This is a genomic window from Mesorhizobium sp. BH1-1-5 (assembly GCF_020165615.1).
GTDB lineage: Bacteria > Pseudomonadota > Alphaproteobacteria > Rhizobiales > Rhizobiaceae > Mesorhizobium.
In genome coordinates this window covers 1-56,743 of sequence record NZ_JAIUIM010000001.1, presented here as the reverse complement: position 1 = coordinate 56,743, position 56,743 = coordinate 1, and the positions used below count along the sequence as shown (strand labels likewise).

Here is a 56,743-nt window from a genome sequence, read left to right as displayed (position 1 = left end):
CGCGCGAGATCAAGGTCGCCTCGAAGGGCGGCGGCAGCTTCACGGTGGCGGAAGGGCTCGAGGCCGGCATGCGCGTCGTCACCGCGGGCGTGCACAGCCTGAGCGAAGGCCAAAAGGTCAAAGTACCGGAGGGAGGGGTCTGATGAAGGGCTTCAATCTCTCCGACTGGGCGCTCGGCCACCGTTCGCTGGTCTGGTATTTCATGCTGGTCTTCGTGGTGGCCGGCATCTTCTCCTATCTCAACCTCGGCCGCGAGGAAGACCCTGCCTTCACCATCAAGACCATGATCATCCAGGCCAACTGGCCCGGAGCCTCGGTCAAGGAAACGGTGCAGCAGGTGACCGACCGCATCGAGAAGAAGCTCGAGGAGCTCGACAGCCTCGACTTCACCCGCTCCGTCACCACCGCCGGCCAGACCGTCATCTTCGTCAACCTGAAGGACACCACCAAGGCGCGCGACGTCGTGCCGAACTGGCTTCAGGTGCGCAACATGGTCAACGACATCAAGGCGCAGTTCCCGCAGGGCGTGCAGGGGCCGTTCTTCAACGACCGCTTCGGCGACGTCTACGGCAACATCTATGCCTTCACCGCCGACGGGCTGACGCCGCGCCAATTGCGCGACTATGTCGAGGACGTCCGCACCAGTATCCTGACCGTACCGAATGCCGGCAAGGTCGATCTGGTCGGGGCGCAGGACGAGGCCATCTATCTGGAATTCTCGACCCGCCAGATCGCGGCGCTCGGCCTCAACCAGCAGGCGATCGTGGCCAGCCTGCAGGCGCAGAACGCGATCACACCGTCCGGCGTCATCCAGTCCGGGCCGGAGCGCATCAGCGTGCGGGTCGGCGGCCAGTTCACCTCCGAGGAGAGCCTGCGGGCCATCAACCTGCGCGTCAACGACCGCTTCTTCCGGCTGAGCGACGTGGCGACGATCAGGCGCGGCTATGTCGACCCGCCGACTGCCTTGTTCCGCTTCAACGGCCAGGACGCGATCGGGCTCGCCATCGGCATGAAGCCCAACGCCAATCTGCTGAAATTCGGCGAGGCGTTGCACGAGGAGATGCAGAAGGTGCTGGCCGATTTGCCGGTCGGCGTCGGCGTGCATCTGGTCGCCGACCAGCCGGTCATCGTCGAGGAGGCGGTGTCCGGCTTCACGCGGGCGCTGTTCGAAGCCGTCGCCATCGTGCTCGCCGTCTCCTTCATCAGCCTCGGGCTGCGCGCCGGCTTCGTGGTCGCGCTGTCGATACCCCTGGTGCTCGCGATCACCTTCACCGTCATGGAATATCTCGGGATATCGCTGCAGCGCATTTCGCTCGGCGCGCTGATCATCGCGCTCGGGCTGTTGGTCGACGACGCGATGATCGCGGTCGAGATGATGGTGGCGCGGCTGGAGGTGGGCGACAATCTGCGCAAGGCGGCGACTTATGTGTACACGTCGACCGCCTTCCCGATGCTGACCGGCACGCTGGTGACGGTCGCCGGCTTCATCCCGATCGGCCTCAATTCGAGCGCCGCCGGCGAATACACCTTCACGCTCTTCGTCGTCATCGCGGTGTCCTTGCTTGTGTCATGGATCGTGGCGGTGCTGTTTGCGCCGCTGCTCGGCGTCACCATCCTGCCGGCGACGATGAAGGCCAAGCATCACGACCAGCCTGGCCGCTTCACCTCGCTGTTCAGGCGCGTGCTCGTCTTCTCGGTGCGCCGCCATTGGCTGACGATCATCGTGACGGTGCTTCTGTTCGCGGCTTCGATCGCCGGCTTCGGGCTTGTGCAGCAGCAGTTCTTCCCGCCTTCCGATCGGCCGGAGCTGATCGTCGACTGGAACCTGCCGCAAAACTCCTCGATCACCGAGACGCGCGACCAGATGGAGCGCTTCGAGCAGCGCGCGCTGGTCGGCAATCCCGACATCGACCACTTCTCCTCCTATATCGGCCAGGGCGCGGTGCGCTTCGTGCTGGCCTATGACGTGCAGCCGGCCAATCCCTATTTCGGCCAGACGGTGATCGTCACCAAGAGCATCGAGGCACGCAACCGGGTGAAACCGGCGCTGGAGAAGCTGCTGCGCGCGGAGTTTGTCGGCACCGATGCCTTCGTCAAGCCGCTCGAGCTCGGGCCACCGGTCGGGCGTCCAGTGCAGTACCGCGTCGGCGGTCCCGACATCCAAACGGTGCGGGAACTCGCGCAGCAGTTTGCCGGCGTGATCTCGGCCAATCCGAAGCTTGCCGCGCCGACCTTCGACTGGAACGAGCCGCAGCGCGTGTTGAGGGTCGACGTGCTGCAGGACAAGGCGCGCCAGCTCGGCATCACCTCGTCCGACATCGCCAGCGCGCTGAACAGCACGGTGGGCGGCTCGACGATCACGCAGGTGCGCGACGCGACATATCTCATCAATGTCGTGGCGCGATCGCGCGAAGCCGAGCGCGGCTCGATCGAGACGCTGCAGAACATGCAGCTGCCGACCGGAAACGGCGAAGCGATCCCGCTCGCCGCGGTCGCCAACTTCCGCTACGACCTCGAGCAGCCGACCGTGTGGCGCCGCAACCGGACGCCGACGATCACCGTGCGCGCCGGGCTGGTCGGCGACGTACTGCCGGCCACCGTCGTCACCGAGCTGAAGCCGTCGGTCGAAGCCTTTATCGCCAAGCTGCCGCCCGGCTATTCGGTCGAGACGGCGGGCTCCGTCGAGGAAAGCGCCAAGAGCCAGGGGCCGATCGCGGCCGTGGTGCCGCTGATGCTGTTCATCATGGCGACCATCCTGATGGTGCAGTTGCAGAGCTTCCAGCGCCTGTTCCTGGTGGTGGCGGTGGCGCCGCTCGGCCTGATCGGCGTGGTGGCGGCGCTTGTGCCCAGCGGCGCGCCGCTGGGTTTCGTCGCCATTCTCGGCGTGCTGGCGCTGATCGGCATCCTGATCCGCAACTCGGTCATCCTGATCGTGCAGATCGAGGACCTCGTCGCCGAAGGCAAGGACCGCTGGGCGGCGGTGATCGAGGCGACCGAGCATCGCATGCGGCCGATCGCGCTGACCGCCGCGGCCGCCAGCCTGGCCCTGATCCCGATCGCGCGCGAAGTGTTCTGGGGACCGATGGCCTACGCCATGATGGGCGGCATCATCGCCGGCACGGCGATCACCCTGCTGTTCCTGCCGGCGCTTTACGTGACTTGGTTCAGGGTGAAGGAGCCGAAGGAGGGGCAGGACGGCGGAGCGGCAGCAACGTAATCAACGTCGCGATCCTTCACACCCCTCTCTGGCCCTGCCGGCCATCCCCCCGCAAGGGGGGATTGAGCGCTCGGCGGGTTTCGCCAATCACCAATGCTGCAGGATAGAGCGAGGCGCAAGAACTGCTGATCTCCCCCCTTGCGGGGGAGATGTCCGGCAGGACAGAGGGGGATGCGGCGACGGAACGCAACCTACGGACCTACACCCTGACAAACCCCTCGCTCGCCCTGAGCAGATTGCGCGTATAGTCCTCGCTGACGCGGTGGCCGATCAGCTGGCTCGCGGTCAGCGTTTCCACCGCCTCGCCGTTCTGCATCACCATCAGCCGCTCGCACATATGGGTAATGATGGCGAGGTCGTGGCTGACCATCAGGAAGGTGAGCTTGCGGCGGCGGCGCACCTCTTCCAGCAGGTTCAGCACCTCCGCCTGCACCGAGGCGTCGAGCGCCGAGGTCGGCTCGTCGAGCAGAAGGACCGAAGGTTCGAGGATCAGCGCGCGCGCAATGGCGACGCGCTGGCGCTGGCCGCCGGAGAGCTGGTGCGCGTAGCGGAAGCGGAAGCCCTTGCCGAGGCCGACCTCGTCCAGCGCGCGCTCGATGCGCTTCTCGCCGTCGGCAATGCCATGGATCGCAAGCGGCTCCTGCAGCAGGCGGTCGACCGTCTGGCGCGGATGCAACGAGCCGTAGGGGTCCTGGAACACCATCTGCACATCGCGGTAAAAGGCCTTGTCGCGGGTCTTGCCAAGGGTCTTGCCGTTGACGGTGATGGTGCCCGAAGCGACAGGCGCAAGGCCGGTGATGGTCCTCAGCAGCGTCGACTTGCCGGAGCCGCTTTCGCCGACAAGGCCGTAGGATTCGCCTTCCCGCACGTCGAGGCTGACGCCCTTCAGCGCGCGGAAACGGTCGAAGACCACTTCCAACCCTTCGACAGTGATGGAAGCCGTCATTCCGCCCACTCCGGCTTGCGGTCGAGCACCGGCAGCGGGTGGCGCTCGAAGCCGATCCTCGGCATGCAGTTGAGCAGGCCGCGCGTGTAGGGGTGCTGGGCATCGCGCAGTTCGGAAGCCTTGATCTGCTCGACGACCTTGCCGGCATACATGACGACGACGCGGTCGCAGAAGGACGAAACCAGGCGCAGGTCGTGCGAGATGAAGATCAAGCCCATGCCACGCTCGGCGACGAGCTTGTCGAGGATCTTGAGCACGTCGAGCTGCACGGTGACGTCGAGCGCCGATGTCGGCTCGTCGGCGATCATCAGCTCGGGCCCGGTGACCAGCATCATGGCGATCATGGCGCGCTGGCCCATGCCGCCCGAGACCTCGTGTGGGTAAAGATCGAAGACACGGGCCGGATCGCGGATCTGCACCGCCTGCAGCATGGCCAAAGCGCGCTTGCGAGCCTCGGCCTTGGAGACCTTTTCATGCGTGCGCAGCGTCTCGACGATCTGGCGGCCGATAGTCATCACCGGATCGAGCGAATATTTCGGATCCTGCAGGATCATGGCGATGCGGTTCCCCCGCAACGCGCGTCGCTGGCGGGGCGATATCGACAGCAGATCTATGCCGTCGAAGGCGAGCTTCCTGGCCGACACCTCGGCCTGCGGCGGCGTCAGCCCCATGATGGCGCGGCCGGTCTGCGATTTGCCGGAGCCGCTCTCGCCGACGATGCCGAGACGCTCGCGACCGAGCGAGAAGGAGACGCCGCGCACCGCGTGTACAAGGCCGGTGCGGGTCGGGAAGGTGACGCGCAGGTCGTCGACGTCGAGGAGCGTGTCGCTCATTGGTCACCACTCATTGATCACCACTCCGGGGATCGAGCGCATCGCGCAGGCCGTCGCCGAGCAGGTTGAAGCCGAGGCTGACGATGAGGATGGCGGCACCAGGTGCAGCGGCGACCCACCACTGGTCGAGGATGAAGCGGCGGCCGGACGCGATCATCGCGCCCCATTCAGGCAGCGGCGGCTGGGCGCCAAGGCCAAGGAAGCCGAGGCCGGCGGCGGTCAGGATGATGCCGGCCATGTCCAGCGTGACGCGGATGATCAGCGAGGAGATGCAGAGCGGCATGATGTGCCGCAGCACGATGCGGAAGGGCGATGCGCCCATCAACTGCACCGCCTTGATGTAGTCGGAGTTGCGCACCGTCAGCGTTTCCGCGCGAGCAATGCGGGCGTAAGGCGGCCAGGAGGTGATGGCGATCGCCAGCACCGCGTTCTCGATGCCGGGTCCGAGCGCCGCGACGAAGGCGAGCGCCAGCACGAGCTTCGGAAAGGCAAGAAAAATGTCGGTGATGCGCATCAGGATCGTGTCGGTCCAGCCGCCGGCATAACCGGCGATCGTGCCGACCAGCAGGCCGATGGGCGCGGCGATGATGGCAACGAGGATCACGACATAAAGCGTCCAGCGCGCGCCGTAGACGATGCGCGAATAGATGTCGCGGCCAAGGTCGTCGGTGCCGAACCAGTGCGCGGCGCCCGGCGGCAGCAGGCGGGCGTTCTTCAGATCGCCGACGGTCGGCGAATAGGGCGCCAGCACATCGGCAAAGGCGGCCACCACCAGCAGCGCGATGATGATCAGCATGCCGACCAGCGCCAGCCGATTGGCGGAGAAGCGACGCCAGGCGACATAGGCGCGGCCGAGCCTTGCCTGCAGGCGCGAGACCGGCCGGTCGCTGAGCAGCCACGCGCGACGGGACTGGATGGTTTCGGCGCTCATCCAACCCTCGTCCTTGGATCGAGCAGCCGGTAGAGCAGATCGGACAAGAGGTTGATGGCGATGAAGACCGAGCCGATGGCGATGGTGCCACCAAGCACCGCGTTCATGTCGGCGTTCTGCAGCGAATTGGTGATGTAGAGGCCGATGCCCGGCCAGGAGAAGACGGTCTCGGTCAGCACCGAGCCTTCGAGCAGGTTGGCATAGGAAAGCGCGATCACGGTGACCATCGGCACGGCGGCGTTGCGCAGCGCGTGACCCCAGATGATGCGGCGCTCCGACAGGCCCTTGGCGCGCGCCGCGACGATATATTCCTGCGCCAGCTCGTTCAGCATGAAAGAGCGGGTCATGCGGCTGATATAGGCGAGCGACAGATAGCCGAGCAACGCGGCCGGCAGGACGATGTGACGCCAGGCGTCGTAGAAGACGTCCCACTGCCCCTGGATCGCGGCATCGAGCAAATAGAAGCCGGTGATCGGCGTGAATGTGTATTCGTAGACGACGTCGAGCCGCGCCGGAAAGGCGATCCATTGCAGCTTGGCGTAGAACAGCACCAGCCCGAGCAGACCCAGCCAGAAGATCGGCACGGAATAGCCGATGAGGCCGACGATGCGGGCGACCTGGTCGATCAGGCTGCCGCGCTTGACGGCGGCCAGCACGCCGAGCGGCACGCCGATGACGGCGCCGATGATCGTGCCCAGCGTCGCCAGCTCGATGGTCGCCGGGAAGACCCGGCGGATATCGGTCATCACCGGATTGGTGGTCAGCACCGACGTGCCGAAGTCGCCGCTCAGCGCTGCTTTGACATAGAGATAGAACTGCTCGATCCAGGGCAGGTCGAGTCCCATCTCGCGGCGCGTGCGCTCGACGACGGCGGTCGGCGCGCGGTCGCCGAGAACGGCCAGCACCGGATCGATCGGGATGACGCGGCCGATGAAGAAGGTCACCGCGAGAAGACCGAGATAGGTGGTCACCGCAATGACCAGGAAGCGGCCGAGCGACGATAGGATGGCGACGGCGCGGGCGCTGCCGCCCCCTGCCGCCGCCTGGTTTTCAGTTACGCTCACGCGGCGGGTCCGCCGACGCTATTCCTTGGAGACCGCGCCGACGAAATTGGTGTCGAAGCTCGGACCGAGCGCAAAGCCCTTGAGGTTCTTGCGTAGCCCCGCCACTTCCAGCTGCTGGTGGATGATGACGAAGGGGCTGGTGTCGAGGATCTTCTGCTGCAGGTCCTTGTACATATCGGCGCGCTTGCCCGAATCCTTCTCCAGCAGCGCCGCCTCGGTTTCCTTGGTCAGGTCCGGGATGTCCCAGGCATTGCGCCAGGCCAGCGTCTTGATCTTGGCGTCGTCGGAATTGTCCGGGTTAGAGGCGAAGGTCTGGGCGTTGGAGTTCGGATCGAAATAGTCCTGGCCCCACTGGCCGATATAGATATCGTGGTTGCGGGCGCGGTATTTTGTCAGCGTCTGCTTACCATCGCCCGGAATGATCTCCATCTGAATGCCGGCCTGGCCGAGCGTCTGCTGGATCGACTCCGCCATGCCGGTCGTCGGCTGACCCGTGCGCACGTCCATGGTTACCTTGAAACCATCAGGCAGACCCGCCTTGGCGAGCAATTCCTTGGCTTTGGCGACATCGAATTTGAAGGGATTGTCATCCATTGCGCCGAGGTCGCCCTTGGGCAGGAAGGACTGATGGATTTCGCCGATGCCCTTGAGGATTGTCGCGCCGAGCGCATCGTAGTCGACCAGATATTTGAACGCCTGCCGAACCTCGGGCTTGGCAAGCGTCGGGTTCTTCTGGTTGAGGCTGATGTAATAGACCGTGCCCTTCGGCGCGCTGGTGGTGGTGAGATCGGCCTTCTTGGCAATGGCGTCGAGGTCGTTCGGCTCGAGGTTGCGGGCGACGTCGATATCGCCGGCCTCGAGCGCCAAGCGCTGTGCCGAGCTTTCCTTCATGTTGCGATAGATGACGCGCGCGAGCTTGGCCTTCTCGCCATTGTAATTGTCGTTGCGCTCCATGACGACGGCCTCGTTGGCGCGCCACTCACGCAGCTTGTACTGGCCCGAACCCGCATAGCCGGTCTTCAGCCAGGCATTGCCGAAGTCGTTGTCCCATTTGTAGTCGGCGCTCGGCGTGACGGCGGCGACATGTTCCTTGACCAGCTTGGCGTCGACGACCGAGGCGACCGTGGCCGACAGGCAGTTCAGCACGAAGCTCGGCGCGTAGGGTTTGTCGACGACGAACTGGAAGGTGGTGTCGTCGACGGCCTTGGCCTTTTCGGTGACATTGTCGCCGGTGATGCCGAACTGGTTGATGATGAAAGCCGGGCTCTTGTCGAGCTTGATGGCGCGCTCGAAGGAATAGGCGACATCGGCCGCGCTGATCGGATTGCCGGACGCGAATTTCATGCCCGGCTTCAGTTTGAACGTGTAGGTCAGGCCGTCATCGGAAACGGTCCAGCTCTCGGCGAGGTCGCCCTTGACCTTGGACGTGTCGCTGAGGTCGAGGCGGACCAGGAGATCATAGGTGTTGCCGGTGACCTCGGCCGTCGACAGCTCGAACGCTTCGCCCGGGTCCATCGAGATGATGTCGTCAATGGCGAAGCCCTCGACCAGCGTGTCGGCCGGCGTGACCGCGAAGGCGGGCGCTGCGAGCAGCGCGGACAGCGCGGCGCCCGCAAGCAAGGCGCGAGAGCGGTGAGCAAACTTTTCCAGCATCATGGTGATCGTTCCCTGTTTTGTTGACCTGAGTTCCCGGCTCAGGGCTGTATTCTTCTTTGCAAGGCCGGCTTCGACCGCTTACCGTCGTGGTTTTTGTCCAGTTGGTCAACTCCCTATTCGACGGCCCACGAAGCGGCAACGCGCTCTCTGCGCGACACCGTATCGGACCAAAAGGGCCGCGATGAGTCGACCATGCGCCGACTATTGAAGCCGCCGACCCGGAAAAATTTGCCAGGGTCCTGCCTGGAAGGCAGTCGCTATTTCAGCTGCGCGACCAGCGCTACATCGGGAAAGCAGGTGGCGGGCCTGCCGTTCTTGGACTGCCAGATGCCGATCGAGCGGCGCGTCTTGAAGCCGGGCAGGCCGTCGGCGCTGCCGACATCGTAGCCCTTGGCCTCCAACGCCCGCTGCAGGGCGGCGATATCGGAACGATGGAGATCGCCGACCGCGCCCCAGGCGCCGGCGAAAGTGGCGTCGCCCCTGGCGATGCGGTCGGCGGCATGGCCGATGAACAGCCCATAGAGATCGCTGTTGTTGTATTGCTTGATCACATAGAAGTTCGGCGTGACGATGAAGCCTGGGCCGCTGCGCCCGGCCGGCATCAGAAGGAAACCCTCGGCCTTCAACTCGCTTGGTGGAAACGCCTTGCCGTCGACGCGCCTGATGCCCATCGCCACCCAATCGGAAATCTTCTTGCCCTGGTCGGGTCCTTCAAGCGAGCAGGAGACATTGGCCGGAACCGTCACCTCGGTCCCCCAGCCGCGCCCCCTCACCCAGCCATAATGGACGAGGTAGTTGGCGATCGAGGCGAGCACGTCGGGCGTCGAATTCCAGATGTCGGGCCGGCCGTCGCCATCGAAGTCGACGGCGTGCTTGAGGAACGAAGTCGGCATGAATTGCGGCTGGCCGAGCGCGCCGGCCCAGGAGGACTTCATCGCGTTGACCGGCGCCAGCCCGCGCTCGACGATTTCGAGCGCCGCCAGCACCTCGGTGCGGAAGAAATCCTTCTTGGTCGACATGAACGCCTTGGTGCCCAGCACCTCGAAGGCGTCATAAGGCATCTTGGCCGCGCCGAAGCCGGTCTCGCGACCCCAGATGGCCAGCACGATCTCGCCAGGAACGCCGTAGCGCTTCTCGATCAGCCCGAGCGTCCGGGCGTTGGCGCTCTCGCGCGTCCTGCCGCCCGACGTGACGGCCCGAACGATCTTCTCAGCGAAATAGTTGGCCGGCGGGCCGAACTCGGCCTGGTGCTGCTTCTGGGGCGTCGTCGGCTTTTCGCCGGGCAGGACGAGATCGGGCAGCTTGAGGTTCGGCTTCACGCCGAGGAAGGCGGCGTCGAAGGTTTTCTTCGAGATGCCCTTGGATTTGGCCTCGGGCCAGAGATCGGTTTGGAGCCAGGCCTGGAACTGGTCGTCGATGGCGGCGGCGCGGGTGGGGGTGGTGAGAAGGAGGCTGAATATTGCGAGCAGAAGAAATGCAAGGCTGTACTTGGAAAAGCCGCGTTCTGTCGCCCCCCTCCCCAGTCTCCTCAAAACGCCGTCCTCGATCGCAGCGCAGCGGCCAGCGTGCCTTCGTCAAGGTAATCGAGCTCGCCGCCGACCGGCACGCCATGCGCGAGCCGCGTCACCTTGACCTCGAAGCCAGACAACTGATCCGTCAAATAATGCGCGGTGGTCTGCCCCTCGACGGTGGCGTTGACGGCAAGGATGACTTCTTTCACCTCGCCGCCAGCGACGCGGTCGACCAGCGATCGAATGTTGAGCTGGTCGGGACCGATGCCGTCGAGCGGCGACAGCGTGCCGCCGAGCACATGGTAGCGCACATTCATGGCCGCCGCGCGCTCCAGCGCCCAGAGGTCCGAGACGTCCTCGACGACGATCAGCGTGCCGGCGTCGCGGCGCGGGTCGGTGCAGATCATGCACGGATCGGAGGTGTCGACATTGCCGCAGGTCGAGCAGATGCGCACCTTGTCGACCGCCTCGCCCATGGCGGCGGCCAAAGGCTCGAGCAGTTGCTCCTTCTTCTTGATGAGATGAAGCGCGGCGCGCCTGGCTGACCGCGGGCCAAGCCCCGGCACCTTGGCCAAGAGCTGGATCAGGCGTTCGATTTCCGGACCGGCGATTCTCTTCGACATCGCCTTGATCTAGAGCAATTCCGGGAAAAGTGCGAAGCGGTTTTCATTCCGGAATTGCGTGAAAACGAAAAGATCGATCAGTTCGCCGTTTCGTGAAATGGCGGACTGATCCAGGATTTTTCAGGACAGCCAGCAACGGCACAGGGCCCGCCATGCTGCCATGACGGGCCCTGTGTTGGATGCAATCGGGTTTCAGTTGGCTTCGAGCGGCCGGTTCTGGCTGACGATCATCGCGCCGATGGCGTCGGTGTTCTCAGGCGTCGACTGGAAGCCCATCGCCGCTTCCTGTGGCGCGTTGGGCACCGAGGTGATGTAACGGCCCTTGAGCGTGCCGCCGAAACGCGAGGCGTCCGGTTCGGCCATCGGCTCCTGCATCGCCACGACCACCTGCTTCTGCGCGAGACGGCCGGACTTCGAGGATGATGGGGCAGCCGGAGCGGCGGAAGCCGTCACATAGGTCTGGTCGGTGGAAGCGGTTTCGGTCCGCGCGGCAGCCATCGCTGCTTGCTTGGCGGGATCCGAACGGACGATCGTCTTGACCACCGGCTCGGCGGAAGCCACCAGAACCGGAGCGGCAGGGTCGATCTTCTGCTGTTTGTCGGAGGCCATGGCGACCATCGGCTCGTCCGGCAGCGGCTGCCAGTTGCGGCCGCGCTTCTCATAGAAGGCGTTGCCGCCGGCGACCATGGTGTAATGCATGTTCTTGTAGGGGAAGTGCAGGCCGGCGGTGTGGAAATACATCGTGTTCTTGAGCTTGGTCTTGCGCTCGCCGCGCAGCACCGCGTCGGCGGCTTCCTCGACGTCGGGCAGCGCCCTGGAGTTCATCGGCCGCGTCATCACGCCGGGCGCGAACTGGCCTTTCTCACCGACGACTTCGCAGATGGTGTTGCCGTGCTGGCCCGAGCGCAGCCGGTTCATCACGACCGTGCCGACGGCGACCATGCCGTCGCGACTCGACCGGTTGGACTCGAAGAACATCGCCCGTTGCAGGCACTCCTTGTCCTTCAGCGAGTGGCTGGAACGGGAAGTGAGGAAACTCGGCGTGAGGGCATCGGTCAGGCCCGACACCGACATGCCATGCGAGGAAGTAGTCTGGCTGCAGCCGGCCAGGAGCAAGGGGGAAGTGACGATGCCGATAAGCAGCAGCGGCGTCTTCCATCGCGTCGCGATCACCAAAAAAGCCTCATGTCCAGATGCCAGCCCGCCCCGAGATGTGGCAAGAATGAGACTCTTTCGGGCAAAAAGATGGCTAGAGGGTTAGCAACTTCTGGACTTGGGTAAAACTTTATGAAAGCCGCGAAATGAACCCGTGAGCAACGCCGGCAAAATGGTTAACAACGCGCCGCGCGCTCAATTTCCGTTCATAATCAATTAACTGGCGGACGCCGCCTCAGAAAGGCAATTTCATTCCAGGCGGAATCGGCAGGCCCGCCGTCAATGCCTTGGTCTTCTCCTGCATCACCTGCTCGACCTTATTTTTGGCGTCATTGTGGGCGGCCAGGATGAGGTCTTCCAGAATCTCGGCTTCGTCCGCCTTGATGAGCGACGGATCGATCTTCAGCGCCTTCATCTCGAACTTGCCGGTCAGCGTGATGCTGACCAGACCGCCGCCAGCCTGGCCGTTGGCTTCAAGCGTGGCGATCTCGTCCTGCATGGCCTGGAACTTGGCCTGCATTTCCTTCGCCTTGCCCATCAGGCCGAGAAGATCTTTCATCGGGGTGGTCCTCTAAAAATGTTTCAGATTTCGTCGTCGTCGGCCGCAGGCTCGACCGGCACTTCGGCCTCGGCCTCTTCCACGTCCGGCACGTCGGGAATGCGCACGTCGATGATCTTGGCGCCGGGGAAACGGGCGAGAATGGCCGCGACCGTGGGATCGGCCTTGGCGTCGGAGAATGCGTTCTCGCGCTTCGTCGTCTCCATTTCGGCCAATGTCTGGCCGCCCTCTTCCTTCGACAGCGACACCAGCCAGTTGCGGCCGGTCCAGGCGCGCAGCTTGGCGGTGAGGTCGTTGAGCAGCATTTTCGGTGCGTCGTCGGTCAAGGTGACGTCGAGACGGCCGGGCTCGATGCGAACCGGCCGCACGCAGCGTTTCAAGAGCACCTTGAAGGCCATGTCGCGATTGGCGTCGGCAAGCGCGACGATATCGGCCAGCGATTTGACCGGAACGACGGGCGCCTCGGCGACCGGCTCCGGCGCCGGAACGAAAGCGGCGGGCGCGGGCTGCGTTTCGACCAGACGCATGGTCTGCGCCCCGCCACCGGTGGAAGCCGGCATCCGCGCCTGCGCGACAGCGCTCGCGCCGCCATTGCCGGGACCTGCCGGCGCTCCGTTGGTGCGCGGCGGCGCACCGTTTGGCACCGGGGACGCACCCTCGAGCGATTTCAGCGCCTCGTCCAGCGTCGGCAGGTCGGCGGCATGCGCCAGCCTGATCAGCACCATCTCGCCGGCGCTGACCGGACGATTGGAGGACTGCACCTCGGGAATGCCCTTCAACAGCATCTGCCAGGTCCGCGACAGGACGCGCACCGAAAGCGTTGCGGCGAATTCGGCGCCGCGCCGACGCTCGTCCTCGGAAAGCGTAGCGTCGTCGGACGCCGACGGCACGAAGCGCAGGCGGGTAACGAGATGGTTGAACTCGGCAAGATCGGTGAGCACCGCGGCCGGATCGGCGCCGGTGTCGTATTGGGCGCGGAATTCGGCGAGCGCCGCCGCCACGTCGCCGTTCATGACATGCTCGAACAGGTCGATGATGCGGGCGCGGTCGGCAAGGCCGAGCATGGCGCGCACGGCTTCGGCGCTGACCGTGCCGCTGCCATGGGCGATCGCCTGGTCGAGGATGGACAGCGAATCGCGCGCCGAGCCTTCGGCGGCCCGCGCGATCATCGCCAAAGCCTCGTCGTCGACGGAAATGCCTTCCTTGGCCGCGATCGAGGACAGATGCCCGACCAGCGCGCCGGCATCGATGCGCCTCAGGTCGAAGCGCTGGCAGCGCGACAGGACCGTGATCGGCACCTTGCGGATCTCGGTGGTAGCGAAAATGAATTTGACGTGCGGCGGCGGCTCTTCCAGCGTCTTCAACAGGCCGTTGAAGGCCTGGGTGGAGAGCATGTGCACTTCGTCGATGATGTAGACCTTGTAGCGGGCCGAGACCGGCGCGTAGCGCACCCGATCGATGATGTCCCTGATGTCGTCGATGCCCGTATGGGAGGCGGCGTCCATCTCGATGACATCGACATGGCGGCCTTCCATGATCGCCTGGCAATGCTCGCCGGGGATCGACAGGTCGACGGAGGGCTGGTCCACTGTTGCGGTCTTGTAGTTCAAGGCCCGCGCGAGGATGCGCGCGGTCGTCGTCTTGCCGACACCGCGCACGCCGGTCAGCATCCAGGCTTGGGCGATGCGGCCTGTGGCAAAGGCGTTGGTCAGCGTGCGGACCATCGGCTCCTGGCCGATCAGCTCGGAGAAGTTCGAAGGACGATATTTGCGCGCCAGGACGCGATAAGCGCCTGCCTTACCTGTTTGCAGGCTCTCTGGCCCCAAATTTCCGGCTTCGCTCATTCGCCGTCAAAAGCTCCCAGGACCGCGACGGAAGGCGGCCGATTCCTGCGCATAGTCTCACCCGCACGGCTCGGCGCCGTCAATGTCGCGGGAGAAAGGCGAAGAGGCGGGAGGCTGGAACAATGACCCGTTCCGGGCTCGTTAGGGCTGCTTCCTTCCGGACCTGACCCGGTTGGCGAGTGGATCGTCCACCACCAACCTCCCGCGTTCCATATCGGCAATTCGGCGGCGAAATGCAAGGGCCGAGCCAGAACCGCAGCCACATCGAAAGCGGAAAGTCCTTCAAATCGATGACGGCGATCAATGAATCGCTTGCAGCCACCTTGCCGCCGCTCTAGCGTTCCCCGGTTTGGAAAATGCTTAGAAATTACAAAAGTGAAGGAAACACCTATGCTGCCTGGCCTCAAGGCCGGTTTCACGCTGGACGCCCGGCTGGAGGCGGATAGCGAGCAGCTTATGTGGCTTGGCCTTTGCGAGCTCAGGCTGATGAACGACCGCCGCTGGCCATGGCTGGTGCTGGTGCCGCAGCGGCCGGGTGTCGAGGAAATCCACGAAATGACGCCGCTCGACCAGGCGATGCTGACCTTCGAGACCAATATGGTGGCGCAGGCGCTGAAGCGGGTGACCGGATGCACCAAGATCAACACCGGCGCTTTGGGCAACATCGTGCGCCAACTGCACGTCCATGTCGTCGCCCGCTCCGAGGGCGATCCCGGCTGGCCGGGACCGGTCTGGGGGCATGGCATGCGCGAACCCTACCAGCGCTCCGATATCAGGCGGTTTGCCGAAACGATCAAGGCGGCGCTATAAGCTGACTAGTGTCCATTCCGCACCCCAGAGCCCTCAGCACACCCCGAGTCCCCATGAGCTTTCGCCTGTTCGACGCGCCCCTGCGCGAGCCCAGTCAATTCGTCGGTTTCGCCGGCAACCAGATCGATCGGCAGTCCGAGAACCGCGCCGACGACGCGGTCGAAAAGGCGCTGGCCGACCGGACCGCGCGGCTGATGCTGATGCATGCCGGCCGGCTCTACCTCAAACTCGACGACGGCAAATTCGACCCGTGGTTCATGGCGAATGAAAGCCAGGCCTTCGAGGTTTCGCTCGATCAGGGCGTGTTGCTCGGCTTTTCCGAGGAAGGCCCTGTGCTGGCGGTGCCCGCCGGCGTCGAGCCGGAAAAGCTGCCCGAGACGATCAAGGCGATCGACTATCGTTCCGTCTATATGCAGGGGCTGGTCGACGAGGCGGCCGCCGGCGCGCTGGCGCAAGGCGCGGCGCTGCTCGCCTGGCACACCAGCCACGCCTTCTGCTCGAAATGCGGCAACCGCTCGGAGATGCGGGCCGGCGGCTACCGGCGCCATTGTCCGGCCTGCGGCACCGACCATTTCCCGCGCACCGATCCGGTGGCGATCATGCTGACGGTGACGCATGAAAAATGCCTGCTCGGACGCGGCAGGCATTTCGCGCCGGGCATGTATTCAGCGCTTGCCGGCTTCATCGAACCGGGCGAGACGATCGAGGCGGCGGTGCGGCGCGAGACGCTCGAAGAGGCCGGCATACGCCTCGGCCGCGTCGTCTACCACGCCAGCCAGCCCTGGCCGTTCCCCTATTCGCTGATGATCGGCTGCTTCGGCGAGCCGCTCAACGAGGATATCCAGGCCGACCTCAACGAACTCGAGGACTGCCGCTGGTTTTTCCGCGACGAGGTGCGCACGATGCTGGACAGGACGCATGCCGACGGCCTGATCACGCCGCCGAAAGGGGCGATCGCCCATCACCTCATCCGCGCCTGGGTCGACAGCGAATAGGAGCAGAAGAATGATCCGCCACACCGTCGTGTTCACGCTGAAGCACCCGCTGCAATCGCTGGAGACGAAGCGCTTCCTGCACGACGCCAAGAAGATCCTCACCGGGATCAAGGGCGTCACGCATTTCGAGCAGCTGCGGCAGGTGAGCCCCAAGAACGACTACCAGTTCGGCTTCTCGATGGAGTTCGCCGACCAGGCGGCCTACACCCGCTACAACGAGCATCCCGACCACGTCGCCTTCGTGCGCGACCGCTGGGTGCCGGAAGTGGAGTCGTTCATGGAGATCGACTATGTGCCGCTGGGGTTCGGCTGATATCGGGTCGAGCGCTTCCGTCGGAGATTAGCGAAGGCCTTCGTGCTTCGTCATCCACGGGCGAAGCAAGGAGCGAAGCGACGCGCGCAGACCCGAGGATCCATGCCGTGACTTCGACGCGTTGCGACGGTCCAGAATTCTGCTCCGCTGCGCCCCTCGACCGAGGTAACGGCATGGATCCTCGGGTCTGCGCTCCGCTTCGCGTCGCTCCGCCCGTGGATGACGACTTCGCGAAGGCTTCCGCCAATCTCGAAGGTCGTGAGCTCCGAACCGCCGGCTGACGGCCACTAACCGTTCAGTCCGCCACCTTCCACTGCTCACGTGAGTCGCTTGCCGGATAGACGCCGAGGATGCGCACCTCGCGCGAGAAGAAGCGCAGCTCGTCCAGCGCCAGCTTGACCAGCGGATCGTCGGGATGGCCCTCGATGTCGGCGTAGAACAGCGTCGCGGTGAAGGCGCCGAGCTGGTAGCTCTCCAGCTTGGTCATGTTGATGCCGTTGGTGGCGAAGCCGCCCATGGCCTTGTAGAGCGCGGCCGGCACGTTGCGGACACGGAAGATGAAGGTGGTCATCATCTTGGCGTCCGGCGCGGGACGCTCCACCCATTGCTTGTTCTTGGTCAGCACGACGAAGCGAGTGACGTTCGAATCGGTGTCCTCGACATTCTTCTCGACGATGTCGAGCCCATAGAGCTCGGCTGCCAGTGCGGGCGCCAGCGAGGCCATGGTGCGGTCCCTGACCTCCGACACCATTTTCGCCGAACCCGCGGTGTCGCCGGCGATCACCGGCTTCCAGCCGTTCTTGCGGATGTATTTGCGGCATTGGCCGAGCGCGTGGATATGGCTGTGGACGGTCTTGATTTCTTCGCGCTTCACCCCCGGCAGCACCATCAGCTGGAAATGGATCGGCAGGAAATACTCGCCGACGATGTGCAGCTTCGATTCCGGCAAGAGGTGGTGGATGTCGGCGACGCGCCCAGCGATCGTATTCTCGATCGGGATCATGGCGAGCTCGGCCTTGCCGGTCTCGACCGCGTTGAAGGCATCCTCGAAGGTCGGGCACGGCAACGGTTCCATCGACGGGAACATGTTGCGGCAGGCTGTGTCGGAATTGGCGCCGGGCTCGCCCTGGAAGGAAATTCTGTTGGTCTTAGCGGTCATTACGGATATCTCAGCTTGAAAGGATCTTTCGCGCCCGCTCCAGATCGTCGGGGGTGTCGACGCCAAGCGGCAGCGATTTGACGATCTCGGCGTCGATGCGCATGCCGGCTTCCAGCGCGCGCAACTGCTCGAGGCGCTCGCGCCGCTCCAGCGGCGATGGCTTCAGCGCGACGAAGCGTTCGAGCGCGGCGCGGCGATAGGCGTAAAGGCCGATGTGGTGGTAGAGCGGCCCCTCGCCCCAGGGCGCGGTGGCGCGGGTGAAATAGAGCGCCTTCAGCCGTGTCGCGGAACGCGGCGAGCCGACGATCTTGACCACATTCGGATTGGTCTTCTCCTCGGCGCGCACGATCTCGACGCCGAGCGTGGCGATATCGACCGATCTGTCCTCGAACGGCCGCAGCGACGCGCCGATGATCTCGGGATCGATGGTCGGCAGATCACCCTGGACGTTGACGATCGTCTCCACCCGCTTTTCGGGATCGAGGGCCGTCAGCGCCTCGAAGATGCGGTCGGAGCCCGATTCGTGATCCGGGCGGGTCATGACCGCCTCGAAACCATGTGCCCGCACGGCTTGCGCGACGGCTTCGGTGTCGGTCGCCACCACGACGCGGCCAAGCCCGGCCTCGGCGCCGCGCCGGGCGACATGGACGATCATCGGCGCGCCGGCAATGTCGGCCAGCGGCTTGCCCGGCAAGCGCGTCGAGGCCATGCGGGCGGGGATCAGGATCAAGGTTGACATCGGATTTCAGGGCGGTCGAAAAACGCGGATGGAAAAGTGGCAAAAGGTCTCACTGGAAGCGCCCTTATAGGTGTTGCAACGCCAGAGCAAAAGACCTAGTTTCCGCCCGATTTGACTGGCCTTTCAGGGCAGTTCGCGATACCGACGGACGGAGTGGACGGGACGGTCCGCCGGAAAAGGGAGCAAGGGGCGTATGGATTCCAACGAAGTCAACAAGCTGCTCGGCGGATTTCTGGGAACCTGCTTCATCGTGTTTTCGATAGGTCTCGTCTCGGACGGGCTGTTCGCCTCGCCGGCGCCGGAGAAGCCCGGCTTCGCCATCGAGGCCCAGGAGCCGACCGAAGGCGGCGCCGCTGCGCCTGCGGCGGCCGAAAAGCCGATCGCCGACCTGCTCGCCACCGCCAATGCCGAGGCGGGCGCAGCCATCTTCAAGAAGTGCCAGGCCTGCCATTCCGGCGAAAAAGGCGGCCCCAACAAGGTCGGCCCGGATCTTTGGGATCTGGTCGATCGTCCCGTCGCCGAGCATGAAGGCTTCGCCTATTCGGCCGGCATGAAGGAGTTTTCGAAGGGCGGCGCCGAGAAGTGGACCTACGAGAACATCAACCACTTCATTACTTCGCCGAAGAAGTTCGTGAAGGGCACGGCGATGGGCTTCGCCGGCCTGCCGAAGGAAGAAGACCGGGCCAACGTGATCGCCTATCTGCGCACGCTGTCGGACAATCCGAAGCCGCTGCCGACGCCAGGTGCTGCCGCCGACGCCTCCAAGCCCGCGGACGCTGCCAAGCCCGCCGATGCCGCCAAGCCGGCGGACGGCGCGGCCAAGCCGGCCGAGGGAACCGCTCCGGCCAAGCCGGCGGCGCCCGCTCAATAAACAATTTGTCACAGAGACTTCCTTGGAAAAGCCGGGTTCGTCCCGGCTTTTCTGTTAGGAAAGCTGCATGGACGGCGACAAACGCCGCGCTTGCGGTTTCCACCGGCGTCAAATGATCTAGATTGCGGGTGGGCAGCGCAGTTCCAGGAAAGCGGAAACCGGTTTTCCGCCCCGGAATTGCGTCGAAACAGGCAATAGAGCGGCCGCCGTTTCCGTGAAACGACGAGCGCTCCGGGGCTCGCGACGAGGAGAACGCATGAAGGTTGGCCGCTTCCGCACGCTTTTCGCATCGGCATTCGCGCTCGCCTTCGCCGTCAGCCTGCAGGCCGGTTTCGCCGATGAGTGGCGCACGACATCGTCGCTGATCGGACCTTCAAAGTACGGCGACAATTTCCAGCGCTACGACTACGTCAACCCGGATGCGCCCAAGGGCGGCACGTTGAACAATGTCGTCGTCGGCACCTTCGACAGCTTCAACCCCTATATCGTTCAGGGATCGCCGGCCGCCGGTTTCGCCCAGTTCGGTGGCGGGCTGCTCTACGACACGCTGTTGGACCAGGCGACCGACGAGGGCAGCACGTACCACCCGCTGATCGCCGAGGCCTACAAATACCCGGCGGACTATTCCTCGGTCACCTTCCGGCTCGACCGGCGCGCGAAATGGCATGACGGCCAGCCGATCACTGCCGACGACGTGATCTGGTCGTTCCAGGTGCTGAAGGCCAACAGCCCGATGTACAATCGTTATTTCGAGAATGTCACCGACGCCGTCGCGGTCTCGGACCGCGAGGTCGAATTCCATTTCAACCAGAAGGGCAACCGCGAGTTGCCTAGGATCCTCGGCGACCTCGTTGTGCTGCCGAAGCACTGGTGGGACGGCACCGATGCCAACGGCAAGAAGCGCGACATCACCAAATCGACGCTGGAACCGCCGCTGGGCTCCGCCGCCTACAAGATCGCCAGCTTCAAGCCCGGTTCGGAGATCGTCTGGCAGCGCGTGCCCGACTATTGGGGTGCAAAGCTGCCGGTGAAGATCGGCCGCGAGAATTTCGACACCCAGCGCTTCACCTACATACTGGACGACAACGCCGCCTGGCAGGCCTTCACCAAGGGCGGGCTGGACGACATCAAGCCGGAAAACAGCTCTCGGCGATGGAATACGGCCTACAATTTTCCGGCGGTGAGCGCCGGCGACGTGGTCAAGCAGGTGTTCAAGACAACCTCGCCGGAACCCATGCAGGCCTTCATACTCAACCAGAGACGGCCGCTGTTCCAGGACCGCCTCGTGCGCGAGGCTCTGACGCTTCCGTTCGATTTCGAAACGATGAACCGCACGCTGTTCTACAACTCGAACACGCGCACCCATAGCTATTTCCAGGGCACGGAACTGGCATCGAGCGGAGTGCCGCAAGGCAAGGAACTCGAAATCCTGGAGAAGTATCGCGACAAGCTGCCGCCTGAATTGTTCACCCAGGAATTCAAGCTGCCGGTCTATGATTCGCCGCAGGCGGAGCGGAAATACCTGAAGCAGGCGGTCGACCTCTTTGCCCAGGCCGGCTGGGTGATCAAGGGCGGCAAGATGGTGAATGCCAAGACCGGCGCGCCGTTCAAATTCGAGATCCTTGGCTGGAACGACACCGATCAAGTGATCTCCAGCCCCTGGATCGCCAATCTGCGCAAGATCGGCGTCGACGCCAATCTGCGCATTATCGACCAGACGCAGTACATCAACCGCGTCAACAATTTCGACTATGACGTCATCACCAGCCAGTTGCAGCAATCGGAATCGCCCGGCAACGAGCAACGCGATTTCTGGAGTTCGAAGGCCGCCGATACGCCCGGATCGCGCAATTATTCCGGGATAAAGAATCCGGTCGTCGATGCTCTCTTGGACCGCATCATCTTCGCCACCGATCGCGACGACCTGGTCGCCACGACCCACGCGCTCGACCGTATCCTTCTGTGGAACTACTACGTCGTTCCGCAATATTATCGCGCGGTGGTGTGGCTGGCCTATTGGAACAAGTTCGGCATGCCTGAAAAGCAGCCCACTTACCGCGGCGCTGATATCGATTCGTGGTGGATCGACACGGCCAAGGAAAAGGCGCTGGCCGCCAAATACAAGGGCCTCAATTGATGGGGCTGCGGACTTTGCTTCCTCGCCGCGACTTCCTGGCGCTCGGTGCCGCAGCCGCAGCCTCGGCGCTGCTGCCCGGCCGGGCCTTTGCCGACACCCCGGCCGGCGTCAAGCTGCACGGCCTGTCGGCTTTCGGCGACCTCAAATACAAGCCCGATTTTACGCATTTCGACTTTGTCGATGTCGATGCGCCGCAAGGCGGCACCTTCAACTTCTCGCCGCCCAATTGGGGCGCGAACCAGAGCCCGCAGACCTTCAACACGCTGAATTCGTTCGTCCCCAAGGGCGATTCCCCGCAGCGCATGGAGATGTGCTTCGACACACTGATGGCGAGAGCGCTCGACGAGCCGGACGCGGTTTACGGGCTGATCGCCGAGAACGTAACGATTTCGGACGACCGCAACAGCTTCACCTTCTCGCTGCGCCCGCAGGCACGTTTCCACGACGGTTCTGCGCTAACAGCCGAAGACGCCGCCTTCACCTTCAAGCTGCTGAAGGACAAGGGGCATCCCGACTACGCGCTGTCGCTCACCCACCTCGATGACGCGGTCGCCGTCGACCCTCACACGCTGCAGCTCAAATTCTCGGGCAAGCAATCGGCGCGCACGGTCCTGAACGTGGTCGGTTTCCCTATCCTTTCGAAGGCCTTCTTTACGGCCAACCCGTTCGATTCCTCCCAGCTCAATCCGCCGCTCGGCTCGAGCGCCTACAAGGTCGGGCGCTGGTCGGCGGGCGCCTGGATCGAATATGAGCGCGTGGCCGACTACTGGGGCAACGACCTGCCGGTCAATCGCGGCCAGAACAATTTCGGGCGCATCCGCATCGAATTCTACCAGGATCGCACCGCCGGCTTCGAGGCCTTCAAGAAGGGCGAGATCCTCTACCGCGAGGAATTCACCTCGCGCGTCTGGGCAACGGCCTACGACTTTCCGGCCTTCACCGCCGGCAAAGTGATCAAGCATGAGTTCCCGGCCGAAACCACGCCTTCCATGCAGGCCACCGCAGTCAACCAGCGGCGTGAGCAATTCAAGGATCCGCGCGTGCGGCAAGCGATCGCGCTCTGCTTCGATTTCGAATGGACGCGTCGCAACTTCTTCTATGGTTCCTATGAGCGCTCGCAGTCCTGCTTCGAAAAATCCGACTTCAGGGCTGAGGGCATGCCAACGCCGCAGGAGCTGGCGCTGCTGGAACCGCTGCGCGACAAGCTGCCGCCGGAGACCTTCGGCGAAGCAGTGACGCAACCGCCGTCGGACGGGTCCGGACGAGACCGCAAGCAACTGAGCGCGGCACTGAAATTGCTCGGTGAGGCCGGCTGGAAACGCTCCGGCGATTTCGTGGTCAATGACAAGGGCGGGCGGCTGACCGCCGAATTCCTGGTCGACGACGAGACCTTCGTGCAGGTCTATTCGCCCTGGGTCGCCAACATGAAGGCCATCGGCATCGATGCCTCGATCCGCCTGGTGGATTCAGCCCAATATCAGCTCAGGCAATCGACGTTCGATTTCGACCTTCTCTCGGCCGCCTTCAATTTCAGCGCCACGCCGACCCGCGACGACCTCGAGATTTTCTTCCACTCGCGCAGTGCCGCCATATCGGGCTCTCGCAACCTGTCGGGCATTGCCAGCCCGGCCGTCGATACGCTGATCGACGCCGTCGGCGCCGCCAAGGACCGCGAAAGCCTGACCACCGCCATGCGCGCGTTGGACCGGGCCTTGCGCGCGCGGCGCGATTGGATTCCAAGTTGGTATCTGGCGAATCACCGAAGCGCCTATTGGGACATGTTCGGCTTTCCCGAGCAGAAACCCGATTTCGGCTTTCCGGTCGAAGCGCTGTGGTGGGTCGACAAGGGCAAGGCGGCAAAGATTGGCAAAGCCTGACATGAACGTTCGCGCGGGACCGGCTGCCTGATGGGCGCCTATATTCTGCGCCGCATTCTTCTCATGATCCCGACACTGTTCGGCATCATGGCGATTTCCTTCGCGGTCATTCAGTTCGCGCCTGGCGGTCCGGTCGAGCAGGTGATCGCCAGGCTGACCAACCAGGGCGGCAACGATCGTCTCGGCAGCGGCGGCGGCGACGCCGGCGGCAGCAATTTCGACGTTGCCGGCGATGTCAGCTCGAAATATCGCGGCGCGCAGGGACTCGATCCCGAGTTCATCAAGAAGCTGGAAAAGCAGTTCGGCTTCGACAAGCCGCCGCTCGAACGCTTCGGCATGATGCTGTGGAACTATAGCCGCTTCGATTTCGGCGACAGCTATTTCCGCGACATCTCGGTGCTGAACCTGATCCTGGAGAAGATGCCCGTTTCCATCTCCATCGGCCTGTGGATCACGCTTCTGTCCTACCTGATCTCGATCCCGCTCGGCATCCGCAAGGCGGTGAAGGATGGCTCGACCTTCGACGTATGGACCAGCGGCGTCGTCATCGTCGGCTATGCCATTCCCGGCTTCCTGTTCGGCATCATGCTCATGGTGCTGTTCGCGGGCGGTTCGTTCTGGGACTGGTTTCCGCTGCGCGGCATCGTTTCGGACAATTGGGACCAACTGTCCTGGCCGGGCAAGATCGCCGACTATGTCTGGCACATGACGCTGCCGCTGACGGCGCTCGTGCTCTCGGCTTTCGCGACGACCACCCTGCTGACCAAGAACTCGTTCCTCGAGGAAATTCGCAAGCAATATGTCGTGACGGCGCGCGCCAAGGGCCTGTCGGAGCGCAAGGTGCTGTACGGTCACGTCTTCCGCAACGCCATGCTGATCGTGATCGCCGGTTTTCCCGGCGCCTTCATCTCGGCCTTCTTCACCGGCTCGCTGCTGATCGAGAACATCTTCTCGCTCGACGGCCTCGGCCTGCTCGGCTTCAAGTCGGTGATCGACCGCGACTATCCGGTGGTGTTCGCCACGCTCTACATCTTCTCGCTGCTTGGGCTGTTCGTCGGCCTTCTGTCCGACCTCATCTACACCTGGGTCGATCCGCGCATCGACTTCGAGCGGAGAGACATCTGATGGCCGAGGCCGCGATCGAAAGCGCGCCGGCGCGGCCCCGCAGGCCATTTCTGTCGCCGCTCAACCAGAGGCGGTTGCAGAATTTCAAGGCCAACCGGCGCGGTTACTGGTCGCTCTGGATCTTCCTGCTGCTGTTCGTGCTGTCGCTGTTTTCCGAGCTGATCGCCAACGACAAGCCGATCATCGCCTCATACAAGGGCGAGATCCTGTTTCCGGTCCTGGTCGCCTATCCGGAGGAGAAGTTCGGCGGCTTTTATGCCGTCACCGACTATCGCGATCCCGTGATCCAGGACGAGATCAACTCCAATGGCTGGATGATCTGGCCGCCGGTCCGTTATTCCTACCAGACGGTCAACAACGCCATTCCGGAACCGGCGCCGGCAAAACCATCCTGGCTTTACGACAAGAGCAAGCGTTGCAGCCAGTATCCGAAGGGTGAGGCCGACGAGAACTGCGCCATCGGCAACTGGAACTGGCTGGGCACGGACGACCAGGCGCGCGATGTGCTGGCGCGCGTGCTCTACGGCTTCCGCATCTCGGTTCTGTTCGGCCTGATCCTGACGCTCGGCTCATCGCTGATCGGCGTCGCGGCCGGCGCGGTGCAAGGCTATTTCGGCGGTTGGACTGACCTGCTCTTCCAGCGCTTCATCGAAATCTGGTCGGCGATCCCGGTGCTCTACCTCCTGCTTATCGTCTCGGCCATCCTGCCGCCCGGCTTCTTCATCCTGCTCGGCCTGATGCTGCTGTTCTCCTGGGTGGCGCTGGTCGGCGTGGTGCGGGCCGAGTTCCTGCGCGCCCGCAACTTCGAATATGTCAACGCGGCGCGGGCGCTCGGCGTGCCCAACCTCACCATCATGTTCCGGCACCTGTTGCCGAACGCCATGGTGGCGACGCTGACCTTCCTGCCTTTCCTGCTCTCAGGCTCGATCTCGACGCTGACCTCACTCGACTATCTCGGCTTCGGCCTGCCGCCCGGCTCGGCCTCGCTCGGCGAGCTGCTGAAACAGGCGCAGCGCAACCTCAACGCCCCGTGGCTCGGCATTTCCGGCTTCATCGTGATTTCGCTGATGCTGTCCCTGCTGGTCTTCATCGGCGAGGCGACACGCGACGCCTTCGATCCGCGCAAGACGTTCAAATGAGCGAAGCCCTGCTGTCCGTCCAAGATCTGAGCGTCGCCTTCGCGCAGGGCGGCAAGCAATCGATCGCCGTCGACCATGTCTCATTCGACATCGCCAAGGGCGAGACGGTTGCCCTGGTTGGCGAATCCGGCTCCGGCAAATCGGTATCGGCGCTGTCGGTGCTGAAGCTCCTGCCCTATCCCGCCGCCAGCCACCCCTCGGGCAAAATCCTGTTCGGCGGCGCCGACCTGCTCGCCATGAACGAGAAGGCTTTGCGCGGCGTGCGCGGCAACAAGATCACCATGATCTTCCAGGAGCCGATGACCTCGCTCAACCCGCTGCACACGATCGAGCAGCAGATCGTCGAGGTGTTGCAGTTGCACCAGGGCATGCGCGATCAAGCCGCCCGCACGCGCACGCTGGAGCTGCTCAACGAAGTCGGCATCCGCGATCCGCAAAAGCGCCTCGACGCCTATCCGCACCAGCTCTCCGGCGGCCAGCGCCAGCGCGTCATGATCGCCATGGCGCTGGCCAACGAGCCGGAGCTTCTGATCGCCGACGAGCCGACGACCGCTCTCGACGTCACCGTGCAGGCGCAGATCCTCGAGCTGCTCGCCAAGCTGAAAAGCCGCAAGGGCATGTCGCTGCTGTTCATCACGCATGATCTCGGCATCGTGCGCAGGATCGCCGACCGCGTCTGCGTCATGACCAAGGGCAAGATCGTCGAGAGCGGCCCGACCAAAGAGATATTCGCCAACCCGCGGCACGACTACACCAAGCATCTGCTGGCAGCCGAACCGAAGGGCAAGCCGCCCACCGCCGACCCGGGCGCCAAATCCGTCATGACCGGCAAGGACATCAAGGTCTGGTTCCCGATCAAACGCGGCTTCTTCCGCAAGACCGTCGACCACGTGAAGGCGGTGGACGGCATCGACGTCACCGTGCGCGCCGGCCAGACGCTCGGCGTCGTCGGCGAATCCGGCTCGGGCAAGACGACGCTCGGGCTGGCGCTCGCCCGGATGATCTCCTCGACGGGCACGATCAATTTCAACGGACGCGACATCAACCAGCTCTCCTTCAGCGCCATGCGGCCGCTGCGGCGCGAGTTGCAGATCGTGTTCCAGGATCCGTTCGGATCGCTCAGCCCGCGCCTGTCGGTCTCCGAGATCATCGAGGAAGGGCTGAAGATTCACGAGCCGAAGCTCTCGGCCGACGAGCGCGACGACAAGGTGGTCGCCGTGCTGAAGGAGGTCGGCCTCGACCCCGAAACGCGCCACCGCTACCCGCACGAGTTTTCCGGAGGCCAGCGCCAGCGCGTCGCCATCGCCCGCGCCATGGTGCTCAATCCGCGCTTCGTCATGCTCGACGAGCCGACCTCGGCGCTGGACATGAGCGTGCAGGCGCAGGTGGTCGACCTCTTGCGCGGCCTGCAGGCCAAGCACAATCTCGCCTACCTCTTCATCAGCCACGACCTCAAAGTCGTCCGTGCCCTTGCCAATGACGTCATCGTCATGCGCAATGGCCAGATCGTCGAGGCGGGACCTTCCGAGCAGATTTTCAGCAGCCCGCAAACCGACTATACGCGGGCGCTGATGGCGGCGGCCTTCAAGATCGAGGCCGCACCGACCGGCGTGGTCAGCGAGTAACCGCACCCGCACTGGCAAAACAGGGAAGAAAAATCCGAGAATGGAAAAAGGCAAAATCCTGCTTGCCCTCACGGGCATCCACCCGCAGCGCTGGCATGAACTGCTCTCGGCCGAGCGCGAGGTCGTGCTGGAGCCGAACGGCGCCAACGATCCGTCGATCACCTATGCGGTGGTGTGGAAGCAGAAGCCCAACCTTCTCAAGTCGCTGCCCAATCTGCGTGCCATTTTTTCGATCGGCGCCGGCGTCGACCATGTCTTTGCCGATCCCGGCCTGCCCGACGTGCCGATCGCCAAGATCGTCGCCGACAATCTCACCCAGCACATGGTCGAATATGTCGTCTGGCGCGTGCTCGACCACCATCGCCAGGCCTCGCTTTACCGGGGCCAGCAGCAAAAGAAGATCTGGCACGAGCCGCCGCAACGGGTGGCCGGGGACATCTCCGTCGGCATCATGGGGCTTGGCAGTCTTGGCCGCGCCGCGGCTTCGGCGCTGTTGTCGCTCGGCTTCGCCGTCAACGGCTGGTCGCGTAGCGAGCGGCCGATGCAGGGCGTTTCGACCTATTGCGGCGAGGCGGGGCTGATCCCGTTCCTCAACGCCACCGACATCCTGGTCGTGCTCTTGCCGCTGACGCCGCAAACCCGCGGCATCGTCAATTACGGGCTGCTCAAGGAATTGCGCCGGCGCAACGGCCTCGGCGGCGCCGTGCTGATCAATGCCGGACGCGGACGCCTGCAAAAGGACGCCGACATCGTGCGCGCGCTGGACGACGGCACGCTGAAGGAAGCGAGCCTCGACGTGTTCGAAGTCGAGCCGCTGCCGAAGACCAGCCCGTTGTGGAGCCATCCGAAAGTATTCGTTACGCCGCATGCGGCGGCGACGTCGGATCCCGCCCATCTGGTGCCGATCATGCTGCGCCAGATGGCCGCCTTCGAGCGCGGCGAAAAGCTCGAAAACCTGGTCGACCGCGAAGCGGGTTATTGAACCACCCCAAACGGTGGACCGCTCCAGACGTCAGCGGTCCAACGCCATGCTTTCCAGCTTCTTCGAGTGCTGCACACCCGCCAGGTCCATCACATGCTCCCGGCGGGCGCGCTGAAGGTCGGCCGGCGGTTTGCCGTCGACCATCCGCGCAATGTCTTCAACGATCAGGCGGCCCATGAGTTGCCGGCCGCCGGACACAGCCGCGGCGCGATGCGGCGAAAGGATGACGTTGGGCATGCCGCGCAAGGGATGATCCGCCGCCAGCGGCTCAACCGGGAACACATCTATCGCGGCGCGGATACGCCTTGCCCGTACCGCCTCGACCAGGGCATCGAAATCGATGAGATGCGCGCGACTGACAAGGACGAGCAATGCGTTGCGCTGAAGCCTGGCGATGGTCGCCGCGTCGACGAGACCCTTGTTGGTCCTGGTCGGCGCCGCCGTCACGAACAGCACGCGACTGCTGCTTGCGACCTCTTCCAGAGACACGAGCCTGACGCCAAATTGCTTGGCGACCGAGGGGTCGAGCCAGGGGTCATAGGCGGAGATCTTTGGCGAGAACGGCGCCAGGAGCCGGCTGCATTCCTTGGCGATGGCGCCGAAGCCGACGAACCCGATCGTCTGTTCGAACAGGGTGAAGTCGGTTGCCGGATTGTCATTGAGCCAGTGCTCGCCGCCGGTGCGAAACAGCTCGTGTTCTTCCACCAGCCCTCGCGCTCCGGAAAGCGCCATGGCCACCGCCATCTCGGCGACTGAGCCACGCATACCCGGACCGGTTGCCAGTACTTCGATGCCGCGATCGAAGCAGGCGCCGTAATCAATGGTGTCGGGAAAGGCGCCATAAAGCTCTATCACTGCCTTGAGTTTGGCCGCGCGCTTGATCTGAGCCGCATCGAGCGTCGGCAAGGCAGAAAGATAGAACGTCATGTCGGCAAGGTTTTCATCCAAGACATGACCCGGCATGGGCTCGTTCTTTGCCCAAACAAGATCGCAGAGCCCGCCGAGCCGCTCCAGATCGGCCCGCGTGAACAATTCGTCAAGCTGCCGCCATTGTGGATCAAGCACCGCAACGGGTTTGTTCATGTCGATATCCTCCCTTGGAATTCAACAGTTGACGCGATCTTCGCGCACCATCCCGCGCTGGCGCGCACCCTGCCGCCAGCGGCTCACGACTTTGCCCCGGTGATCAACGCCACCAGTTCCTCGCCCGAGGTCTCGCTCGTGCGGCGATGACCAACGACGTGGCCGTTGCGCATGATCCATATTTCGTTCGACAGCCGCATCACCTGATCGAAATTGTGGCTGATCAGAAGGAACGTCCGTCCCTGTTGCCGCAGGCGGTCGATAAGGCTCTCGACTTCGAGCCGTTCCCGCACGCCAAGCGCGGCTGTCGGCTCGTCCATGATGGTGAGCTTGGCGTTCCAGCCTACCGCACGGCTGATCGCGACAGCCTGACGCTGGCCGCCGGACAGTTGACGCACGCGAGCGTTGATGGTCGGTATGTTGATCTGCAGGCCGGCCAGCATGGTCCTCGCCTGAGCGGCCATGGCGCGCTTGCGAGTGATCCGCAGCGGCCCACCCCAGGTAAGTTCGCGGCCGAGGAAGAGATTCTGCCAGATCGTCAGGTCGTCGACGAGCGCCAAATCCTGGAACAGCGTCTCGACACCGGCCCGCCTTGCATCGTCCGGACTACGCAGCAGCGTCGGCTGGCCATCGAAGAATATCTCGCCGGAGGTCGGTTGATGTACTCCGGTCAGGATCTTGACCAGGGTCGATTTTCCTGCGCCGTTGTCGCCTACGATGGCAGCGACCTTGCCTTCCTCGACGGAAATGCTGACGCCGTCGAGCGCGACGACCGAGCCGAAATGCTTGTGGACATTGCGCACTTCCAGCATCTTGCGCTCCACCGGAGCTACGGCCGCGCCATGATCCGAAGCAGGTTCGATCGTCATTTTTGGAACCGGTAAGCGATGGCGAACAAGATGACGACCATGCCTGTGACGATCGGCTGGTAGAAAACGCCGACGCCAAGCAGGGTCATCAGGTTCAAGAGCGCGGTCAGGACGAGGGCGCCCACCACCGGACCGATGATCGTGCCACGGCCGCCGAAGAGACTCGTTCCACCCAGCACCGATGCCGCTATCGAGTTCAGCAGATACGAACTGCCGGTAGCGGGCTCGGCCGATCCGATGCGCGCGGTGAGCATGACGCCGGCGATGCCGGCGAGCAAGCCGCTGATGGCGAAAGCCGTGATCTTGATCCTCGCGACCTTGAGGCCGAGATTACGGCTGCCTTCGTGGTTGCCGCCTACCGCGAACAGATGCGTGCCCAGTTGCGTATGAAACAGAAGCAGGTGGGCAATGGCGGCGACAGCGGCCGCGAGCAGCGTTATGTTGGGAACCGGCCCTATGCTGCCGCTGGCCAACCCGGTCAGCAACGGCGAAATAACGCCAACGGGCCGACCATTCGAAAGCACCAGCGCACAGCCCGATGCGATGCTGAGCATCCCCAGCGTCGCTATGAAATCGCTGATCTTGCCCTTCGAAATGACGACGCCGCTGATGATACCGAACACCATGCTGGTGACGAGAGCCATGACGATCCCGATCGGCACGCCCCATTTCTGGGTGACCGAGATGCCGATCATCACACAGGATATCTGCACCAGCGATCCGACCGAAAGGTCGATGCCGGCGGTGATGATGACGAAAGTCTGGCCGATCGCCACCACGACCAGAATCGAACAGGCGACGAGGATCGAGGTGACGTTTCCAGCTGTCAGGAACAGCGGCGAAGCCAAGGCTCCGACCGCCATGAGCACCAGCAGCGCCAAGACGATCGCCCAATCGAGCACGCCGCTCGACCTGAGAGCCCGCCCGATGCTGCTCACCGCCGGCCGGCCGGCCGTCTCTGTTTGTGCTTGCAAGCTCACGTACCCGGCCTACTTGATCAGCTTGGCAATCGGGCTGGAGTATTCGAACCATGGTTGCGGCGAAGAGGCCTTGGCGGCGGCAATGTTCTCGGACGTGATCAACGCTTGCGGCGCAACGGTGGTCGCGTCGATTGCAGCGCCCTGCGAGGCCGCAAGGCAGGCTTCGACCTCGATCTGGCCCATCAGGTAGGGGAACTGCGCCGCGGTGCCAGTCATCTGTCCCGCTTCGATGGAATTGAGCGCGTCGTCGATGGCGTCCGTGCCGAACACCAGCACCTTGCCGGCCAGGCCCGCATTGTTGACGGCCTGCTGGACGCCCAAGGCCATGCCGTCGTTGGCGGCATAGAAACCTTTCAGATCGGGGTGGGCGCGAAGGATCGCATCGGCGGCGTTCAAGGCCTTCTCGCGATCCCAATCGGCCGCCTGCTCCTGGACGATTTCGAGGCCGCCGGCACCGGAGCGAAATCCTTCCAGCCTCTGGATGCTGGCCGGATGACCCGCCAGACCGCCGATCGGCGCAACCTTTCCGGTGCCGCCGAGGCGCTTGACCATTTCCTCGGCCACGGCCTTGCCGGCGTCGGTATGGCGCACGGTAACATAGGTTGCCAGCTTGACACCGGCGGCAGCGAGCGCGTCGGCGTCGAACGCGTCACCGGCGACGATCGGGATGTTCTTCTTGGCCGCCGTCACAAGAGGTTGGATCAGGTTGCTGTTGCTGATCGGCGCCACGATAAAGCAATTGAAATCCTGGCCGACCATCGTCTGGACCATGTTGGTCTGTTCATCGATGGCCGATTCATCAGTGCCAGCCTGAACCGTGACGGCGGCGCCGATCTCCTTTGCCTTTGCCTCGATGCCTTGTTGCGTGGCCAGCCAATAAGGATTGGCAAGCGTCTTGAGCACAACGGCGATCTTCAGGTTCTTGCCCGGCAGGTCGGCCGCCCATGCCTGACCGACAAGCGTCAGCGACAGCATTGACCCTACAAGCAGGCTTTGCATCGAGACTTTGACCGACATGTCCTATTCCTCCCATTGTGACGGTCCGCTGCGCTGGGTCCGTCCGGACCGGCACAAAAGCGTGGAAGCGCGCGCTTCTTGAACGGCGCATATTCCTTCCGGAGATCAAGATAGAGGCCGCCCCGCCGCCAACAATCAGCAACTCCATCAGATCGCATCAAACGGCACCAACTGTCTGGCGCCGGTCGTGCGCTGTCGGATGGCTGGCTTCGAGCGCGGTGGATAGTTCGACTGTCCGGGCGACCGCGAGGCGGGTTGTCAGCTGGCCTTATCTGGCCAGGTTCCAGTCTCGGAAGCACTGCTTGATCGCCCGCAGCGAAGACAGCTGCAGCTTCGGCAGATCGAACTCTTCGAACATCGCCCGGTATTTCTTGCGGTTTCGCGGCTGGACCACTGCGATGTGGTGGATCATGTCCCATTTGACGCTGTCGCGCCCACCTTGCAGAGCGCCGGGCCTGTCCTTTTCGAACAGCGTTCGCCTGAAATAGCGCAGAAGACTCGAAGCCGTGGAGATATCCAGCAGGATCAGGCCTGTCGCCCGCTGGAGACGCTGCGGCATGCAAACCGAGTAATTTCCGTCCATCACCCAGCGCTCGCCGGCGATGGCTATATCGTGCAGGGCAATGAATTCGTCCCTTGGACGCTGCTCCCAATCCGTGTTGGGCCGGTGAAAGAGCTGATCGAGGTGAACGGCTTCAAGGCCGCGCTTGCGCGTGATCACGTTGGCGAGGGTGGACTTGCCGCTGTTGGACGGTCCCAGGATACAGATGCGGTCGCCGAGATCCGAGAGATTCATCGGTTGGTCTTTCAAGCGCGATCAAACGCGCGGCGATCCGGCCGAGCGTTAAACGGAATACCGAATGTCGGATACTCAGGAAGGTTTCGAGCCGGGCAGCCCGAACGTCTCCTTCTTCTTCGGCTTGCCGCAGTCGCGACGGTCGATCGAACGGTTCATGGCGTCGATCTCGCCGCTCGCCTTGTTGCTGTCGCGCGAGGCCTTGGAGCGCGTGTCCGGCATGAACGGGCCGAAGCCCATCGCCGGATTGGAGAAGCCGGGCTTGGCCGTGACCGGCAGATTGTTCTGCTGCGCCAGCTGATTGCGCTGCGCCAGCAATTGGTCGCAAGGCACGTCGTCATATTGCAACGAGGATTGGACATCCTCGTCCTGGCGCTCGGCCATCGACGTGCCGCCGACGCAGCCGGCGACCGTCAGGCAGGACGCCACCACAACCATGGTCCAGCGCATGGATCCCTCCTTGGGGCAACTCCGGGAAAGGGCTTTCCGTTCGGAATTGCGCAAAACACTTGGGTCACCGCCCCGCGCTACCCCGACCATGCCATTCAGGCTTTTTCGCAGCAAGGTCCGGCTCATGCGGCTGACGGAATCCTTGCCTCGGCAGCTGCGGCGCGGTGGCCGGCCACGATCGCCAGGCCCTCGACCGGATCGCGCCGATCGTGCCGGATGACCATGCTTTCCAGCGACAGGACCGCAAGCCCGTTGGCGCAAAGCACGCGCCGCGCATAGGCCTCGGAATGAGCGTAACGCCGTGACGGCAAAAGGGCGAAATCGCCGCCGCCGGCAAGCGTCTCGAGCGAGAACGCGAATAGGCCGTCCTCGGCGAGCATCCCGGCCACCGCGCCGACGATATGTTCGAGGGCGCCCAGATAGATGAACACGTCGGCCGCGACCACGAGGTCGGCTCTGTCTCCGATGTAGGAGAAATGCTGAAGGTCGGCCTTGACCAACCGGTCGTAGATACCCTTGGCCTTCGCCTTTCTCAGCATGGCCGCCGAGATGTCGTAGCCCTCCAGCCTGTCGACGAAAGGGCGCAGCCTTTCGCCCATCAGGCCGGTGCCGCAGCCAAGATCCAAGGCCAGACGAAACCGGCCGGGCCTTGCCTTGCCGACGGCGTGCCCGAGAAAATCCGGCAGCCCGTAGCCAAGCTTCTTGACAAGCGAGTCCTCGAAACTGTCGGCGTAGTGGTCGAACAAGGTCTCGACAAAGGCGCTGGGCGGCGCCGCCGCGGCGGGCGCCCTGCCGATCAGTTGAAGCTTGAGCGCGGCGCCGAGGCGGTCCGCGGGATCCAGCTTCAGCGCGGTGGCCCAGGCTCTGGCGGCCTGGTCGAGCAGGCCGGCCGCTTCCTGCATCTCGCCGAGGCGAAACCAGCCCACGGCCCATCGCGGCGCCAGCTCCAGCGCGCCGAGCAAAAGCTCCGCCGCCTGCGCGGGCTCACCCGAGGCGAGCAGCGTCTCGGCGAAATCGGCGCGACGGTCGGCGTTCAAGTCGCCCGACGAGGCCTGTAGCGGTTTCATCTCTTGAAGGATCCCACCGGCGAGGCGGGCCGGCGGGCGGGTTTAGGATGAGTCAGCAGTCTCTTGCAACAGGCTTCCCGCGGCAAATTTAGCCACTATGTTCAAAGCCATGCGCGCCAGCGACCTGCTCAAATCCCGGCCGGAAGGCCTTTATTGCCCGCCCGGCGATTTCTTCATCGATCCGGTGCGGCCCGTCGAGCGGGCGCTGATCACGCACGGCCATTCCGACCATGCGCGATCCGGCCACCAGTCGGTGCTTGCGACGCAAGAGACGCTCGATATCATGGGACTGCGCTATGGCGAGGATTTCGCCGGAACGACGCAGGCGGCCGCGCTTGGCGAAACGCTCGACATCAACGGTGTCGCCGTCACCTTCCACCCGGCCGGGCATGTGCTGGGCTCGGCGCAGATCTGTGTCGAGCATCGGGGCATGCGCATCGTCGCTTCCGGCGACTACAAGCGCCAGAAGGACGCCACCTGTCTGCCGTTCGAGCCTGTCCGGTGCGATGTCTTCATCACCGAGGCGACTTTCGGCCTGCCGGTGTTCCGCCATCCGCCGGATCATGAGGAGATCGCCCGCGTGCTCAAATCGGCGGCGCAATTTCCCGAACGCTCGCATCTGATCGGCGCCTATGCGCTCGGCAAGGCGCAGCGCGTGATGCGGCTGCTGCGCGATGCCGGCTACGACAGGCCGATCTATATCCATGGCGCTCTGACCAAGCTCAGCGAATATTATCAGAGCCAGGGCATCGAGCTCGGCCGGCTGGAGCCTGGGACTGTGGAGAGCGGAGCCAAGGCCGATTTCGCCGGTGCGATCGTGGTCGGGCCGCCCTCGGCCTTCGCCGACCGCTGGGCGCGGCGTTTTCCCGACCCGATCTCCTGCTTCGCCTCGGGCTGGATGCGTATCCGCCAGCGCGCCAAGCAAGGCGGCGTCGAGCTACCGCTGATCATTTCCGACCACGCCGACTGGGACGAGCTGATCATCACGATCAAGGAAACCGGCGCGGAGGAAATCTGGGTCACGCACGGCCGCGAGGAGGCGCTGGTGCGCTGGTGCGAGCTGGAGGGGATTGCCGCGCGGCCGCTGCATCTGGTGGGGTATGAGGACGAGGGCGATTGATGCAATACCCTTCGCCAATCGCCACCGTCGAGTTCTATGGCCCCCCTCTCTGGCCTGCCGGCCATCTCCCCCTGAAGGGGGGAGATTGGCAGCTTCAGTGCCGGCGCATCTCCCGCGACGGTGGAGATTGGCGAAAGCCGGTGCGACATCCGATCTCCCCCCTTGAGGGGGAGAAGGCCGGCAGGCCAGAGAGGGTGGCCTCGCGCCGGCCTTCGCTATTGCCCAGGCGCACCCAGCCATGAACCGTTTCGCCGAACTCCTGGACCGCCTCGTGCTGACGCCGTCGCGCAACGGCAAGCTGACGCTGCTGACCGACTATTTCCGCAGCGTCGAGGATCCCGATCGCGGGCTGGCGCTGGCGGCCATCACCGGCGATCTCAACATCGCGGCGGTGAAGCCGGCGATGTTGCGCGCGCTGGTGGTCGAGCGCATGGACCCGGTGCTGTTCGGCTATTCCTACGACTATGTCGGCGACCTCGCCGAAACCGTGTCGCTGGTCTGGCCGCAGCCGCAAGGACATATTCCCAATCACGTGCCGACGCTGGGCGAGGTGGTCGGCAGGCTGCAGGCGGCGAGCCGCTCCGACGGGCCCAAGGTGCTGGCGCGGCTGCTCGATGACGCCAGCATCTCGGCGCGCTTCGCCATCATCAAGCTGGTCACCGGCGGCTTGCGCATCGGCGTGTCGGCGCGGCTCGCCAAGCAGGCGCTGGCCGACCTCGGCCAGGTCGACGTCGCCGAGATCGAGGAGCTGTGGCACGGGCTGGCGCCGCCTTACACCGAGTTGTTCGCCTGGCTGGAGGGCCGGGCGGAAAAGCCGAGGAGTGTCGCACTTGCGCTGTTCCGGCCGGTGATGCTTTCCAACGCCGTCGACGACGGTGATCTCGAAAAGCTCGACCCGGCCGATTACGCGGCGGAATGGAAATGGGACGGCATCCGCGTGCAGGCGGTGTGCGAAGGCGGCGTGCGCCGGCTCTATTCGCGCACCGGCGACGACGTCTCCGGCGCCTTCCCGGACCTCGCGGCGGCGATGCATTTCGAGGCGGCGCTCGACGGCGAGCTTTTGGTCGGCGACCCGCGCGAGGCGACGGGCACGTTTTCGGACCTGCAGCAGCGGCTCAACCGCAAGAGCGTCTCGCCGAAGATCCAGCAGCAATATCCGGCCTTCATGCGCTGCTACGACGCGCTGCAGATCGACGGCGAGGATCTGCGCGCGCTGCCCTTCGCCGAGCGCCGCAAGCGGCTCCAGACCTTCGTCGAGACCCTCGACCCAAGCCGCTTCGACCTCTCGCCTTTTGTCGCGTTCTCCGAGTGGAAGACGCTGGAGCGGCTGCGCCAGGCGCCGCCGCATCCGATCATCGAAGGGGTGATGCTGAAGCGCTGGGATTCGCCCTATCTCGCCGGCCGGCCGAAAGGCCCATGGTTCAAGTGGAAGCGCGATCCGCACACCATCGACGCGGTGCTGATGTATGCGCAGCGCGGCCACGGCAAGCGCTCCAGCTTCTATTCCGACTACACGTTCGGCGTCTGGTCCGGGCCTGAGGGTTCGGAGGAGCTGGTCCCCGTCGGCAAGGCCTATTTCGGCTTCACCGACGAGGAGTTGAGAGAAATCGACAAATATGTGCGCGACAACACGATCGAGCGTTTCGGGCCGGTGCGCTCGGTGCGCGCCGATCGCAGGAACGGCCTGGTGCTGGAGGTGGCGTTCGAAGGCCTCAACCGCTCGACCCGACATAAATCGGGTGTGGCGATGCGCTTTCCGCGCATCTCGCGGCTGCGCTGGGACAAGCCGGCCGCGGAAGCCGACCGCATCGAGACGCTGCAGGCGCTGCTTGATTAGCTGACAACCCGCCTCCGGCGGTGCGATCACTCCGCGATCGAAACGCGTATCTCGTAGATATCGACGGACTTGCCCTTCTGGTCGAAGTCGGAGTTGACGGCGATGGTGCCGGCGGCGCCCGGATGCTTGTCCGGGAACTGCACGTCGAACAGATATTCGTTGCGCTCGTGGCCGACCGCGTAGCGCTTGCGGCCGCAATCGCCGAGATCGCCGAAATTGCAGTCGACCGAAATCTGCGTTTCCTTGCCCTCTTCCGAGCGGGCGACGATGTCGAACATGGCATGTTTGCCGGCAAGCTTCTCCAGCACGCCCTGGCCCACATCGAAGGCGATGGCCGAGCCCGACGCGCCCGAGCGTATGCGCAGGAACTGGCCGGTATCATCCTTCATGACCGAGGCGGCGGCATCGGACGGCGCGCTGACATGGGTCGGGTCGGCGGGCGAGAAGACGTTGATCCAGTTCTTCGACTGGTCCGCCTCGCCCGGCTTCTGCGGCGAGCCGGGCTCGGCCGGCTGCGAGGAATCCTCGTCATCCAGCGTCGGCGTCGGTTCCGGCGGGCCGGTGTTGAGCTCGGCCGCCGTCTTGAAGACACCGGTCTGCTTGGCGAAATAGAGGCCGATGCCGGCGGCCGCGAGCAATGTCGCGACGACGAAGATCGCGGTCAGCGGCAGGCGCCGGCCCCTGATCCGGCGCTCGTCGCGGTCGGGCGCGACCTGGGCGCCGTTGCCGACCGGTGAACCCGGCGAATCATCGAGCGACGGCGCATCGGGAAGCGCCGTCTCGTCCGGCATGATGTCGGGCACGCGCGGCAGCACGCGCGAACGCGGCTGGTCCGAAGCATCGGGCTGAACCGGGCCGTCGACGGTGATCGAGGGCGACGGCGCGGTTTGCGACGGCGGCAATGGCGCATCGACCGATGGCGCGGCCGATACGGCCGGCGCTTCGACGCGGGGATCCGGCACGCCGTTGCCGGCCGGCGCGACGTTTTCCGGCGGCAGCGTCACATCGGGGACGGCCTGCAGGAACTCCGATTCGATCTCGGCGATCTTGGCCTGGACCGCCTTGCGGCGGCTGATGGCGGCCTCGACCGTGACGTTCGGATTGGCCTGCAGGACGCGGTCGAGCGCCGCAAAGGCCGATCGATAGACCTTCTCGCGGAACGCCCGGTCCTCGGCATTGCCTTTCTCGAAGGCATTGCGGATCGCTTTCTCGATGGGGTCCAAGCGAGCTCCCTCTGCGCGTTCGCTCACGGTTGTCTGATCGTCAGCCGCGGACGACCAATCGATCAACGCGAGCGGCTGCCTTGCCGGCCAAAGCCATTTCGGCATTTTTTGTTGAAGAATCAACATTTTTCGTCACCGCCGGCGCGGCCGCTCCGGCCAGCCCGGTGCAAAGGACGGCCGGCCCGCATACCGCCGCGGGCCGTACACGCGCCCGATGCGCGGTAACCGTAGATCGTAATTGCCGTCGGCGAGGCCGGAATTCACCGCTGCCCATCTTGAATTAGCGAGCGGTTGAGTCTATCACCCAGCCCATTCTGGAAGCCTGACGCTTCCCGGGCCGCTTTAGCTCAGTTGGTAGAGCACATCATTCGTAATGATGGGGTCGCGTGTTCGAGTCACGCAAGCGGCACCAAATTTCTCCACGAGAACCAGACTGTCACCTTAGGCCGAGCGTTGAGCGGTCTGCCCATGAGCCATAGGCAATGGGGGCAGGTGATAAAAGATCACCGCCGGGCCAATCTTCCCTTACGGAATAAGGGGCTATATCTTTTATCCTTTCGGACCAATGCGTCCGGCAGGATGGACCTCGGTCGATTGTGGGCTAGCGGGCAATCAGACAGTCTCGCGATCGCGCCGGCTGATAACCCCAAGCCCCCCGCCCATCGGTCGGTGCATGCCCGGCTTGCGGACCTCAAAATCCTAACCACAAAAAGCGAGCCGGGCTTCCATCCGCCTGCCCGTGCAGAGACGCGAATTGCCGGAAATGCAATGAGGAGCTGGACGGTCTATCACGTCGATTTCGAAGCGGGAGTCAACAGCCCGCGTCTGACTGAAATCGGAAGCGTTGAAGCAGATGATCTCTTGGCAGCGGTGATGAAGGCACAGGCGTTGTGGCCCGATGAAAAGTCCATGACAGTCCGCCCGGCCGGAGACGACGGTCGATCGGTGCAGCCGCCTGCTCCCCGGCGCGACACCGATTGAACCCGGGGAGCGATCGGGCCGCTGCTTCGGCCCCAAAGCCTCGGCATGATCAGGCCACGCCTTCAGTGTTATCCGGCGTGTCACGCAAGCGGCACCCGTTTTCCACGCCTTCCCGCCCTGCACCACTTCACATGCGCATCTCGGCCATTGTCGGGAATCGATGTTGGTGGGAAACTCCCTTTGTCAGCATGGGAGGTCGAAATGCCCAACAGTTTCAAGACCGGAGACGTCGTCAGGCTGAAATCCGGAGGCCCGGAAATGACAATCAGCGACGGCGCGGCTTCCGGCATGTATCTGTGCCACTGGTTCAACCGCGAAGGCGACGTCTGGACCCCGCAGCATGCCGGCTTCAAGCCGGACCAGCTGGTGGCCGTCGACCAGCCGAGATAGCCGTCGTTTTCCGTCCTTCGGGGACGATCCGGTCCGGCCGGGCCGGATTCCGGGGAACTTTGCCCGGCGGAAAAGGACCGACGGATTTTGCTCTGCCTTGCGTTTAACGGCTGAAGCGCGGCCGCCAATGGCCGCGCCCAACCGGAGACGAGAGCATGATCCGCCACACGATATTCGTCGTTGCCCTTGGTTTGCAGACCGCGGCCGCGGTCGCCCAGACGACGACGCCGACCCCCGCGCCAGCCCAGGCGGCGCCGAGCAGCTCGGCTCCTGTTGCGGCCAAGTCCGACCTCACCAAGTCTGACCTCACAAAGTCCGGCCTCACCCTGGAAAAGTTCGAGGCGCGCCGCGAAAAGGCGTTCATGCGGGCCGACACCGACAATGACGGCAAGGTCAGCCTGGCCGAGTGGACCGCTTTCCAGACCGGGCGCAAGGCCAAGGGCGATCCGGCCAGATCCTTCGAGCGTATGGACGCCAACAAGGACGGCTTCGTCGACAAGGGCGAGCTCGACGCCTTCCTCGCCAAGCGCTTCGCCAAGCTCGACAAGAACGGCGACGGCGTGCTCGGCGCCGACGAAAGGCCGGGCCACAAATCCGCTCCCAATCAGGAGCAATGACCAAGAGGTTATGGCGCATAATGATAGTCGCGAGCGCCCCTGTTGATGGGCGCCGATCCCGACGAGGAACTGGTACGCCGCATCGGCGCCGGCGACCCCGCCGCCGTGCAGGCGATGGTGGCGCGCAAGCTGCCGCGCATCCTGGCCCTGGCCGCAAGGATGCTCGGCGACGCGGCGGAGGCCGAGGACGTCGCCCAGGAGACTTTCGTGCGCATCTGGCGCCACGCCTCTGGCTGGCGCCAGGGGCACGCGCGCTTCGATACCTGGATCCATCGCGTCGCGCTCAACCTCTGCTACGACCGGCTGCGACGCCGGCGCGAATGGACGATGGACGAGCTGCCGGAGGTGGCCGATGAAGCGCCGCTTCCCGATGCAATGCCGGGCGACGAAGAGCGCAGGGTCGGCCAGGCCTTGCTGCGCATCGCGCCGCGCCAGCGCGAGGCGATCGTGCTGGTGTATTATCAGGAGCTGTCCAACATCGAGGCCGCTGGCGCCATGCAGGTCAGCGTCGATGCGCTGGAAAGCCTGCTCGCGCGGGGTCGTCGTTCGTTGCAGGCCATGCTCGCGGGAGATGGCGATGACTGAGACCCCGAACGGATTGCGAATTCCCAGGACTGCGGCGTGGGGGGCCACGCCAAAATGGTGGAAGGGGGACAGACATGGCTGAGAAACCTTTGGAAGGGCCGATGGATGCCGGGCGCTTCGCCGCGCTGGCGGATGCCTATGGCGGTGCGTTGCATCGCTGGCCAGCGGCCGAGCAGGCGACCGCGATGCTGTTTGCCGATACCGACGAGGGCCGCGCCATCCTGAGGCGCGCAGAATGGCTCGATGCCATGCTCGACCGGCATCGCGTCGAAACACCCAGCCCGGCGCTGCATCGCGCGATCGTCGCCCGGGCCGCGACCGAGGTCAGGCAGGAGCGCCGCCGCCGGTTCTGGTGGCTGGGCTTCGGGCTTGCGGGTGTCGGCCTGGCCGGTGCCGTGGCCGGGCTGGCGCTGGTGACCGTCGTTGCCCCGAACGCGCCCTCCGACCACTATGTGATGGACGCCAATGCGACGTCGTTCGGCGATGCCGGTCCCGACGCCGACCAGGCCGAGGAGGACCTATGAACCCCCGTCTCGTCGCGGCATCGCTGGTGCTGAATGTTTTTCTGATCGGCGCGGTGGCCGGCGGAGCCGGCTGGCTGATCGGCAAATCCAATCCGGGCTTTTCGCTGGAATCGGCGGGCGGCCGGCTGCCCGCCCCCGACCGCAAGATCTTCCGCCAGGCGCTGCGCGAGGTGCGCCGCGAGTCCCGCGACGTGATCCTCGACGGACAGGCCGCGCGGCGCGAGGCGGCGAACCTGCTGCAGCAGCCCCCCCTCGACAGCAACGCGCTTGCCGCCGCGCTCGAGCGCGCGCGCAATGCTGACGTCACCGTGCGCACCCGGCTCGAGCAACGCATCATCGAGTTCGCCGCGTCGAGCTCGCCGGAAGATCGTCAACTGCTCGCGGATGCGCTGTTGCGGCGCGCCGGCAAGCAGCCGCCGGCAAAAAAATCGCCATAGGCAGCGACGGGACGAGCGGACACGCCCCGTTCAAGGAAAAGAGGGACAGGCCTGCCATCGATGCCGGCAGGTTCTCTTCAACCTCGAAACTTTCGGGAGTATCCCATGAATAGTCTGACGAAATATTCGCTCGCGGCCGCGCTCGCCATCGGCGGAACGGCCGCCGCAAGCGCCGCCTCGGCGATGCCGATCGCACCGGTTGCGCCCGCGCCGGCAATGATAGAGCACGTCGCCTGGGGCTGCGGTCCGGGCTGGCATCCCAATTACTGGGGCCGCTGCGTCCCCAATCGCCGCGTGGTCTATCCCGGCTATTATTACTGGGGCGGACCGCGCGTCTATGTCGGCCCGGTCTGGCATCCTTACCATCGCTGGCACCACTGGCGCCGCTGGTGACGGCCCGCTCATGACGCCAGTGCTGCGGCCGGCGTCGCGAGCGCCCTTCCCGATCCATGCAACATGCCGGCCGAGGCGTCGGTTCGGAACGGAGGCTTCATTGGCCGCACCGGTTTCAAAGTTCGTGTCGCCGGATCCCGCGCTGGTGACGCTCCATCGCTTCGGCCTTGGCGCAAAACCAGGCGACGAGCTCGGCAAGATCGCCGCCGATCCGCGCGGCTGCCTCAAGGCCGAGCTCAAGCAGCAGGACATCGCGCTCATTTCCGCCGACGAACCGAAGAATGCCGGATTGCTGGACAGCACTGCGGCGATCCAGGCCAGCATGACGGCGGCCATGGAGCGCAAGGCGGCGCGGGACGAGAAGGCGGCGGCAGCGATGCAGCCGACAGCCGCGGAAGACCCGGCCGGCCCGGCCGGGACGAAAGCCAAACCCGCCGTGCCGCGTGTCGAGGCCGATATCTACCGCGACGAAGCGCAGGCCCGTTTCGACAAGGCGCTCGCCGCGACGCCGGGCTTCGTGGAACGGCTGGTCGGCTTCTGGTCGAACCATTTCTGCGTTTCCGTCGCCAAGGCGCCGGTGGTGCGGGCCTGCGCCGGCGCCTTCGAGCGCGAGGCGATCCGCCCCTTCGTGCTCGGCCGCTTCGCCGATATGCTTTTGGCCGTCGAGCACCATCCGGCCATGCTGTTCTATCTCGACAACCAGCAGTCCATCGGGCCGGATTCACGCGCCGGCAAGCGGCGCGGCCGCGGCCTCAACGAGAACCTCGCCCGCGAGATCCTGGAACTGCACACGCTGGGCGTCGGCAGCGGCTATGCCCAAGCCGACGTCACCAGCTTCGCCGGCATGCTGACCGGCTGGACGATGGCCGGACGCGAGGGGCGGCTGGGCGAGCCAGGAAGCTTCGTCTTCAACGCCAATGCGCATCAGCCGGGCCAGGCAGTGCTGCTCGGCAAGACCTATCCCGGCGGCGGCATGGGTCAGGCCGAAGCCGCGCTCAACGACATTGCCCGCCATCCGGCCACCGCGCAGCATATCGCCACCAAGCTTGCGCGCCATTTCATCGCGGACGATCCGCCGCCGGCGGCTGTCGCCCGCCTGGCCACGGTCTTCACCAAGACCGACGGCGACCTGCGCTCGATCGCCTTGACGCTGATCGACATGCCTGAAGCCTGGTCGACGCCGCTCACGAAGCTGCGCTCGCCCTTGGACTATGTCCTCGCGCTGCGGCGGGCGGTCGGCGCTACCGCCGGCAACGAACCGCAACGGTCGCTTCGCTGGCTGAGCGTGCTTGGCGAACCGCTATGGCAGCCGCCGGGGCCGAACGGCTTTTCCGACCGGACGGATGCATGGGCTTCCGCCGAGGGCCTCAAGACGCGGCTGGACATCGCCTGGCAGGCCGCGAAGCAAGCGGACGACATCGACGATCCCGACGACGCGCTGGCCTCGCTGATCGGCCCGTCCGTCTCGGCCGAGACACGGCAGGCGATTTCGCGGGCGGAGTCCAAGCAGCAGGGCCTGGCGCTGCTGCTGATGGCGCCCGAATTCCAGCGCCGGTAATTCCGGCGACGGCGATCTAGCAATGGAGATGCGGCCATGAGCCTGCTTTGCGAAACCCCCAACCTGTCCCGCCGCGCGGTGCTGATGACCGGAGGCGCGCTGTTCGCCTGGGCCTATCTGCCGCGCTTTGCCCGCGCGGCCGACAATCGCGACCCGCGCCTGATCGTCATCGTGCTGCGCGGCGCCCTGGACGGGCTGTCGACGGTCGGACCGGTCGGCGACCCCGACTATGCCGGCCTGCATGGCGACATCGCGCTTTCGCTCTCAGGCGCCAACCCGGCATTGCCGCTCGACGGTTTCTTTGCCGTCAACCCGGCAATGCCGGTGTTTGCCCGCCTGTTCAAGGCGAGGCAGGCAGCCGTGGTGCACGCGGCCGCGACCGGCTACCGCGACCGCTCGCATTTCGACGGCCAGGACGTGCTGGAAAGCGGCCTGCCCGGTCCCGGCAACGCGACCACCGGCTGGCTCAACCGGGCTTTGGCCAGCCTGCCGGCGGGCGACAGGATCGCGAAGGCCGGCGGGCTGGCGATCGGGCCCTCGACGCCGCTGGTGATCCGCGGCGCAGCGCCCGTGCTCGGCTGGGCGCCACAGGCCTTGCCGACGCCCGGCGACGCGCTCGCCGAGCGTGTGCTCGATCTCTACAACCATCGCGATCCGGTGCTGGCGGCGGCACTGCAGAAAGGCCTCGACGCCGACCGCATGGCGATGGGCGACGCGCTCGACGGCAAGACGATGAAGCCCAGGGGCGGCCTCGACAACGCCGCCGGCATGCGGCAGTCGGCGCAGGGCGCGGCGCGGCTGATGGCGGCCGATGACGGGCCGCGCATCGCAGCTTTGGCCTTCGACGGCTGGGACACGCATGTCAACGAAGGCGGCGCCACCGGCCGGCTCGCCAATCTGCTCGGCGGCCTCGACGGCGCCTTCGAGGAATTCGAGAAGGGGCTGGGCGAGCGCTGGAAGGACACTGCGGTCGTCGCCATCACCGAGTTCGGCCGCACGGCGCGCATCAACGGCACGGTCGGCACCGACCACGGCACCGGCACGGTGGTGCTTTTGGCCGGCGGCGCGATCAAGGGCGGCCGCGTCATCGCCGACTGGCCGGGACTGAAGCCGGCGCAGCTCTACGAAAGCCGAGATCTCGCGCCGACCAGCGATGTGCGCGCGGTGCTGAAGGGGCTGTTGGCCGACCAGTTCGGGCTGTCGGCGGCGGTGCTCGGCGACAAGGTGTTTCCGGAGTCTGCCGCGGTGAAGCCGATGCGGGATCTGGTGGTGTGAGTCCTGAGTTTGCCTATCGGGGACAGGTGCGGCGTCGGCTGTCATTCGTCATTCCAGGGCGGACCAAGGAGCGAAGCGACGCGCGCAGACCCTAGAATCCATTCCGTGACGTTGAGGCGTCGCCGCGGTGCAGAATTCTGCTCCGCGGGACTCTACGATTAGGTAACGGAATGGCTCCTCGGGTCTGCGCGCGTCGCTTCGCTCCCGCTCGCCCGTGGATGACGAAGCCGAGGGGCTTCGGCCAATCACGAACGTTCCGCAAAGCTCAACGAAATGAACCCTCGCGGGAAACTCAGCAAAAAAGCCCGCGCCGTTGCCGGCGCGGGCATCGATCCCCTCGACGGAGCATCAGTTCCAGAAACCGGGGTGCCAGCGGCCGTGATACCAGAAGCCGGGGTGCCAATGGCGCACATGCATCGGGCGGATGATCACCCGGCCGTTCGGCACGCATCTGCCCCAGCGGTTCATGTGCCAGCCGGGACCGCAGCGCCAGCCGACCGTTTCTACCGGCAGCGGCGCGGCACCCGGCTTGACGAGCGGCATGGCCTCAGAGCCGGCGCCGGACAGCACCAATGTACCTGCGGCCAGGGCGATAGGCAGAAAGTATTTCGTGAACATGCGTTGTCTCCGTAATTCATCCCTACCTCCGTGAAACGGAGGGCAGGACCGAATTCCGTCGGAGGGGCGCCGATCACATCTTCGTTAAATCGGTTCGCTGCACAGCTTCGAGCGGCGCGGCTTGGCACGGTATGGCAAGGCCTTAATTCCTCATCGCGAATTGATCCATATCAATGAGCCGGGACGCGCCCCGCACTAGTGTCGGCAAGAACCGATCGACAGAAATTCGCGAGGCCGAAGGCCGGCTGAAACAGGAGATCATAACGATGATGATCCGCACGCTCTCCACCCTGGAATGCACGAAAATGCTGGCGGCCAACCGGACCGGACATCTGGCCTGCGCGAAGGACGGGCAACCCTATGTCGTGCCCTTCAACTACGCCTATGCCGACAGCCACCTCTACGCCTTCTCGCTGCTGGGCAAGAAGGTCGACTGGATGCGGGAGAATCCCCTGGTGTGCGCCCAGGTGCAGGAACATACCCAAGGGCGCGGCTGGCGGAGCGTGATCGTCGAGGGCCGCTATGAAGAATTGCCGGACCGTGTCGGCCACAAGGTGCTGCGCGACCGTGCATGGGCAGTGCTGAGCAAGCACACCGACTGGTGGGAGCCCGGCGCGCTCAAGCCCGTCACGCCTCCCCTGGCGGACAGCCTGCCGCATGTCTTTTTCCGGATCCTTGTCGAGCAGGTCTCGGGACGGGAAGCAACGGAATAGCCAAGTCCGCGGGAGCAACTCGAGCATCTGCGGAGCCGGGCTATGCGCCAAGCGTCGCCACCGTCTTCAGCGCGCCGTCCAGCATGTCGCCCTTTTCGTCCTTCAGCGCCGCCTCGCGCAGGCGGCGGATCCAGTCGGCGGCATCGTCGCGGCCTTTGAGCATCGGCAGCGCTGAGAGCACGCGGTCGAATTTCGATTGGGCGCGGGCATGGGTGTCGCTGTAGCCCTTGATCAGCCGGCGGCAGTTCAGGATCTCGGTGGCCAAAGCGTAGTCCTGGCGCGCGTGGCTGAGCGCCAGTTCGTACCAGCGCCGCAGATGCTCGGCCTCTATCCTGTGGCGCAGCAGAGCGCGGCGCCAGCGGCGCAGGCCGCCGATGAACCAGAGCATGGCGAAGCCGGTGAAACTGTCGGTGCGGATGTGGCGGCCGCGATTGATACGGCGGTCGAGGAAGGCGGCGAGTTTTGGCCGGCTCTCGATGTAGCTCCCGAGCCCCGCCGGCAGCGTGCCGCAGAATTCCTCGATGCGCGGATGGAAATATTCGGTGACCTGCAGGACCGAGCCTTGCTTGACGCCGACCTCCTTGCGCACGCGCTTGTCTCGCGTCGAGCGTGTCTTCAAATCGGCGACGCGGATCATGTCGTCGTAGCACATCGCGTTGGCCAGGTGCTTTGCGGCGGCGATCGACAGCGCGTAGCCGCGCTCCGCATTGTCGAGCGCCACCGCTCTGTCCAGCCGGTCGAGATATTCGCCGCCATAGGCGATGTCCTGGTAATCGACCACCTTCTTCAGCCCGCGTTCGGCCATGTCGCGCAGCGGTTCCGGCAGCGCCGCGACGCGGGCGGCAAGGGCCTGCCAGCCCTTAAGGAGGGTTTCCGGTCCGCTGACCTTCGCCGTCGACTTGGGTTCGGCAGCGGCAGGCTTCGCTGACTTGTCGTCGGCCGGCGCGGCCGCAGTCCCGCGCGCGCGATCGCAGGCCGCGCCGAAGGCGGCGAGGCTGGCTTTCACACCACGGCCGCCGGCGCCGATCGCCTGCTCGTAGCTTTCGCGGGTGAAGGGCAGCGCGTCGGAGCCGGCCAGCGCGCCGAGCAGGCTGGCCGAGATCATGGTGCCGTTCTCGGCGGCGATCTTTTCCATGTCGAAGGCGATGAAGCGCTTTGAGGCAGCCTGCGCCGTCGCATGCACCTTTTCCGACGAGGCGCGGCCGTCGCCCGGCTCGATCTTTTCCGAGACGGCGGCGATGCGGTGCGAAGAGGTGATCAGCGTGGTGCGCTCGGGCGTGACGAAGCCGCGGATGATGGCGCGACCGGCTTCCATCAGCTCGGCGGCGATCAATATGTCGACGTCGCCTTGCGAAGGCGACAGGGCGAAGACCGGCAGCCGGCCGGTGTCGCGGGCCATCTCGATGTAATAGATCGTGGCGCCGGTGCGCTGGGCGACGCCGGCCACGGAGGTCGATTGCGCGATGTAGCCGTTGCGCTCGGCGACGTTGGTGATCCAGTCGGCAAGCACGCCGCCGCCCTGGCCGCCGACGGCGAGCACGGCGAGTTTTATCACCCGCTCGTCATCAGAGGCGCCCGCCTTCGGGCGCAATGCGGCGTTGTGGTCAAGCATCAGCGAACATCAGGCGGCGGCTTTCGCGGCGGCGCTGCAATAGGCCGATCACGGCACGGCGCGCGCTCTCCAGGAAACGGTCCCAGCGGCCGGGATTGTGGACGACATCGGCGCGGTAGAAGGACGGGCAGAGCACGGCGGCATCCGCCACCTCGCCGCAATTGCCGCAGCCGACGCAGTTCTGGTCGATCGCGGCGACCGGATCGTCGCGCAGCGGATCGTCGAGCGACTTCACCGACAGCGACGGGCAGCCGGACAGCCGCATGCAGGCGTGGTCGCCAGTGCAGATGTCCTCGTCGACGCCGAATTTCGGCTTCACCACGCGCTCGCCGCCCTTGATCGCCTTGTCGACCAGCGGCTTCTCGCGGCGCTGCCGGTTGAGCATGCATTCGGACGAGGCGACGATGACCTTCGGGCCCTTCTCCTCGGTGGTCAGCGCCTCGCGCAAAGTGGCCTGCATCTTGCCGACATCATAAGTGCGGTCGATGTGGCGCAGCCATTTGACGCCCATGCCCTTCACCGCCTCGTCGATCGGATGCTTGGTCGACTTGGTGCGGTTGTTGGCGCGCGAGGACAGGATGTCCTGGCCGCCGGTGGCGGCCGAGTAGAAATTGTCGACGATGACGATGACGCCGTCATTCCGGTTGAAGACGGCGTTGCCGATCGAGGAGGTGAGGCCATTGTGCCAGAAGCCGCCGTCGCCGACGAAGGAGATCGAGCGACGCTTGGCTTCCGGCGAATTGAACGCCGAAGCCGAGGCTGGCCCCAGCCCGTAGCCCATGGTGGTCGCGCCGAGCTCGAAGGGCGGCATGATCGAGAACAGATGGCAGCCGATGTCGGAGGCGATGTGATGCTTGCCGAGCTCCTGCTCAACCAGCTTCGTCGCGGCGAAGATCGGCCGCTCGGGGCAGCCGATGCAGAAGCCCGGCGGACGTCCAGGCACGACGTTGATGAGATCGGCGGTGTCGACACCCTCGCCCGTTTTGTTCGGCGCGCGCACCTCGCCCGGCAGCAGATGCGGCGCGTTCGCCCGCAGGAACGAGCCGATGCCGTCGAGCATCACCTGCCCGGTGTATTCGCCGGCCATCGGCAGATGCTCCTTGCCGACCAGCTTGGTGCCGCGCCCGGCCTTGTGCAGCATCGCGGCAAAGGCCTGCTCGATATAGTTGGGCTGGCCTTCCTCGACGACCAGCACCGCCTGCTTGCCCTCGCAGAAGGACAGGAACTCATCGTCCACCAGCGGGTAGACGGCGTTCAGCACATAGAGCGGCACGTCGGTATCGCCATAGGTGTCGGCAAGGCCAAGCCGCTGCAGCGCGCGGATGACGGAATTGTACATGCCGCCCTGCATGACGATGCCGACCGAGCCGTGGTCCGGCCCGAACATCTCGTTGATCTTGCGGCTCTTGATGAAATCGACCGCCGCCGGCCAGCGCTTGGCGACCTTCTCCTTCTCATGCAGGAAGGAGGCGGGCGGCAGCACGATGCGGCCGGTGTCGCGGCGCGGCGAGGCTAGCGCGTCGGCGACAGTCATTGGCGGGCGCTTGTTGTCCTTGGCGGTGAAGTGGCCGTGGACGTGGCAGCAGCGGATGCGCACCTGCAACATCACAGGTGTGTTCGAGACCTCCGACAGCTCGAAACCGTCCTCGACCGCCTTGACGATGGAAGGCAGGTTCGGGCGCGGGTCGAGCAGCCAGACCTGGCTCTTCATGGCAAAGGCATGGCTGCGCTCCTGCATGATGGAGGAGCCCTCGCCATAGTCCTCGCCAACGATGATCAGCGCGCCGCCGGTGACGCCGCCGGACGCCAGATTGGCGAGCGCGTCGGAAGCGACATTGGTGCCGACCGTCGACTTGAAGGTGGCCGCCCCGCGGATCGGATAATGCACGGACGCCGCCAGCATCGCGGTTGCAGTCGCTTCCGAAGCGCTCGCCTCGAAATGCACGCCGAGCTCGCCCAGGATGTCCTGCGCGTCGGCCAGAACGTCCATCAGATGGCTGATCGGCGCGCCCTGGTAGCCGCCGACATAGCCGACACCGCATTGCAGCAGCGCCTTGGTGATGGCGAGGATGCCCTCGCCGGCGAATTCCTCGCCGGCGCCTAGCCTCAGCTTTTCGACTTCCTTGGCAAAAGACCGTTCGGCCATCTCTGCCTCCTTCCGTTGCCGCTCGCCCGTCGCCGGGGCGGCGCGTACATTTAGATCTCGTGCTTGCGGATGTTGTTCAGCATTTTTTGCAGCGTCGCGATGAGCGCGGCATATTCAGCGTCGTCGACACCGTCGAACATCGCCTCGAAAGCGTCGTGCATGGCCGGCCAGGCGCGCGTGAACAGCGCGCGGCCGTCATCTGTCAGGAACACATGGCGGAAGCGGCTGTCGGTGACGCCCTGCTCGCGCCGAACCAGGCCCTGGCCTTCCAGCGTGTCGAGAGTGCGGCTCAAGGTCGATTGCTCGATCACCGTATAGACCGAGAGATCGTTGACGGTGACGCCGTCGGTGACCGAGAGCACGGCGAGCGTGCGCACCTGTGGAATAGTCAGGCCCTGCTTGCGGAAGTCGTCGCGCAGCGTGGCGTTGTAGCGGCCCATGATGCGGTTCATCAGATAGGGCGCGAATTGCTGCAGGCCGATCTGGCCGAGGGTCGAGATGCGCTGGCGCCTTTCCGCGAGCTTCTGTTCCATCACAGCCACCCCGCCAACAGGAAGCCGGAGCCGCCGCCGAGGCCGGCGCCCGGATGGGTCGAGGCGCCGATATGATAGAGGCCCTTGATGCCGGTCTCGTGGTTGCGGCTCGCCTTGAACGGCCGCCACAGGAAAGACTGGTCGATGGCGGACGAGCCGCCATAGGGATCGCCGCCGACCAGGTTGATGTTCATCGCTTCCAGATCGGCCGGCGAATAGGCGCGACGCGCGACCACGCTCTCGCGAAAACCGTCGATGTGGTTGGCGAGGATCGCCTCGACGCGGTCGGCATAGGCTTCGCGCAGCGCGTCGTTCCAGCGGCCGTCGGCGGGTGCCTCGAGCTTGCCGGCGGCATCGCCCTTGATCAAGCGCGGCGCCTCGGGCAGCTGCAGCCAGAGGATCGCCTTGCCATCGGGGCAGCGCGACGGGTCGAGCGCATGCGGCTGGCCGACGCAGATGGTCGGCACTTCCGGCAGCAGGCCGCGCACCGCCTCGTTGCAGGCTTTCGAGACGCCGTCGAGCCCCGGCGTCAGATGCAGCAGCGCCACCTTGTCGAGGCCCTCGCCGCGCCAGGCCGGCGGCTTGTCCAGCGCATAGTGGATCTGGAAATTGCCCTTGCCGTAGCGATAGGACTGCGTGGCTTTTATTGCCACCTCCGGCGCATTCTTGCCGAGCAGGCGGCCATAGAGCTGCGTCGGCGTGACCGAGCAGATGACGCTCTTCCCCGCCGTCAGCGTTTCACAGGAGGCCAGACGCACGCCGGTGGCGCGACCGCCGGCCTGGACGACCGAGGCGACATCGGCGTTGACGCGGATCTCGCCGCCGCGCTCCTTGATCAGGCCCTCGAAGGCGGCGAGCAGGTTCCTGGCGCCGCCCTTGACGATCGGCGCGCCGGCGGCCTCCAGCGCGAAGGCGATGACCTTGGCGATCTGGCCGGAGAAGGCGTCTTCCGGGCCGAGCCCGGCATGCAGCACCCAGGGCGCCCAGAGCGCGCGGACGAGGTCGGAATTGTAAGTCGTTTCCAGCCAGCCGCGCGCGGGCGCCAGCGCCTCGCCCATGAAGGCGGCGAGCTCGCGCGGGCCGCGCCGCCAGGCCTCGCCGGCGATGAGCTTCGTCGTCGGATAGGACCAGAGCGCGCCACCGAGCAGGCCGAACAGCAGCCCGGCATTGCGCTCGATGCCGCCGACATCGCTGCCATGGCGGTCGCCATCGCCTGACGCAATTCCGTTGAGCGCCGCGATGTTGGCGGCGCGGTCGGTGGTGAGCACGGCATGGCTGCCGTCCGGTCTTAGCACGCCGGTCGGCGTCGCCGTGTGGCAGAACTCCAGCCCGTGCCGCGCAAGGTCCTTGCCGAGCGCGGCAAAGGCCGGCGAGGTGATGAACAGCACGAAGGTCGTGGCCATCACGTCATGGACGAAGCCCGGCACTGTCGCCTCCTCGGTGCGCATGCAGCCACCGATGCGGTCGTTGCGCTCGAGCACGAGCACCTTGGCGCCCTTGGCGCCAAGCATCGCCGCGCAGACCAGGGCGTTGATGCCGCTGCCGACGATGATGTGATCGACGTCGCTCATCGTCGTGGCCCTGGCTTTAACCCCGAGGCACCAGCGCCAGCGCTCGGATCGGGCTGCCGGTGCCGTGCTCGATCTTGAGCGGGGCGGCGATCAGGATCGCGCCCTTCGGCGGCAGCTGGTCGAGATTGCACAGGCTGGCCAGCCCGTAGCGGTTGGCCTTGTGCATCAGCGTATGCGCCGGGAATGGCGGCTCCATGTCGCCGGCCTTGCCGGCATCGGTGCCGATCGTCTCCGAGCCCCAGCCCTTGATGTCCTTGGAGATCAGGAACTGGATGGCCTCGGCCGTCGGGCCGGGCGTGTGCGGGCCGGTTTCGTTGGCGTTGAGGAATTCGGCTTCCGAGCCGTTGCGCTTGTACCAGTCGGTGCGCATCACCACCCATTCGCCGGGATTGATGGCGCCGTGCTTTGCTTCCCAGGCCTTGATATGGTCGACGGTGAGCAGGAAATCGTGATCGGCGGCAGACTCCACTGAGCAGTCGATGACGTTGACCGGGCCGACGAAATTCTGTGCCGGAATGGTGTCGGTGGCGCCGTCCGGATAGTCCTTGCCGGTGATCCAGTGCTGCGGCGCGTCGAAATGCGTGCCCGAATGCTCGCCGAGCTTCAGCCAGTTCCAGGCCCACCACGGACCGTTCTTGTCGTATTTGGAAATCTGATGGATCTCGACCTTCGGCGTGTCGACGGCGAGTTCCGGCGGCAGCTTGATCAACGGCGTATCGGGGCCGAGCGGCGCCGACAGATCGACCACCTTGATGGCGCCCGAGAGCAGCTGGCCGGCGACCTCGCCGAGGAGTTTCTGCGTGTCCATGGTCTTTCGTTCCCTCTTGTGTCGGTGATCATCAAGGCTCGTTGCGGCCCTTAATATACCTACTAGACGAAAACATATGCATCTGCAATTATCTTTAAGCATAAAGCATTTTCGGGGTGGGGGCGTGAGCGAGTTCGACGCCATCTTTGTCGGGGCGGGCCACAACAGTCTGGCATGCGCCGCGCATTTGGCGCTCAAAGGCTGGAAAATAGCGGTTTTCGAACGCAGCGAGGCAATCGGCGGCGCGGTGCGGACGGCCGAATACACGCTCCCCGGCTTCCGGCACGATTTCGGCGCGATGAATTTGAGCCTCTTCGCCGGCTCCGCCTTCCACCGGAAATATGCAAATGAATTGAAAGGCCATGGGTTGGAATTCGCGCCCGTGACCGACTGTTTCGCCAGCGCCTTCCCGGACGGCAAATGGTTCGGGGTCAGCAACGACCTCGAAAAGACTGCGTCGCGGCTTGCCGCCTTCTCCGCCGCCGATGCCGCAACATGGCGGCGGCTGGTCGGCGCCTTTCCGGGCGAGGCCGAGCACCTGTTCCGCCTGCTGGGTTCGCCGATGAGCGCAAGGGCGCTGGCCGGCACGGGCTGGAACCTGTGGCGCAAGAAGGGCATCGCCGGCGCGCTCGATACGGCTCGATTGCTGCTGTCGTCGCCGCGCGCGTGGCTCGAGGAAAATTTCGAAACGCCGCATGTGCGCACGACGCTCGCGGCCTGGGGCATGCATCTCGACTTCTCGCCCGACATCGCCGGGGGTGCTGTGTTCCCCTATCTGGAATCGATGGCCAACCAGAGTTTCGGCATGGTGCTGGGCAAAGGCGGCGCCGACACCATCATCCGCGCGCTGGCCGGCATGGTGACGGCGGACGGCTGTCAGATCGCGACCGGTGCGGAAATCGCCGAGATCACGGTTTCCGGCGGCAAGGCGACCGGGGTCAGGCTGGCATCCGGCGAAATCCATGTCGCGACCAGGGCCGTCATTGCCGGCGTCGCGCCGAAAGCGCTGCCGGGCAAGCTGCTGCCCAATGGCTCGGGCGACGCCGACTTCGATACGGCGATGAAGAAATTCCGTCATGCGCCAGGCACGATGATGATCCATCTGGCGATGGACGACCTGCCCGATTGGAACGCCGGCGCCGAGCTTCGTCAATTCGCCTATGTGCATCTGGCGCCGTCGCTCGACGCCATGTCGCGCGTCTACCAGCAGGCGATCGCGGGCCTGCTGCCCGACCAGCCCGTGCTGGTCGTCGGCCAGCCGACAACCGTCGATCCGTCGCGGGCGCCGCAAGGCAAGCATGTGCTGTGGGTGCAGGTGCGCATGCTGCCGGCCGAGATCCTCGGCGATGCCGCGGGCAAGATCGCGCCCGCGCATTGGGATGCCGTCAAGGACACCTATGCCGAGCGGGTGCTCGACATCATCGAGAGCTATGCGCCGGGATTACGCAAAAAAATCCTCGGCCGCGCGGTGTTGTCGCCGCTCGACCTCGAACGCGAGAACCCGAACCTCGTCGGCGGCGACCAGATTTGCGGCAGTCATCATCTGGCGCAGAATTTCCTCTTCCGCCCGGCGCGCGGCTTCGCGCGCTGGAACACGCCGGTCTCGAACCTTTACCTCACCGGCGCCGCGACATGGCCCGGCGCCGGCACGGGCGCCGGCTCCGGCTACATGCTCGCCCAACAGCTGGGAGGGAATTAGAGCATGATCCCGAAAAGTGGGAACCGGTTTTCGGAGAAAGATCATGCTCCAACAAAGAGCTGGAATTCCGGGATGGACAAGGCGCGGTTGCCCACCACCGAATGAAAAACGCCGCGCGGACAAATGACAATCAACAAGGGGAACGACCATGACCATCAACAGACGTGACTTGCTTGGATACAGCGCTGCGGCGCTGGGTGCTGCCACGCTTGGCCTGCCGAGGGCGGCAAAGGCGGCGGACGAGCTCACCATCGCCTACAACGTCAACCTGCCCTCCTGGGACCCGACGACTGGCCCCTCGGCCGTGAACCCGACCATCCAGGGCCTATACCAGTCGGTGTTCGACCAGATCATCGGGCAAAAGCCGGATCTCTCCTTCACGCCTGGACTGCTTACCGAATGGGGCTGGAACGACGACCGCACCAAGGTGACGATGACGGTGCGCGAGGGTGTGAAATGGCATGACGGCTCGCCCTTCACGCCTGAGGACGTCGTGTGGTCGCTGACCCGCGCCGGCGACGAGAAGACCGGCAACCCGATCCAGTTCGTCTGGAAGAACGTCAACGATTTCAAGATCGACGGCAACAAGATCACCGGCGACGTCGTGCAGTTCGACCCGGTCTATTTCAAATGGATGTCGTTCCTGACCGGCTACATTCTGCCCAAGGCCTATTACGAGAAGGTCGGCGCCGAAGGTTTCGAGAAGGCGCCGATCGGCACCGGGCCTTATATGGTCGACAAGTTCGAGCGCAACGCCTTCCTGCGACTCAAGGCCAATCCGAATTATTGGGGCACGAAGCCGGCCTTCGAGAATGTGACGATCAAGTTCGTCACCGACGCGGCAAGCCGCGTCGCCGAGATCGAATCCGGCTCCTCGCAGGTGACGCTCGAAATTCCTTACGAGGAGTATGACCGGCTGATCGCCAAGGACGGGCTGGCCGGCTCGATCAAGAACGTCTCCGACATCGGCATGATCTTCTTCAACAACAAGGACGCCATGCTGGACAAGAACGTCCGCCAGGCGGCGGTGATGGCGGTGGACAAAGAGCTGCTGGTCAAGCGCCTGCTGCGCGGCTATGGCCAGCCGATCGATACGCTGGAGACGCCGGAATACGCGGCCTTCGATCCGTCGGTCAAGGTCGAGCACAATCCGGACAAGGCCAAGGAACTGCTTGCCGCCTCCGGCTATTCGACCAAGAAGCCGGCCAAGTTCACCATCCAGACGACCAAGGGCTTCAAGCCCAAGGACTACGAGATGGTGCAGGCGATCGTCGGCATGTGGCGCAAGGTCGGCATCGAGGCCGAGATCGAGGTCTACGAGATCGCCAAGCACTACGAGCTCAGGGCCGCGCACAAGCTGGCGCCGGCCGCCTTCTACAACTGGGGCAATTCGATCGGCGACCCGACAACCTCGACGGGCTTCGCCATGTTCGGACCCTCGCCGCACTCGTCCTGGAAGACGGACGACCTCGACGCCAAGATCGGCCCGCTGTGGGGCGAGAAGGACGAGGCCAAGCGCATCGCCGGCTGGAAGGCGGTCGACAAGTACATCGCCGAACAGGCCTATGTGCTGCCGCTGATCCAGTATGCGCAGCCGATCGTGCACTCGAAGAAGGTCAATGTCGTTCAGCATATCTCCGGCGCGCTGCTGCCGGCGCTGATGACCCCGGCCTGATCATCGGCCTTGTGCCCTGCCGGTCTTCGCCCGGCAGGGCCCCCTCATCCGGGCC

52 protein-coding genes, 1 tRNA gene and 1 other RNA gene (1 of these 54 cut by a window edge) are annotated in these 56,743 nt (G+C 64.8%); 27 read left to right on the top strand and 27 right to left on the bottom strand.

What is annotated here, in order from left to right; translation table 11 throughout:
• Together LB572_RS00270 and LB572_RS00265 are read left to right on the top strand one after the other, a co-directional pair.
• Positions 1-143 carry the end of an efflux RND transporter periplasmic adaptor subunit gene (locus LB572_RS00270; protein WP_224666214.1) on the top strand. The gene continues 931 nt to the left of window position 1, outside the view, so the window shows 143 of its 1,074 coding nt (coding positions 932-1,074); the start codon falls outside the window, past its left edge; the stop codon is at positions 141-143.
• Positions 143-3,217: an efflux RND transporter permease subunit gene (locus tag LB572_RS00265; RefSeq protein ID WP_318013954.1), complete on the top strand. Its 3,075-nt coding sequence runs from the start codon at positions 143-145 to the stop codon at positions 3,215-3,217. The genes LB572_RS00270 and LB572_RS00265 overlap by 1 nt, the downstream gene beginning before the upstream one ends.
• 199 nt (positions 3,218-3,416) lie before the next feature.
• Here the strand turns inward: LB572_RS00265 and LB572_RS00260 are convergent, their stop codons facing one another.
• The 11 genes from LB572_RS00260 to ffs all read right to left on the bottom strand — a co-directional run bounded on the left by LB572_RS00260 (position 3,417) and on the right by ffs (position 14,542).
• Complete coding sequence (locus LB572_RS00260) at positions 3,417-4,163, bottom strand: ABC transporter ATP-binding protein (protein WP_224666213.1); 747 nt, start codon at positions 4,161-4,163, stop codon at positions 3,417-3,419.
• Positions 4,160-4,996, bottom strand: a complete 837-nt coding sequence (locus tag LB572_RS00255; protein WP_140805986.1) for an ABC transporter ATP-binding protein — start codon at positions 4,994-4,996, stop codon at positions 4,160-4,162. The genes LB572_RS00260 and LB572_RS00255 overlap by 4 nt, the downstream gene beginning before the upstream one ends.
• 10 nt (positions 4,997-5,006) lie before the next feature.
• Positions 5,007-5,927: a nickel transporter permease gene (nikC, locus tag LB572_RS00250; RefSeq protein WP_140805984.1), complete on the bottom strand. Its 921-nt coding sequence runs from the start codon at positions 5,925-5,927 to the stop codon at positions 5,007-5,009.
• Positions 5,924-6,991 (bottom strand): ABC transporter permease, encoded by a 1,068-nt coding sequence (locus tag LB572_RS00245; RefSeq protein WP_140805982.1) that lies wholly within the window; start codon positions 6,989-6,991, stop codon positions 5,924-5,926. The genes nikC and LB572_RS00245 overlap by 4 nt, the downstream gene beginning before the upstream one ends.
• 18 nt (positions 6,992-7,009) lie before the next feature.
• Complete coding sequence (locus tag LB572_RS00240) at positions 7,010-8,647, bottom strand: ABC transporter substrate-binding protein (RefSeq protein ID WP_412033524.1); 1,638 nt, start codon at positions 8,645-8,647, stop codon at positions 7,010-7,012.
• Between the two features lie 257 nt (positions 8,648-8,904).
• Entirely contained in the window at positions 8,905-10,179 is a 1,275-nt protein-coding gene (locus LB572_RS00235) for a lytic murein transglycosylase (RefSeq protein ID WP_412033523.1), read from the bottom strand.
• Positions 10,176-10,781 carry a recombination mediator RecR gene (gene recR / locus LB572_RS00230; protein WP_040985994.1) on the bottom strand — a complete coding sequence of 202 codons (606 nt, stop codon included), beginning with the start codon at positions 10,779-10,781 and terminating at the stop codon, positions 10,176-10,178. Before recR ends, LB572_RS00235 begins: the two co-directional genes overlap by 4 nt.
• Positions 10,782-10,973: 192 nt before the next feature.
• Positions 10,974-11,954, bottom strand: a complete 981-nt coding sequence (locus LB572_RS00225) for a cell wall hydrolase (protein WP_140805963.1) — start codon at positions 11,952-11,954, stop codon at positions 10,974-10,976.
• Positions 11,955-12,171: 217 nt separating this feature from the next.
• The gene (locus LB572_RS00220) at positions 12,172-12,495 is read right to left on the bottom strand and encodes a YbaB/EbfC family nucleoid-associated protein (RefSeq protein WP_224666212.1); all 324 of its coding nucleotides are present in this window, start codon (positions 12,493-12,495) and stop codon (positions 12,172-12,174) included.
• Positions 12,496-12,518: 23 nt separating this feature from the next.
• Positions 12,519-14,339, bottom strand: a complete 1,821-nt coding sequence (locus LB572_RS00215) for a DNA polymerase III subunit gamma/tau (protein ID WP_224666211.1) — start codon at positions 14,337-14,339, stop codon at positions 12,519-12,521.
• Between the two features lie 106 nt (positions 14,340-14,445).
• An RNA gene (gene ffs / locus LB572_RS00210) (signal recognition particle sRNA small type) lies at positions 14,446-14,542 on the bottom strand.
• A 187-nt stretch (positions 14,543-14,729) separates the two neighbouring features.
• On the opposite strand from ffs, the gene LB572_RS00205 reads away from it, so the two are divergent.
• The 3 genes from LB572_RS00205 to LB572_RS00195 are packed head-to-tail and all read left to right on the top strand — an operon-like array spanning position 14,730 to position 16,457.
• Positions 14,730-15,149 carry an HIT domain-containing protein gene (locus LB572_RS00205; protein ID WP_040985997.1) on the top strand — a complete coding sequence of 140 codons (420 nt, stop codon included), beginning with the start codon at positions 14,730-14,732 and terminating at the stop codon, positions 15,147-15,149.
• A 53-nt stretch (positions 15,150-15,202) separates the two neighbouring features.
• A complete protein-coding gene (nudC, locus tag LB572_RS00200) occupies positions 15,203-16,144 on the top strand; it encodes an NAD(+) diphosphatase (protein WP_224666210.1) in 942 nt (313 codons plus the stop codon).
• 10 nt (positions 16,145-16,154) lie between these two features.
• Complete coding sequence (locus LB572_RS00195; RefSeq protein ID WP_140805955.1) at positions 16,155-16,457, top strand: Dabb family protein; 303 nt, start codon at positions 16,155-16,157, stop codon at positions 16,455-16,457.
• A gap of 295 nt (positions 16,458-16,752) precedes the next feature.
• Here the strand turns inward: LB572_RS00195 and LB572_RS00190 are convergent, their stop codons facing one another.
• Both LB572_RS00190 and LB572_RS00185 read right to left on the bottom strand, forming a co-directional pair.
• Positions 16,753-17,616: a prephenate dehydratase gene (locus tag LB572_RS00190; protein ID WP_140805953.1), complete on the bottom strand. Its 864-nt coding sequence runs from the start codon at positions 17,614-17,616 to the stop codon at positions 16,753-16,755.
• Positions 17,617-17,626: 10 nt separating this feature from the next.
• Complete coding sequence (locus tag LB572_RS00185; RefSeq protein WP_224666209.1) at positions 17,627-18,355, bottom strand: 3-deoxy-manno-octulosonate cytidylyltransferase; 729 nt, start codon at positions 18,353-18,355, stop codon at positions 17,627-17,629.
• A gap of 193 nt (positions 18,356-18,548) precedes the next feature.
• Between LB572_RS00185 and LB572_RS00180 the strand changes: the two genes are divergently transcribed.
• The 7 genes from LB572_RS00180 (at position 18,549) to LB572_RS00150 (ending at position 28,111) form a co-directional block, all read left to right on the top strand.
• The gene (locus tag LB572_RS00180; protein WP_224666208.1) at positions 18,549-19,226 is read left to right on the top strand and encodes a c-type cytochrome; all 678 of its coding nucleotides are present in this window, start codon (positions 18,549-18,551) and stop codon (positions 19,224-19,226) included.
• A 256-nt stretch (positions 19,227-19,482) separates the two neighbouring features.
• The gene (locus LB572_RS00175) at positions 19,483-21,363 is read left to right on the top strand and encodes an extracellular solute-binding protein (RefSeq protein ID WP_224666206.1); all 1,881 of its coding nucleotides are present in this window, start codon (positions 19,483-19,485) and stop codon (positions 21,361-21,363) included.
• Positions 21,363-23,240, top strand: coding sequence for an extracellular solute-binding protein (locus LB572_RS00170; RefSeq protein WP_224666205.1), 1,878 nt, complete (start codon positions 21,363-21,365; stop codon positions 23,238-23,240). The genes LB572_RS00175 and LB572_RS00170 overlap by 1 nt, the downstream gene beginning before the upstream one ends.
• A 30-nt stretch (positions 23,241-23,270) precedes the next feature.
• A complete protein-coding gene (locus tag LB572_RS00165) occupies positions 23,271-24,365 on the top strand; it encodes a microcin C ABC transporter permease YejB (protein WP_224666204.1) in 1,095 nt (364 codons plus the stop codon).
• Positions 24,365-25,504: an ABC transporter permease gene (locus LB572_RS00160; RefSeq protein WP_140805436.1), complete on the top strand. Its 1,140-nt coding sequence runs from the start codon at positions 24,365-24,367 to the stop codon at positions 25,502-25,504. The genes LB572_RS00165 and LB572_RS00160 overlap by 1 nt, the downstream gene beginning before the upstream one ends.
• Positions 25,501-27,129: an ABC transporter ATP-binding protein gene (locus tag LB572_RS00155; protein ID WP_224666203.1), complete on the top strand. Its 1,629-nt coding sequence runs from the start codon at positions 25,501-25,503 to the stop codon at positions 27,127-27,129. Before LB572_RS00160 ends, LB572_RS00155 begins: the two co-directional genes overlap by 4 nt.
• A gap of 40 nt (positions 27,130-27,169) precedes the next feature.
• Positions 27,170-28,111, top strand: a complete 942-nt coding sequence (locus LB572_RS00150) for a 2-hydroxyacid dehydrogenase (RefSeq protein ID WP_140805434.1) — start codon at positions 27,170-27,172, stop codon at positions 28,109-28,111.
• Between the two features lie 30 nt (positions 28,112-28,141).
• Here the strand turns inward: LB572_RS00150 and LB572_RS00145 are convergent, their stop codons facing one another.
• The 7 genes from LB572_RS00145 to LB572_RS00115 form a co-directional block, all read right to left on the bottom strand.
• A complete protein-coding gene (locus tag LB572_RS00145; RefSeq protein ID WP_140805433.1) occupies positions 28,142-29,194 on the bottom strand; it encodes an NAD(P)-dependent oxidoreductase in 1,053 nt (350 codons plus the stop codon).
• Between the two features lie 83 nt (positions 29,195-29,277).
• A complete protein-coding gene (locus tag LB572_RS00140; RefSeq protein ID WP_140805432.1) occupies positions 29,278-30,063 on the bottom strand; it encodes an ATP-binding cassette domain-containing protein in 786 nt (261 codons plus the stop codon).
• Positions 30,060-31,037: an ABC transporter permease gene (locus LB572_RS00135; protein WP_224666202.1), complete on the bottom strand. Its 978-nt coding sequence runs from the start codon at positions 31,035-31,037 to the stop codon at positions 30,060-30,062. Before LB572_RS00135 ends, LB572_RS00140 begins: the two co-directional genes overlap by 4 nt.
• Positions 31,038-31,052: 15 nt before the next feature.
• The gene (locus tag LB572_RS00130) at positions 31,053-32,060 is read right to left on the bottom strand and encodes a substrate-binding domain-containing protein (protein ID WP_224666201.1); all 1,008 of its coding nucleotides are present in this window, start codon (positions 32,058-32,060) and stop codon (positions 31,053-31,055) included.
• 268 nt (positions 32,061-32,328) lie between these two features.
• Positions 32,329-32,856 carry an AAA family ATPase gene (locus LB572_RS00125; RefSeq protein WP_224666200.1) on the bottom strand — a complete coding sequence of 176 codons (528 nt, stop codon included), beginning with the start codon at positions 32,854-32,856 and terminating at the stop codon, positions 32,329-32,331.
• Positions 32,857-32,931: 75 nt separating this feature from the next.
• Positions 32,932-33,306 carry a hypothetical protein gene (locus tag LB572_RS00120; RefSeq protein WP_140805425.1) on the bottom strand — a complete coding sequence of 125 codons (375 nt, stop codon included), beginning with the start codon at positions 33,304-33,306 and terminating at the stop codon, positions 32,932-32,934.
• 122 nt (positions 33,307-33,428) lie between these two features.
• The gene (locus LB572_RS00115; RefSeq protein ID WP_224666199.1) at positions 33,429-34,373 is read right to left on the bottom strand and encodes a methyltransferase domain-containing protein; all 945 of its coding nucleotides are present in this window, start codon (positions 34,371-34,373) and stop codon (positions 33,429-33,431) included.
• A gap of 109 nt (positions 34,374-34,482) precedes the next feature.
• Between LB572_RS00115 and LB572_RS00110 the strand changes: the two genes are divergently transcribed.
• Together LB572_RS00110 and LB572_RS00105 are read left to right on the top strand one after the other, a co-directional pair.
• Entirely contained in the window at positions 34,483-35,493 is a 1,011-nt protein-coding gene (locus tag LB572_RS00110) for a ligase-associated DNA damage response exonuclease (RefSeq protein WP_140805448.1), read from the top strand.
• 238 nt (positions 35,494-35,731) lie between these two features.
• The gene (locus tag LB572_RS00105) at positions 35,732-37,330 is read left to right on the top strand and encodes a cisplatin damage response ATP-dependent DNA ligase (protein ID WP_224666197.1); all 1,599 of its coding nucleotides are present in this window, start codon (positions 35,732-35,734) and stop codon (positions 37,328-37,330) included.
• Between the two features lie 26 nt (positions 37,331-37,356).
• On the opposite strand, the gene LB572_RS00100 is transcribed toward LB572_RS00105, so the two are convergent.
• Positions 37,357-38,553 (bottom strand): hypothetical protein, encoded by a 1,197-nt coding sequence (locus LB572_RS00100; protein ID WP_224666195.1) that lies wholly within the window; start codon positions 38,551-38,553, stop codon positions 37,357-37,359.
• Positions 38,554-38,889: 336 nt separating this feature from the next.
• Here LB572_RS00100 and LB572_RS00095 point away from each other — a divergent pair.
• From LB572_RS00095 to LB572_RS00050, 10 genes are all read left to right on the top strand, one after another.
• A tRNA-Thr gene (locus LB572_RS00095) sits at positions 38,890-38,965 on the top strand.
• A 356-nt stretch (positions 38,966-39,321) separates the two neighbouring features.
• The gene (locus LB572_RS00090) at positions 39,322-39,534 is read left to right on the top strand and encodes a hypothetical protein (RefSeq protein ID WP_140805415.1); all 213 of its coding nucleotides are present in this window, start codon (positions 39,322-39,324) and stop codon (positions 39,532-39,534) included.
• A 201-nt stretch (positions 39,535-39,735) separates the two neighbouring features.
• On the top strand, positions 39,736-39,924 hold the full coding sequence (locus LB572_RS00085; RefSeq protein WP_140805413.1) for a YodC family protein: 189 nt from the start codon (positions 39,736-39,738) through the stop codon (positions 39,922-39,924).
• Positions 39,925-40,079: 155 nt separating this feature from the next.
• On the top strand, positions 40,080-40,541 hold the full coding sequence (locus LB572_RS00080) for an EF-hand domain-containing protein (protein ID WP_224666193.1): 462 nt from the start codon (positions 40,080-40,082) through the stop codon (positions 40,539-40,541).
• A 45-nt stretch (positions 40,542-40,586) separates the two neighbouring features.
• Positions 40,587-41,126 (top strand): RNA polymerase sigma factor, encoded by a 540-nt coding sequence (locus tag LB572_RS00075; RefSeq protein WP_140805446.1) that lies wholly within the window; start codon positions 40,587-40,589, stop codon positions 41,124-41,126.
• A gap of 74 nt (positions 41,127-41,200) precedes the next feature.
• Positions 41,201-41,650 (top strand): hypothetical protein, encoded by a 450-nt coding sequence (locus tag LB572_RS00070; protein WP_140805410.1) that lies wholly within the window; start codon positions 41,201-41,203, stop codon positions 41,648-41,650.
• Entirely contained in the window at positions 41,647-42,087 is a 441-nt protein-coding gene (locus LB572_RS00065; protein WP_224666192.1) for a periplasmic heavy metal sensor, read from the top strand. Before LB572_RS00070 ends, LB572_RS00065 begins: the two co-directional genes overlap by 4 nt.
• 105 nt (positions 42,088-42,192) lie before the next feature.
• Complete coding sequence (locus tag LB572_RS00060; RefSeq protein ID WP_140805406.1) at positions 42,193-42,480, top strand: GCG_CRPN prefix-to-repeats domain-containing protein; 288 nt, start codon at positions 42,193-42,195, stop codon at positions 42,478-42,480.
• 100 nt (positions 42,481-42,580) lie between these two features.
• On the top strand, positions 42,581-44,038 hold the full coding sequence (locus LB572_RS00055) for a DUF1800 domain-containing protein (RefSeq protein WP_224666191.1): 1,458 nt from the start codon (positions 42,581-42,583) through the stop codon (positions 44,036-44,038).
• Positions 44,039-44,074: 36 nt separating this feature from the next.
• The gene (locus LB572_RS00050; RefSeq protein WP_224666190.1) at positions 44,075-45,313 is read left to right on the top strand and encodes a DUF1501 domain-containing protein; all 1,239 of its coding nucleotides are present in this window, start codon (positions 44,075-44,077) and stop codon (positions 45,311-45,313) included.
• 348 nt (positions 45,314-45,661) lie between these two features.
• Here the strand turns inward: LB572_RS00050 and LB572_RS00045 are convergent, their stop codons facing one another.
• A complete protein-coding gene (locus LB572_RS00045; protein WP_224666189.1) occupies positions 45,662-45,931 on the bottom strand; it encodes a GCG_CRPN prefix-to-repeats domain-containing protein in 270 nt (89 codons plus the stop codon).
• A gap of 266 nt (positions 45,932-46,197) precedes the next feature.
• On the opposite strand from LB572_RS00045, the gene LB572_RS00040 reads away from it, so the two are divergent.
• The gene (locus LB572_RS00040) at positions 46,198-46,644 is read left to right on the top strand and encodes a pyridoxamine 5'-phosphate oxidase family protein (RefSeq protein WP_224666188.1); all 447 of its coding nucleotides are present in this window, start codon (positions 46,198-46,200) and stop codon (positions 46,642-46,644) included.
• A gap of 40 nt (positions 46,645-46,684) precedes the next feature.
• On the opposite strand, the gene LB572_RS00035 is transcribed toward LB572_RS00040, so the two are convergent.
• Genes LB572_RS00035 through LB572_RS00015 form a run of 5 tightly spaced genes read right to left on the bottom strand, consistent with a single transcriptional unit; the run spans position 46,685 to position 53,314 of the window.
• Positions 46,685-48,256 (bottom strand): indolepyruvate oxidoreductase subunit beta family protein, encoded by a 1,572-nt coding sequence (locus LB572_RS00035; protein WP_224666187.1) that lies wholly within the window; start codon positions 48,254-48,256, stop codon positions 46,685-46,687.
• The gene (locus LB572_RS00030; protein ID WP_224666186.1) at positions 48,249-50,402 is read right to left on the bottom strand and encodes an indolepyruvate ferredoxin oxidoreductase subunit alpha; all 2,154 of its coding nucleotides are present in this window, start codon (positions 50,400-50,402) and stop codon (positions 48,249-48,251) included. Before LB572_RS00030 ends, LB572_RS00035 begins: the two co-directional genes overlap by 8 nt.
• 50 nt (positions 50,403-50,452) lie before the next feature.
• Positions 50,453-50,935 carry a MarR family winged helix-turn-helix transcriptional regulator gene (locus LB572_RS00025; RefSeq protein WP_140805394.1) on the bottom strand — a complete coding sequence of 161 codons (483 nt, stop codon included), beginning with the start codon at positions 50,933-50,935 and terminating at the stop codon, positions 50,453-50,455.
• Positions 50,935-52,506: a phytoene desaturase family protein gene (locus tag LB572_RS00020; protein ID WP_224666185.1), complete on the bottom strand. Its 1,572-nt coding sequence runs from the start codon at positions 52,504-52,506 to the stop codon at positions 50,935-50,937. Before LB572_RS00020 ends, LB572_RS00025 begins: the two co-directional genes overlap by 1 nt.
• Positions 52,507-52,522: 16 nt before the next feature.
• Positions 52,523-53,314 carry a cyclase family protein gene (locus LB572_RS00015; RefSeq protein ID WP_224666183.1) on the bottom strand — a complete coding sequence of 264 codons (792 nt, stop codon included), beginning with the start codon at positions 53,312-53,314 and terminating at the stop codon, positions 52,523-52,525.
• Between the two features lie 124 nt (positions 53,315-53,438).
• Here LB572_RS00015 and LB572_RS00010 point away from each other — a divergent pair, with 124 nt between their 5' ends.
• Both LB572_RS00010 and LB572_RS00005 read left to right on the top strand, forming a co-directional pair.
• Positions 53,439-55,013 (top strand): phytoene desaturase family protein, encoded by a 1,575-nt coding sequence (locus LB572_RS00010; protein ID WP_224666182.1) that lies wholly within the window; start codon positions 53,439-53,441, stop codon positions 55,011-55,013.
• Between the two features lie 148 nt (positions 55,014-55,161).
• Positions 55,162-56,688 carry an ABC transporter substrate-binding protein gene (locus LB572_RS00005; protein ID WP_140805386.1) on the top strand — a complete coding sequence of 509 codons (1,527 nt, stop codon included), beginning with the start codon at positions 55,162-55,164 and terminating at the stop codon, positions 56,686-56,688.
• Positions 56,689-56,743 lie beyond the last annotated feature (55 nt).

Coding starts and splice junctions, on each gene's coding strand:
- LB572_RS00215 (WP_224666211.1), bottom strand. CDS start 14,339: ATGAGCGAAGCCGGAAATTTGGGGCCAGAGAGCCTGCAAACAGGTAAG.
- LB572_RS00040 (WP_224666188.1), top strand. CDS start 46,198: ATGATGATCCGCACGCTCTCCACCCTGGAATGCACGAAAATGCTGGCG.
- LB572_RS00015 (WP_224666183.1), bottom strand. CDS start 53,314: ATGGACACGCAGAAACTCCTCGGCGAGGTCGCCGGCCAGCTGCTCTCG.
- LB572_RS00175 (WP_224666206.1), top strand. CDS start 19,483: ATGAAGGTTGGCCGCTTCCGCACGCTTTTCGCATCGGCATTCGCGCTC.
- LB572_RS00260 (WP_224666213.1), bottom strand. CDS start 4,163: ATGACGGCTTCCATCACTGTCGAAGGGTTGGAAGTGGTCTTCGACCGT.
- LB572_RS00110 (WP_140805448.1), top strand. CDS start 34,483: ATGCGCGCCAGCGACCTGCTCAAATCCCGGCCGGAAGGCCTTTATTGC.
- LB572_RS00020 (WP_224666185.1), bottom strand. CDS start 52,506: ATGAGCGACGTCGATCACATCATCGTCGGCAGCGGCATCAACGCCCTG.
- recR (WP_040985994.1), bottom strand. CDS start 10,781: ATGTCGAAGAGAATCGCCGGTCCGGAAATCGAACGCCTGATCCAGCTC.
- nudC (WP_224666210.1), top strand. CDS start 15,203: ATGAGCTTTCGCCTGTTCGACGCGCCCCTGCGCGAGCCCAGTCAATTC.
- LB572_RS00170 (WP_224666205.1), top strand. CDS start 21,363: ATGGGGCTGCGGACTTTGCTTCCTCGCCGCGACTTCCTGGCGCTCGGT.
- LB572_RS00050 (WP_224666190.1), top strand. CDS start 44,075: ATGAGCCTGCTTTGCGAAACCCCCAACCTGTCCCGCCGCGCGGTGCTG.
- LB572_RS00085 (WP_140805413.1), top strand. CDS start 39,736: ATGCCCAACAGTTTCAAGACCGGAGACGTCGTCAGGCTGAAATCCGGA.
- LB572_RS00205 (WP_040985997.1), top strand. CDS start 14,730: ATGCTGCCTGGCCTCAAGGCCGGTTTCACGCTGGACGCCCGGCTGGAG.
- LB572_RS00080 (WP_224666193.1), top strand. CDS start 40,080: ATGATCCGCCACACGATATTCGTCGTTGCCCTTGGTTTGCAGACCGCG.
- LB572_RS00185 (WP_224666209.1), bottom strand. CDS start 18,355: ATGTCAACCTTGATCCTGATCCCCGCCCGCATGGCCTCGACGCGCTTG.
- LB572_RS00045 (WP_224666189.1), bottom strand. CDS start 45,931: ATGTTCACGAAATACTTTCTGCCTATCGCCCTGGCCGCAGGTACATTG.
- LB572_RS00190 (WP_140805953.1), bottom strand. CDS start 17,616: ATGACCGCTAAGACCAACAGAATTTCCTTCCAGGGCGAGCCCGGCGCC.
- LB572_RS00005 (WP_140805386.1), top strand. CDS start 55,162: ATGACCATCAACAGACGTGACTTGCTTGGATACAGCGCTGCGGCGCTG.
- LB572_RS00145 (WP_140805433.1), bottom strand. CDS start 29,194: ATGAACAAACCCGTTGCGGTGCTTGATCCACAATGGCGGCAGCTTGAC.
- LB572_RS00035 (WP_224666187.1), bottom strand. CDS start 48,256: ATGCTTGACCACAACGCCGCATTGCGCCCGAAGGCGGGCGCCTCTGAT.
- LB572_RS00130 (WP_224666201.1), bottom strand. CDS start 32,060: ATGTCGGTCAAAGTCTCGATGCAAAGCCTGCTTGTAGGGTCAATGCTG.
- nikC (WP_140805984.1), bottom strand. CDS start 5,927: ATGAGCGCCGAAACCATCCAGTCCCGTCGCGCGTGGCTGCTCAGCGAC.
- LB572_RS00120 (WP_140805425.1), bottom strand. CDS start 33,306: ATGCGCTGGACCATGGTTGTGGTGGCGTCCTGCCTGACGGTCGCCGGC.
- LB572_RS00060 (WP_140805406.1), top strand. CDS start 42,193: ATGAATAGTCTGACGAAATATTCGCTCGCGGCCGCGCTCGCCATCGGC.
- LB572_RS00105 (WP_224666197.1), top strand. CDS start 35,732: ATGAACCGTTTCGCCGAACTCCTGGACCGCCTCGTGCTGACGCCGTCG.
- LB572_RS00140 (WP_140805432.1), bottom strand. CDS start 30,063: ATGACGATCGAACCTGCTTCGGATCATGGCGCGGCCGTAGCTCCGGTG.
- LB572_RS00070 (WP_140805410.1), top strand. CDS start 41,201: ATGGCTGAGAAACCTTTGGAAGGGCCGATGGATGCCGGGCGCTTCGCC.
- LB572_RS00220 (WP_224666212.1), bottom strand. CDS start 12,495: ATGAAAGATCTTCTCGGCCTGATGGGCAAGGCGAAGGAAATGCAGGCC.
- LB572_RS00195 (WP_140805955.1), top strand. CDS start 16,155: ATGATCCGCCACACCGTCGTGTTCACGCTGAAGCACCCGCTGCAATCG.
- LB572_RS00240 (WP_412033524.1), bottom strand. CDS start 8,647: ATGATGCTGGAAAAGTTTGCTCACCGCTCTCGCGCCTTGCTTGCGGGC.
- LB572_RS00115 (WP_224666199.1), bottom strand. CDS start 34,373: ATGAAACCGCTACAGGCCTCGTCGGGCGACTTGAACGCCGACCGTCGC.
- LB572_RS00090 (WP_140805415.1), top strand. CDS start 39,322: ATGAGGAGCTGGACGGTCTATCACGTCGATTTCGAAGCGGGAGTCAAC.
- LB572_RS00150 (WP_140805434.1), top strand. CDS start 27,170: ATGGAAAAAGGCAAAATCCTGCTTGCCCTCACGGGCATCCACCCGCAG.
- LB572_RS00155 (WP_224666203.1), top strand. CDS start 25,501: ATGAGCGAAGCCCTGCTGTCCGTCCAAGATCTGAGCGTCGCCTTCGCG.
- LB572_RS00180 (WP_224666208.1), top strand. CDS start 18,549: ATGGATTCCAACGAAGTCAACAAGCTGCTCGGCGGATTTCTGGGAACC.
- LB572_RS00255 (WP_140805986.1), bottom strand. CDS start 4,996: ATGAGCGACACGCTCCTCGACGTCGACGACCTGCGCGTCACCTTCCCG.
- LB572_RS00030 (WP_224666186.1), bottom strand. CDS start 50,402: ATGGCCGAACGGTCTTTTGCCAAGGAAGTCGAAAAGCTGAGGCTAGGC.
- LB572_RS00075 (WP_140805446.1), top strand. CDS start 40,587: ATGGGCGCCGATCCCGACGAGGAACTGGTACGCCGCATCGGCGCCGGC.
- LB572_RS00065 (WP_224666192.1), top strand. CDS start 41,647: ATGAACCCCCGTCTCGTCGCGGCATCGCTGGTGCTGAATGTTTTTCTG.
- LB572_RS00160 (WP_140805436.1), top strand. CDS start 24,365: ATGGCCGAGGCCGCGATCGAAAGCGCGCCGGCGCGGCCCCGCAGGCCA.
- LB572_RS00265 (WP_318013954.1), top strand. CDS start 143: ATGAAGGGCTTCAATCTCTCCGACTGGGCGCTCGGCCACCGTTCGCTG.
- LB572_RS00125 (WP_224666200.1), bottom strand. CDS start 32,856: ATGAATCTCTCGGATCTCGGCGACCGCATCTGTATCCTGGGACCGTCC.
- LB572_RS00165 (WP_224666204.1), top strand. CDS start 23,271: ATGGGCGCCTATATTCTGCGCCGCATTCTTCTCATGATCCCGACACTG.
- LB572_RS00025 (WP_140805394.1), bottom strand. CDS start 50,935: ATGGAACAGAAGCTCGCGGAAAGGCGCCAGCGCATCTCGACCCTCGGC.